The organism is Nannocystis exedens (assembly GCF_002343915.1).
Classification (GTDB): domain Bacteria; phylum Myxococcota_A; class Polyangia; order Nannocystales; family Nannocystaceae; genus Nannocystis; species Nannocystis exedens.
In genome coordinates this window covers 10,076,886-10,134,202 of record NZ_NETK01000001.1, presented here as the reverse complement: position 1 = coordinate 10,134,202, position 57,317 = coordinate 10,076,886, and the positions used below count along the sequence as shown (strand labels likewise).

General features: G+C 71.4%; 52 protein-coding genes and 2 pseudogenes (2 of these 54 cut by a window edge). 29 read left to right on the top strand and 25 right to left on the bottom strand.

Annotated features, from left to right (window positions below):
• The 3 genes from NAEX_RS39515 to NAEX_RS39505 all read left to right on the top strand — a co-directional run.
• Positions 1-198: the 3' portion of a hypothetical protein gene (locus NAEX_RS39515; protein ID WP_096332631.1), read on the top strand. 147 nt of this gene lie to the left of the window's left edge; the window shows 198 of its 345 coding nt (coding positions 148-345); its start codon lies off the left edge, out of view; it ends in the stop codon at positions 196-198.
• 369 nt (positions 199-567) lie between these two features.
• Positions 568-912 carry a transposase gene (locus NAEX_RS39510; protein ID WP_096332630.1) on the top strand — a complete coding sequence of 115 codons (345 nt, stop codon included), beginning with the start codon at positions 568-570 and terminating at the stop codon, positions 910-912.
• Positions 902-1,897 (top strand): IS3 family transposase, encoded by a 996-nt coding sequence (locus NAEX_RS39505; protein WP_211302553.1) that lies wholly within the window; start codon positions 902-904, stop codon positions 1,895-1,897. The genes NAEX_RS39510 and NAEX_RS39505 overlap by 11 nt, the downstream gene beginning before the upstream one ends.
• A gap of 166 nt (positions 1,898-2,063) precedes the next feature.
• On the opposite strand, the gene NAEX_RS39500 is transcribed toward NAEX_RS39505, so the two are convergent.
• On the bottom strand, positions 2,064-2,945 hold the full coding sequence (locus tag NAEX_RS39500; RefSeq protein ID WP_096332629.1) for an AraC family transcriptional regulator: 882 nt from the start codon (positions 2,943-2,945) through the stop codon (positions 2,064-2,066).
• 77 nt (positions 2,946-3,022) lie between these two features.
• On the opposite strand from NAEX_RS39500, the gene NAEX_RS39495 reads away from it, so the two are divergent.
• Entirely contained in the window at positions 3,023-3,928 is a 906-nt protein-coding gene (locus NAEX_RS39495) for an SDR family oxidoreductase (protein WP_096332628.1), read from the top strand.
• Here NAEX_RS39495 and NAEX_RS54815 read toward each other — a convergent pair.
• Complete coding sequence (locus NAEX_RS54815) at positions 3,925-4,098, bottom strand: TetR family transcriptional regulator (RefSeq protein WP_420814144.1); 174 nt, start codon at positions 4,096-4,098, stop codon at positions 3,925-3,927. The genes NAEX_RS39495 and NAEX_RS54815 overlap by 4 nt on opposite strands.
• Here NAEX_RS54815 and tnpA point away from each other — a divergent pair.
• Positions 4,030-4,434, top strand: a complete 405-nt coding sequence (gene tnpA, locus NAEX_RS53410; protein ID WP_420814177.1) for an IS66 family insertion sequence element accessory protein TnpA — start codon at positions 4,030-4,032, stop codon at positions 4,432-4,434. The genes NAEX_RS54815 and tnpA overlap by 69 nt on opposite strands.
• Before the next feature lie 232 nt (positions 4,435-4,666).
• On the opposite strand, the pseudogene NAEX_RS39485 reads toward tnpA, so the two are convergent.
• Positions 4,667-4,981 (bottom strand): annotated as a pseudogene (locus NAEX_RS39485) (sensor histidine kinase); the annotation flags it as partial.
• A 547-nt stretch (positions 4,982-5,528) separates the two neighbouring features.
• On the bottom strand, positions 5,529-5,837 hold the full coding sequence (locus NAEX_RS39480) for a hypothetical protein (RefSeq protein WP_096332625.1): 309 nt from the start codon (positions 5,835-5,837) through the stop codon (positions 5,529-5,531).
• A gap of 7 nt (positions 5,838-5,844) precedes the next feature.
• Here NAEX_RS39480 and NAEX_RS39475 point away from each other — a divergent pair, with 7 nt between their 5' ends.
• Entirely contained in the window at positions 5,845-6,402 is a 558-nt protein-coding gene (locus tag NAEX_RS39475) for a hypothetical protein (protein WP_143825722.1), read from the top strand.
• Between the two features lie 284 nt (positions 6,403-6,686).
• Here the strand turns inward: NAEX_RS39475 and NAEX_RS39470 are convergent, their stop codons facing one another.
• Positions 6,687-7,085, bottom strand: a complete 399-nt coding sequence (locus NAEX_RS39470) for a hypothetical protein (protein ID WP_143825721.1) — start codon at positions 7,083-7,085, stop codon at positions 6,687-6,689.
• Positions 7,086-7,243: 158 nt separating this feature from the next.
• Here NAEX_RS39470 and NAEX_RS54810 point away from each other — a divergent pair, with 158 nt between their 5' ends.
• Positions 7,244-7,468 (top strand): ATP-binding protein, encoded by a 225-nt coding sequence (locus NAEX_RS54810; protein WP_245913991.1) that lies wholly within the window; start codon positions 7,244-7,246, stop codon positions 7,466-7,468.
• Positions 7,469-9,086: 1,618 nt separating this feature from the next.
• Here the strand turns inward: NAEX_RS54810 and NAEX_RS39455 are convergent.
• Positions 9,087-10,082 (bottom strand): IS3 family transposase, encoded by a 996-nt coding sequence (locus tag NAEX_RS39455; RefSeq protein WP_211302334.1) that lies wholly within the window; start codon positions 10,080-10,082, stop codon positions 9,087-9,089.
• A gap of 11 nt (positions 10,083-10,093) precedes the next feature.
• Entirely contained in the window at positions 10,094-10,417 is a 324-nt protein-coding gene (locus tag NAEX_RS39450) for a transposase (RefSeq protein WP_096325681.1), read from the bottom strand.
• 282 nt (positions 10,418-10,699) lie between these two features.
• Between NAEX_RS39450 and NAEX_RS54095 the strand changes: the two genes are divergently transcribed.
• The gene (locus NAEX_RS54095; protein WP_256254142.1) at positions 10,700-10,825 is read left to right on the top strand and encodes a hypothetical protein; all 126 of its coding nucleotides are present in this window, start codon (positions 10,700-10,702) and stop codon (positions 10,823-10,825) included.
• Positions 10,826-11,102: 277 nt separating this feature from the next.
• A complete protein-coding gene (locus NAEX_RS39445; RefSeq protein ID WP_420814176.1) occupies positions 11,103-12,398 on the top strand; it encodes an acetamidase/formamidase family protein in 1,296 nt (431 codons plus the stop codon).
• 162 nt (positions 12,399-12,560) lie between these two features.
• On the opposite strand, the gene NAEX_RS39440 is transcribed toward NAEX_RS39445, so the two are convergent.
• Positions 12,561-13,121 (bottom strand): ketopantoate reductase family protein, encoded by a 561-nt coding sequence (locus NAEX_RS39440; protein ID WP_245913902.1) that lies wholly within the window; start codon positions 13,119-13,121, stop codon positions 12,561-12,563.
• Between the two features lie 165 nt (positions 13,122-13,286).
• Between NAEX_RS39440 and NAEX_RS54805 the strand changes: the two genes are divergently transcribed.
• Together NAEX_RS54805 and NAEX_RS39430 are read left to right on the top strand one after the other, a co-directional pair.
• Positions 13,287-13,529, top strand: a complete 243-nt coding sequence (locus NAEX_RS54805) for a helix-turn-helix domain-containing protein (RefSeq protein WP_143825720.1) — start codon at positions 13,287-13,289, stop codon at positions 13,527-13,529.
• 18 nt (positions 13,530-13,547) lie between these two features.
• Positions 13,548-14,249 carry an IS630 family transposase gene (locus NAEX_RS39430; protein WP_143825546.1) on the top strand — a complete coding sequence of 234 codons (702 nt, stop codon included), beginning with the start codon at positions 13,548-13,550 and terminating at the stop codon, positions 14,247-14,249.
• A 9-nt stretch (positions 14,250-14,258) separates the two neighbouring features.
• Here the strand turns inward: NAEX_RS39430 and NAEX_RS39425 are convergent, their stop codons facing one another.
• The 3 genes from NAEX_RS39425 to NAEX_RS39415 all read right to left on the bottom strand — a co-directional run bounded on the left by NAEX_RS39425 (position 14,259) and on the right by NAEX_RS39415 (position 16,633).
• The gene (locus NAEX_RS39425) at positions 14,259-14,726 is read right to left on the bottom strand and encodes a nuclear transport factor 2 family protein (RefSeq protein ID WP_096332619.1); all 468 of its coding nucleotides are present in this window, start codon (positions 14,724-14,726) and stop codon (positions 14,259-14,261) included.
• A gap of 430 nt (positions 14,727-15,156) precedes the next feature.
• The gene (locus tag NAEX_RS39420; RefSeq protein ID WP_096332618.1) at positions 15,157-15,768 is read right to left on the bottom strand and encodes a DUF3592 domain-containing protein; all 612 of its coding nucleotides are present in this window, start codon (positions 15,766-15,768) and stop codon (positions 15,157-15,159) included.
• Positions 15,769-15,820: 52 nt separating this feature from the next.
• Positions 15,821-16,633 (bottom strand): hypothetical protein, encoded by an 813-nt coding sequence (locus tag NAEX_RS39415; RefSeq protein ID WP_096332617.1) that lies wholly within the window; start codon positions 16,631-16,633, stop codon positions 15,821-15,823.
• A 291-nt stretch (positions 16,634-16,924) separates the two neighbouring features.
• Here NAEX_RS39415 and NAEX_RS39410 point away from each other — a divergent pair, with 291 nt between their 5' ends.
• Positions 16,925-17,326: a VOC family protein gene (locus tag NAEX_RS39410; RefSeq protein ID WP_245913901.1), complete on the top strand. Its 402-nt coding sequence runs from the start codon at positions 16,925-16,927 to the stop codon at positions 17,324-17,326.
• A 262-nt stretch (positions 17,327-17,588) separates the two neighbouring features.
• Positions 17,589-18,287, top strand: a complete 699-nt coding sequence (locus NAEX_RS39405; protein ID WP_096332616.1) for a hypothetical protein — start codon at positions 17,589-17,591, stop codon at positions 18,285-18,287.
• 4 nt (positions 18,288-18,291) lie between these two features.
• Here the strand turns inward: NAEX_RS39405 and NAEX_RS51455 are convergent, their stop codons facing one another.
• Positions 18,292-19,812, bottom strand: coding sequence for a hypothetical protein (locus NAEX_RS51455; protein WP_170136393.1), 1,521 nt, complete (start codon positions 19,810-19,812; stop codon positions 18,292-18,294).
• Positions 19,813-20,278: 466 nt separating this feature from the next.
• On the opposite strand from NAEX_RS51455, the pseudogene NAEX_RS54800 reads away from it, so the two are divergent.
• Both NAEX_RS54800 and NAEX_RS39390 read left to right on the top strand, forming a co-directional pair.
• Positions 20,279-20,482: pseudogene (locus tag NAEX_RS54800) on the top strand (hypothetical protein); the annotation flags it as partial.
• Between the two features lie 409 nt (positions 20,483-20,891).
• The gene (locus NAEX_RS39390; protein ID WP_096332615.1) at positions 20,892-23,360 is read left to right on the top strand and encodes a VIT domain-containing protein; all 2,469 of its coding nucleotides are present in this window, start codon (positions 20,892-20,894) and stop codon (positions 23,358-23,360) included.
• 143 nt (positions 23,361-23,503) lie between these two features.
• Here the strand turns inward: NAEX_RS39390 and NAEX_RS39385 are convergent, their stop codons facing one another.
• Positions 23,504-24,442, bottom strand: a complete 939-nt coding sequence (locus NAEX_RS39385) for a LysR family transcriptional regulator (protein ID WP_096332614.1) — start codon at positions 24,440-24,442, stop codon at positions 23,504-23,506.
• A gap of 88 nt (positions 24,443-24,530) precedes the next feature.
• On the opposite strand from NAEX_RS39385, the gene NAEX_RS39380 reads away from it, so the two are divergent.
• Both NAEX_RS39380 and NAEX_RS39375 read left to right on the top strand, forming a co-directional pair.
• Positions 24,531-25,586: an alkene reductase gene (locus tag NAEX_RS39380; RefSeq protein WP_245913900.1), complete on the top strand. Its 1,056-nt coding sequence runs from the start codon at positions 24,531-24,533 to the stop codon at positions 25,584-25,586.
• 51 nt (positions 25,587-25,637) lie between these two features.
• Positions 25,638-26,297 carry a hypothetical protein gene (locus NAEX_RS39375; RefSeq protein WP_096332612.1) on the top strand — a complete coding sequence of 220 codons (660 nt, stop codon included), beginning with the start codon at positions 25,638-25,640 and terminating at the stop codon, positions 26,295-26,297.
• A gap of 54 nt (positions 26,298-26,351) precedes the next feature.
• Here NAEX_RS39375 and NAEX_RS39370 read toward each other — a convergent pair whose 3' ends face one another.
• The 3 genes from NAEX_RS39370 to NAEX_RS39360 form a co-directional block, all read right to left on the bottom strand.
• On the bottom strand, positions 26,352-26,981 hold the full coding sequence (locus NAEX_RS39370) for a hypothetical protein (RefSeq protein ID WP_096332611.1): 630 nt from the start codon (positions 26,979-26,981) through the stop codon (positions 26,352-26,354).
• Between the two features lie 79 nt (positions 26,982-27,060).
• Positions 27,061-28,113, bottom strand: coding sequence for a hypothetical protein (locus tag NAEX_RS39365; protein ID WP_096332610.1), 1,053 nt, complete (start codon positions 28,111-28,113; stop codon positions 27,061-27,063).
• Positions 28,114-28,426: 313 nt separating this feature from the next.
• Positions 28,427-29,797 (bottom strand): hypothetical protein, encoded by a 1,371-nt coding sequence (locus NAEX_RS39360; protein ID WP_143141427.1) that lies wholly within the window; start codon positions 29,795-29,797, stop codon positions 28,427-28,429.
• Between the two features lie 116 nt (positions 29,798-29,913).
• Here NAEX_RS39360 and NAEX_RS39355 point away from each other — a divergent pair, with 116 nt between their 5' ends.
• The 10 genes from NAEX_RS39355 to NAEX_RS39310 all read left to right on the top strand — a co-directional run bounded on the left by NAEX_RS39355 (position 29,914) and on the right by NAEX_RS39310 (position 44,857).
• The gene (locus NAEX_RS39355) at positions 29,914-30,408 is read left to right on the top strand and encodes a DUF6265 family protein (protein WP_143141426.1); all 495 of its coding nucleotides are present in this window, start codon (positions 29,914-29,916) and stop codon (positions 30,406-30,408) included.
• A gap of 114 nt (positions 30,409-30,522) precedes the next feature.
• The gene (locus tag NAEX_RS39350; RefSeq protein WP_096332607.1) at positions 30,523-31,098 is read left to right on the top strand and encodes a superoxide dismutase family protein; all 576 of its coding nucleotides are present in this window, start codon (positions 30,523-30,525) and stop codon (positions 31,096-31,098) included.
• 433 nt (positions 31,099-31,531) lie between these two features.
• On the top strand, positions 31,532-33,241 hold the full coding sequence (locus tag NAEX_RS39345) for a hypothetical protein (RefSeq protein ID WP_096332606.1): 1,710 nt from the start codon (positions 31,532-31,534) through the stop codon (positions 33,239-33,241).
• 366 nt (positions 33,242-33,607) lie between these two features.
• On the top strand, positions 33,608-35,551 hold the full coding sequence (locus tag NAEX_RS39340; protein ID WP_100793513.1) for a membrane dipeptidase: 1,944 nt from the start codon (positions 33,608-33,610) through the stop codon (positions 35,549-35,551).
• Between the two features lie 235 nt (positions 35,552-35,786).
• Positions 35,787-37,676, top strand: a complete 1,890-nt coding sequence (locus NAEX_RS39335) for an IgGFc-binding protein (protein WP_143141425.1) — start codon at positions 35,787-35,789, stop codon at positions 37,674-37,676.
• 206 nt (positions 37,677-37,882) lie between these two features.
• Positions 37,883-38,668: a TetR/AcrR family transcriptional regulator gene (locus tag NAEX_RS39330; RefSeq protein ID WP_170136392.1), complete on the top strand. Its 786-nt coding sequence runs from the start codon at positions 37,883-37,885 to the stop codon at positions 38,666-38,668.
• A 2-nt stretch (positions 38,669-38,670) separates the two neighbouring features.
• The gene (locus tag NAEX_RS51450; protein WP_245913990.1) at positions 38,671-41,331 is read left to right on the top strand and encodes a phosphoenolpyruvate synthase; all 2,661 of its coding nucleotides are present in this window, start codon (positions 38,671-38,673) and stop codon (positions 41,329-41,331) included.
• Positions 41,328-41,819, top strand: coding sequence for a hypothetical protein (locus NAEX_RS39320; protein WP_096332601.1), 492 nt, complete (start codon positions 41,328-41,330; stop codon positions 41,817-41,819). The genes NAEX_RS51450 and NAEX_RS39320 overlap by 4 nt, the downstream gene beginning before the upstream one ends.
• 197 nt (positions 41,820-42,016) lie before the next feature.
• Positions 42,017-43,003 (top strand): hypothetical protein, encoded by a 987-nt coding sequence (locus NAEX_RS39315; RefSeq protein ID WP_096332600.1) that lies wholly within the window; start codon positions 42,017-42,019, stop codon positions 43,001-43,003.
• Between the two features lie 648 nt (positions 43,004-43,651).
• Positions 43,652-44,857, top strand: coding sequence for a hypothetical protein (locus NAEX_RS39310; protein WP_143141424.1), 1,206 nt, complete (start codon positions 43,652-43,654; stop codon positions 44,855-44,857).
• Between the two features lie 50 nt (positions 44,858-44,907).
• Here NAEX_RS39310 and NAEX_RS54090 read toward each other — a convergent pair whose 3' ends face one another.
• Entirely contained in the window at positions 44,908-45,039 is a 132-nt protein-coding gene (locus NAEX_RS54090; protein WP_256254124.1) for a hypothetical protein, read from the bottom strand.
• Between the two features lie 281 nt (positions 45,040-45,320).
• On the opposite strand from NAEX_RS54090, the gene NAEX_RS39305 reads away from it, so the two are divergent.
• Entirely contained in the window at positions 45,321-46,580 is a 1,260-nt protein-coding gene (locus NAEX_RS39305) for a hypothetical protein (protein WP_143141423.1), read from the top strand.
• Positions 46,581-46,682: 102 nt separating this feature from the next.
• On the opposite strand, the gene NAEX_RS39300 is transcribed toward NAEX_RS39305, so the two are convergent.
• The 3 genes from NAEX_RS39300 to NAEX_RS39290 all read right to left on the bottom strand — a co-directional run bounded on the left by NAEX_RS39300 (position 46,683) and on the right by NAEX_RS39290 (position 51,373).
• On the bottom strand, positions 46,683-49,397 hold the full coding sequence (locus tag NAEX_RS39300) for a serine/threonine-protein kinase (protein ID WP_170136391.1): 2,715 nt from the start codon (positions 49,395-49,397) through the stop codon (positions 46,683-46,685).
• Positions 49,398-49,864: 467 nt separating this feature from the next.
• Positions 49,865-50,233, bottom strand: coding sequence for a hypothetical protein (locus NAEX_RS39295; RefSeq protein ID WP_143141422.1), 369 nt, complete (start codon positions 50,231-50,233; stop codon positions 49,865-49,867).
• A gap of 144 nt (positions 50,234-50,377) precedes the next feature.
• Positions 50,378-51,373, bottom strand: a complete 996-nt coding sequence (locus NAEX_RS39290; RefSeq protein WP_096332595.1) for an MBL fold metallo-hydrolase — start codon at positions 51,371-51,373, stop codon at positions 50,378-50,380.
• A gap of 463 nt (positions 51,374-51,836) precedes the next feature.
• Between NAEX_RS39290 and NAEX_RS39285 the strand changes: the two genes are divergently transcribed.
• Positions 51,837-52,805, top strand: a complete 969-nt coding sequence (locus NAEX_RS39285) for a fibro-slime domain-containing protein (RefSeq protein ID WP_096332594.1) — start codon at positions 51,837-51,839, stop codon at positions 52,803-52,805.
• 615 nt (positions 52,806-53,420) lie between these two features.
• Here NAEX_RS39285 and NAEX_RS39280 read toward each other — a convergent pair.
• The 5 genes from NAEX_RS39280 to NAEX_RS39260 all read right to left on the bottom strand — a co-directional run.
• Entirely contained in the window at positions 53,421-54,098 is a 678-nt protein-coding gene (locus tag NAEX_RS39280; protein ID WP_096332593.1) for an IS630 family transposase, read from the bottom strand.
• The gene (locus NAEX_RS54795; protein ID WP_476703776.1) at positions 53,989-54,432 is read right to left on the bottom strand and encodes a helix-turn-helix domain-containing protein; all 444 of its coding nucleotides are present in this window, start codon (positions 54,430-54,432) and stop codon (positions 53,989-53,991) included. Before NAEX_RS54795 ends, NAEX_RS39280 begins: the two co-directional genes overlap by 110 nt.
• 205 nt (positions 54,433-54,637) lie before the next feature.
• On the bottom strand, positions 54,638-55,141 hold the full coding sequence (locus tag NAEX_RS39270) for a hypothetical protein (protein WP_143140993.1): 504 nt from the start codon (positions 55,139-55,141) through the stop codon (positions 54,638-54,640).
• Between the two features lie 612 nt (positions 55,142-55,753).
• Entirely contained in the window at positions 55,754-55,894 is a 141-nt protein-coding gene (locus tag NAEX_RS51445; protein WP_170136389.1) for a hypothetical protein, read from the bottom strand.
• A gap of 261 nt (positions 55,895-56,155) precedes the next feature.
• A protein-coding gene (locus NAEX_RS39260) for a hypothetical protein (protein ID WP_143140994.1) crosses the window boundary here: on the bottom strand, positions 56,156-57,317 show its 3' portion. 314 nt of this gene lie beyond the right edge of the window; the window shows 1,162 of its 1,476 coding nt (coding positions 315-1,476); the start codon falls outside the window, past its right edge; the stop codon is at positions 56,156-56,158.

The window sequence follows — 57,317 nt, the reverse complement described above, 5'->3', positions numbered from 1 at the left end:
AGGATCGCCGGAAACCCGAACGTGAACCGCTCCGCGCCCACCGCCGCGCGCAGCCGCTCGAGCGGCTCGAACGTGTTGAACATGAACACTCCACCGCCCCTTCAGAGCCCCTCGCCCCGCCCCGGGGCCCCCGAGCTCCCCGAATTCGGGCTTTTGGAGGGGGGCAGAGCATCCCAGGACTTCCCGGAAAACACCTGAGTTTGGCAAGCCCTGGCAAAGACGGACCTTGCGATCCACCCGGCTCGCGGGGTCCGTGCTCGAGCCTCAGGAACTCGGAGCGACGCACGCGACCATGCCGGGCACATGGAACTACCGCGCCTCTTCCGCTTCCCGACTTCGGACCCGCCGGAGCCAGCGGGCGCACGCTTCATCACTACCACGCGATGGGCCTGCTGCGTCCATCCGGCCGGAGCGCTGCCGTTCTTCATCGGCAAGCGCGCGTGCGGCATGCCGATGCTGTGGAGCAAACCCGCTCCGAACGTCCCTTCCCTGCCCGTTTGTACTGCCTCGGCTGGCCCGCAACGGGTCTGAGTTTTGGTAGGGGAGAGGCGTGGCCAGGAGGCCCGCATGAAGAAGCAAGAACGCCGACACTTCACCCCCGAGCAGAAATCCAAGATCCTGCGAGAGCACCACCTTGACAAGGTGCCCGTGTCGGACCTGTGCGAGAAGTACAAGCTGCAGCCCAGCGTGCTCTACGGCTGGCAGCGGGCGCTGTTCGAGCGCGCGCCGCAGGTGTTCGTCGAATCTCGCACGACGCCGGCGGAGACGGTCAAGCGCGAGCTCGGCGAGAAGGTCGAGCACCTCGAGGCGAAGCTGGTCAAGAAGGACGCGGTGATCGCCGAGCTGTCGGAGGCGCTGGTCGACCTAAAAAAAGAGCTTGGGGGCTCTGAACGGCCGCTGGGTGCCCCATGAGACGCGGGACGAGGTGATCGACTTCGTCACCGACTGGTCGGAGAAGACCGAGCTGGCGCCGGCCCGCTTCGCGGCGTGGCTGGGGATCCAGCGGTCGCAGCTGACGCGCTGGCGCGAGCGGTACGGCAAGGCCAACGAGCACAACGGGAAGATCCCGCGCGACCACTGGATCCTCGACGCCGAGCGCCAGGCGATCCTCGACTTCTTCGACAAGCACCCGCTCGAGGGCTACCGACGCCTCACCTACACGATGCTCGACCAGGACATCGTCGCCGTCAGCTCGGCGACCGTCTACCGAGTCCTGAGCGCCGCTGGCCGCCTCGATCGCTGGCAGCGCGGTCCTTCGAAGGAGGGCACTGGCTTCCAGCAGCCTGACGGCCCGCACCGCCACTGGCACGTCGACATCGCCTACATCAACCTCGCCGGCACGTTCTACTACCTGTGCAGCGTGCTCGACGGCTACAGCCGTTACATCGTCCACTGGGATCTCCGCGAGTCGATGACCGAGCGCGACGTCGAGTGCATCCTGCAGCGCGCCCGGGAGCTGTTCCCTGGGACGCGGCCCCGCATCGTCACCGACAACGGCCCCCAGTTCATCGCCCGCGATTTCAAGGAGTTCATCCGCGTCGCCGGCATGACCCACGTCCGGATCTCACCCGGCTACCCGCAGTCCAACGGCAAGCTCGAACGCTGGCACAAAACCTTCAAGTCCACGGCCTTACGGCCCGCAGCGCCATCGACGATCGACGAGGCTCGTCGCGTCACCGCCGACTTCGTCGAGCACTACAACGCCCGCCGCCTCCACAGTGCCATCGGCTACATTGCGCCGGTCGACAAGCTCGCCGGCCGCGAAGCTGCGATCTTCGTCGAACGCGACCGCAAACTCGAGGCCGCTCGAGAGCTCCGCCGTCAACGCCGAGAACTTGCTCGCCGACACCAAACCCACCACGCTCCCAATCAGACCTGCCCACCCGCAAGTCCGTAAGCCGCACCTCCCTCGGTTGCATTCACGCTGAGCCAATACAATCCCCATCAGACCTGCCCACCCGCAAGTCCGTAAGCCGCACCTCCCTCGGTTGCATTCACGCTGAGCCAATACACGAGCACCTGATCGACGTCGACCGCCCCGACGGTCGACGTCGTCTTTCGCTTCATCGTCGCGCACGCCGGTAGGCGCCCGGTGATGTGCCCATCGCACGCTTGAACGCGGCTCCGAATGCGCTCTCCGACTCGTAACCGACGAGCCGCGCGATCTCGGCGAGCGAGTCGTTCGAGTGCTGCAAGCGATCGCCCGCGACGAGCATGCGCCACTGCGTCAGGTACTCGATCGGCGACGTGCCCATGGTCGCACGGAAGCGCTCGGCGAACGTCGTCCGCGACATCGCGGCGATCTCGGCGAGCGCCTCGACGGTCCAGCTCTCGGCGAGGCGGTCGTGCATCGTCGCTATCGCGCGCGCGATGGCAGGATCGGCGAGGGCGTGGAGCCAGCCCGCGGCGCCGCTCGCACGGCACAGGCGAAGCGCCAGTACAAGCATCGTGTACGCGCACTGCTGCGCGATGAGCACGCTGCCGGGCTGCGGATCGCGGAGCTCCGCGAGCATGCGCTCGACGGCGCTGCCGAACGTCTCGCCGGCGTCCGGCAGGTGCACGACCGATGGGAGCACGCCGCGCAGGAGGTCCGCGTTGCCGTCGAGGACGAAGTGGCCGCCGAGGAGGAAGAAGTCGTCGCCGGGGGCGCAGGCGCGGATGCCGCTGTACGAGCCGCCGGCGTACATCGTGGTGAGGTCCACCGGCGTCGCGTCGAGATCGCTGCACAGCCGGAACTCGCGGCCGTGCGGCAGCATCACGCAGTCGCCGGTGGCGAGCCGCACCGGGGCATCGAGGACGAGCCAGCACGCGCCCTGGGTGATGACGTAGCACTTGATGCCGGCGTGCGCGGGGAACCGGACCGCCCAGCGCCCGCCGGCCGTCAGGCCGCCGGCGACGTAGCTTCGCGGCCGGACGAGGGCGAGGACATCGGAGAGCGGATCCATGAGCTTCCGTACGATCGCGACGAAACCGCGAACGCGCGCGCATGGAGGATACGGACGCGCGTCCGTAGGCTCAACGCATGAAGATCTTCGTGACCGGTGCGACGGGAATGATCGGAACAGGTGTCGTGGCGGAGCTGCGTGGTGCGGGGCATCGCGTGCTCGGTCTCGCGCGCAGCGAGGCGGCGGCCGCGGCGCTCGCGCGCATGGGGGCCGAGGTTCATGCGGGCGACCTGACGAAGCCCGACACGCTCGTCGAGGGCGCGCGCGCCTGCGACGGCGCGATCCACCTCGGCTTCGTGATGGACTTCCAGGATCTGCCGGGCGCGTTCGCGACCGATCGGCGCGCGATCGAGGCGCTCGGCAGCGCGTTCGCGGGATCGCGAAGGCCGCTCGTGTTCACGACCGGCACGCTCGTGCTTCCGGCGGGGCGCATCGGCACCGAGGACGACGACGGCGACCTCGCGGCGAGCGCGGGCTTCCGCGTGCCGGCGGAGAACCTTGCGCTCGCGTGGGCCGACCGCGGTGTCCACGTGTCGGTGGTGCGTCCGGCGCCGACGGTGCATGGCCCGCGCGATCACCACGGCTTCATGCCGATGCTGATCGCGGCCGCTCGCAAGGCGGGCTCGTCGGGATACGTCGGCGATGGCAGCAACCGGTGGCCGGCCGTCCACCACGACGACTGCGCGCGCGTGTACCGGCTCGCGCTCGAGCGCGCGGCCGAGCGCGCCCGCTACCACGCCGTCGGCGAGGAGGGCGTGGCGATGCGGCAGGTCGCGGAGGCGATCGGGCGGCGGCTCGGTGTGCCGGCGGTCTCGCTGTCGCCGGCCGAGGCGGAGGCGCGGTTTGGGCCGTTTCTGGGGCCGCTCGTCGCGAGCGACAACCCGGTGTCGACGGCGCTGACGCGGCAGCGCCTGGACTGGGCGCCGGCGCATCCCGGGCTGATCGCGGACCTCGAGGCCGCGCACTGCTACGCGCGCAACTAGCTAGGACCGATTCCTTTCGTGGTGCTGGAGGCACACCGACCGGGCCGCGCCTCGCGGCGGGCCGCGCCCAGATGGCTCCAGCTCCCGCGCCGCGCCGGCGCATCCCGGTCCGGGAACCGCCGGTACAGGGTGCCGACGCCGATCCTGGCACGGCGAGCGACCTCCTCCATCGGCACCTCGGGACCCCGCTCGGCGAACAGCGCGCCGGCAGCGTCGATGATCTGCTCGCGGTTGAGTCGAGCGGGCTGTCGTGCGCGGCTTATGCCGCGAGGGCCGGCATCAACCAGCGGACGCTGACGTGGTGGAAGTCGAAGCTAGCGAGCGCCGGCGCGTCGGAGCATGCACCGGTGGACTTCGTCGAGGTGACGGAGCAGCTCGCGGCACCAGCTGTCGCCGAGGTCGGGGTGATCGAGCTCGTCGTCGGCGGCGTGCATGTCCGAGTGCGGGGCCGCGTGGAAGCCGAGGCGCTTGCGCGCGTGCTCGACGTGCTGGAGGCGCGGCGATGATCCCGACGACGGTGCGGATCTTCGTCTGCACGCAGCCGCTCGCAGGAGCGTCTCGTGGGTCGCGCCGAGCATCGACGCGGCGCTGTGATGGATAATCGCCCTGTCCTTCGGGACATGTCTGCTGCGGGCTGCCTCGACCCTCGCGGACGCGCCTTCGCAAGGGCCGCCGACCTCGCCGAGGCGGCTGGAGAGGTTCCGGGAGCGAGGGGGCTCGAGGATCTCTCCCGCGACCTCACACCATGTTCCCTCGAGGTCCTTGAGCGGCCGCCGCGCGAATGTCCGGGTCGTGGACCTCGCGCGGCAGCCCGATCACGAAGCGGGCCCCGCCACCCTCGGCGTTCTCGGCTGAGATGCGCCCCCCGTGGGCGACCACGATCTCGCGGGCGATGAAGAGACTCACGTCGAGCCCGCCGTAGTGGGCAATCGGCGCGGCGCGTTCCAGCGGCTCGAAGGGCCTCCCGAGATCGCCTGACGGCATACCAGCGCCGTGATCACGCACAACGAGGCGTGCCATGCCCTTCTCTGCGCTTACCTCGCTTTCGATCTCGCCGCCCGCGCCGGCATTGGCCCCCGACGGAAGGTCACGCGCTGACGATCAGTCGGCCCAGCGCGTGACCTCCACAGGCTGCGGCGATGCAGCCCAGGACGGTGACGACGACGTAGATCGCCGCGCGGCCGTACGATCCCCCTGGAGCAGCTTCATGGTCCCGAAGCGTCGTAAAGCCGCCCATGGCCCCCCGCGGTTAGCGCGAGGCGAAGGTTGGGGCCCATCGCGTTCGGCTGGGTGGCGACCACCATCAAGAACGCGAGCCCGCAGCTCCCAAGCAGGTTGACGGCGAGGGGGCCGTACGGGAAGTCCGTCCCGAGCCGTTCCGATCGCCGGGACGACCTCGAGGAACTTCTGATCGAACGCTTCGCGGCCAGCCGCAGTGCGCGTGTTCACGTGGGGCCTCGCCGCGTCCGCGGTTACACCCTGCGGGACCGAGAAGGTCGGCGATCGTGATCAAGCGCAGCGTTGAGCTGAGCTCGCCGGGCGCCAAGCTGCTGCGCTGCTCGGCGGAAGGAGCGGCCCGCCGATCCGGTGCTCGCCGAGATCAGGCCACATTCGTGGCGTCGGCGACCGCGACCAGCCCTCGGTGGTTGGCGAGCAGCTTCATGGCGGTTGGCGAAGCCGCGAGCACATCGATGTCGCTCTCCGGGGAAAAGCAGTATTGACCCTCTCCGGTCCGCGCGTCGACGATGAGCGGCGGGCCGTCGCCGCAGAGCAGCTGGTCGCCGGCGAACCACTGCCAGAACGCGTACGCGGCCGGGAGGGAGCAGCGATGGCTCGTCCCGTCGGGCGCGCGACCGACACCTACCGCGCCGCCCGCTTTGGAATACGACCGGGGGGCCGCCCGGTTCATCGCCCGCATGTCGCGCTCGCGCCTCCGCGCCTCGATCTCACTCCTCAGCCCCGCGCTCCTGTGCGTCGCGGCCTGTACCAGCTACTCCATCCGCCCCCGGGCTGTCCCGCCGCCCGGGTTCGCCGAGCTCCCCGCGGACACGGCCCAGATCTGCGTCTACCGCCCGCACAAAGTCGCGCTCTTGGTCCCCGCCGTCGTCCAGGATAACGGCACCGTCGTCGGCATGACTCGCGGGCCCTCGTACTTCTGTTACCTCGCCGAGCCCGGCCACCACTCGATCGTCACCCGCTACGGCGACGACGTCGACGCCCGCCTCGGCACCGACGACTCCACCCAGGCGACCATCGTCGTTGTGTCGGGCGAGCGCTACTACCTGCACCACGACGTCTCGGCCATCTTCAGTCTCACGACGCGCTGGGAGGGCGACCCAGCGCACGCCGAGGGGCAGATGACCGACTGCACCCACGTCGAGCTCGACCGCGTCCCACCCGGCACGACTGCCCTCGCCCCGGGCGCCGTCGCTCCCGCTCGCCCCGTCCCCGTCCTCAGCATCACAAGCTCCTGACCCCTCGGCAGCACGGCCCGGCGTTCTAGCCTAGCCCCGAGTGGTGACGGCCTCGCTTCGGGCGGCTTGCGGCGCAGCGACGCCGGCGGGGCTCGATGTGCTCGAGGCGTGCTTGTGACGGCCTACACGCTGCTGCACCGCCGGCTCCGCCCCTGGAACCGTGCCCCGACGGTGAAGCGGGCAGCCGAACAACCTGTCCGGAGTCCGCCTCGACATTGACGGCCCCAGCTACCGCCAGCACCTCGCCCAGACTCCACCGTCATGTCGCTGTCCTTTTCGGTCTCCTATCGGCACGCCTCCGGCAGCGGGCGCTTCGTCTCCTCGAAGATCCGGCGAAAACCATCGAGGGTCCGCTGGCAATTGTCCGGCAGGCGATCGGGCCCGAACTGGAATTCGAGGTCACACGACTTCCCCTCGTCCAGGATCGGTGTCGCGGCTCGGCAGCAACGTTCCGCTCTGTCGCACACGTCCGCCGAGGGCCGCCGGCGGGCGACCAGCGCGTCGAGCTCGACGACCGCTCCGGAGTCGTCGGCGAGCCGCGTGAGCTGCAAGTTCGTCGCGGCGAGCCCGGCGTTGCAACGCAGCGACGCCGTCTCGCCCGCCCCGTGCTCCTCCAACGAACAGGTCGCTTCCCCCTGGTCGCTCGAGAGCGTCCAGGTCGTGCGCGGGGGAGCGTGGCTCATCGCCGATGTCGTGCGAATCTGGACCTCGTCGCGGTCGCTGACGAAAACGACCTCGTCGCCCCCGACGCGAAGGGCCCGGACCGACCGCTCCGGCCCCTCCGCTCGTATGACGCTCCACCACCTCGCACCGTTCGGCTGCGCAGACGCAGAAGAACTCTCTGCCGCGCTGCGAGACGTCCCGTCTAGCTGCCCGGTCTCCGCCCGCGAGCAACCGGCGGACGTCGAATCGGGCGGTCGAGGAATGGGGCCCGCTCTTCAAGGACGAGCAGCTCGCCAGCGCCGCCGTCGACCGCCTCCTGCACCACTCGCACGTGCTCGTCATGGACGGTGAGACCTACCGCAACCCGCGGACCCACCGCGCGCAAGAGCCGACCGCGCCCTGACGACGACCGATCCGATTGGCCGCCCGAGTCCTTATGCGGTTAGCCCGCCCGACTCCAGGTGATCCGCTTGGCCGTCCCGGCCTCGGTCGCTTCCTCGGCGGCGGCGGGCTCGGACGGCGCTGGCCGTTCGCGGTGCGATGCTTTGCGCTGCAGCTGCGGCACCGCGCCGGGTTACGCGGCGTGGCCGTCTCGGTCGCAGGCGCCGGCGCGCGCTGGGCCGAGGCTCGGCCGCGGGGGCTCGGCTCGGTCGCTGGCGTTGATCGCGCCCCGAGCCATCCCGTTGCGGGCCTCGCCGCGGCGGAGCCTCCGCCGCGGCGGGCGGAGGATGCCGCTGACGTCCAGCGGCTGGGAGACAACTCGATCGAGGTCCCGCGACGGCGGCACTTGCTCCGCAGGTCGGGCCGTGGTCATCTGCCCCGGATGCTGCTGCCCGTCACCTGGATCGACTTCGTTCTCGTTGGGTTCATCGCCTTGTACGCGGTGGTTCCATGGGGCGCTGCACTCCAAGGGCTGACCGGGTCTATCACGACGAGCCGCCGTACTTCCGCGGCTTCGCGCCCTGGGGTCACACCTTGCGCCGAGGGTTCCGCGCCTTCGCCCCGATCGCCGTCTATCTCATGCCCGCCATCCTCCTCGCGGGCGCGACCGCGGCCCTTCACTGTTATGCGCGCTCGGCCCTGATCTGGGTGACAGGCCCGCTCGCGCTCGCATGCTTCCTGATCGCGATCTATGCGCTGCCCGGCGGGATGACCTACAACGCAGCATTCAACGATATCTCCTATTTGTACCGACCGGACAAGGCGTTGCGGCGAGCGCTGGACGGCCGTTCCTCATACCTTCGCGCCTGGCCATCGCCATCGCCGCCATGGCACTCACTCCGCTTGGCCTCCTCGCGGTCGGCGTTGGCTTCTTCTACAGCAGCGTGTGAGGCTGGAGTGTCGTCGGCTACGCTTTCTCGCGCGCCCTCGTCCTCAACGAAAGCTCCCCCGTTCGCCCGCCGTTTCCGTAACGGCTGGCACGACACGTGAAGTGGGAACGGGCGAGCTGCAGCGGCGGCGTCGACGCGGCATGCTGAGCAGCACGGACCCGGCCGCGATAGCCCCGAGCACGAAGGACCCCGCCGACGCCGCCGCGACCGCGCTCATCCACCAGCGGGGGCGAGGGCCGCGTCGCGCGGGCCGACAGATCCGCGCGCACGATCTCGAGCGACCGGACCAGGCCATCCATCGTCCGGTGACGCTCCGCCCCGATCATCGACGCTCCGCGCCGCAATTCCGCCACCAGCGGCGCGAGCTCGGGCGCGAACTCCTCCGGGCGGATCTCTCGGTGTTGGTAGGTCTCCCGCGAATACAGGACGCGACCGGACGCAGACCGAGAAGACGTCCGTCTGCGCCGAGACCTTGCCCTCGTTGAGCCAGAGCGGACACGTGTAGGCGGCGGCGCCGATGAACTCGCTTTCTCGCGTCCGCCAGCGCTTGCGCACGTCGGTGGGATCGCGCAGATGCGGCTGGCTGTAATAGTCCTCGGTCAGCAGCGGTCGGAGCTGTCCTCGATCTGCTCGCGCACGAGCGGCGCCATTGTATTGGCTCAGCGTGAATGCAACCGAGGGAGGTGCGGCTTACGGACTTGCGGGTGGGCAGGTCTGGTTGGGATGATGGTGGGTTTGGTGTCGGCGAGCAAGTTCTCGGCGTTGACGGCGGAGCTCTCGAGCGGCCTCGAGTTTGCGGTCGCGTTCGACGAAGATCGCAGCTTCGCGGCCGGCGAGCTTGTCGACCGGCGCAATGTAGCCGATGGCACTGTGGAGGCGGCGGGCGTTGTAGTGCTCGACGAAGTCGGCGGTGACGCGACGGGCCTCGTCGATCGTCGATGGCGCTGCGGGCCGTAAGGCCGTGGACTTGAAGGTTTTGTGCCAGCGTTCGAGCTTGCCGTTGGACTGCGGGTAGCCGGGTGAGATCCGGACGTGGGTCATGCCGGCGACGCGGATGAACTCCTTGAAATCGCGGGCGATGAACTGGGGGCCGTTGTCGGTGACGATGCGGGGCCGCGCCCCGGGGAACAGCTCCCGGGCGCGCTGCAGGATGCACTCGACGTCTCGTTCGGTCATCGACTCGCGGAGATCCCAGTGGACGATGTAACGGCTGTAGCCGTCGAGCACGCTGCACAGGTAGTAGAACGTGCCGGCGAGGTTGATGTAGGCGATGTCGACGTGCCAGTGGCGGTGCGGGCCGTCAGGCTGCTGGAAGCCAGTGCCCTTCTTCGAAGGACCGCGCTGCCAGCGATCGAGGCGGCCAGCGGCGCTCAGGACTCGGTAGACGGTCGCCGGGCTGACGGCGACGATGTCCTGGTCGAGCATCATGTAGGTCAGCCGTCGGTAGCCCTCGAGTGGGTGCTTGTCGAAGAAGTCGAGGATCGCCTGGCGCTCGGCGTCGAGGATCCAGTGGTCGCGCGGGATCTTCCCGTTGTGCTCGTTGGCCTTGCCGTACCGCTCGCGCCAGCGCGTCAGCTGCGACCGCTGGATCCCCAGCCACCCCGCGAAGCGGGCCGGCGCCAGCTCGGTCTTCTCCGACCAGTCGGTGACGAAGTCGATCACCTCGTCCCGCGTCTCATGGGGCACCCAGCGGCCGTTCAGAGCTCCCCAAGCTCTTTTTTTAGGTCAACCAGCGCCTCCGACAGCTCGGCGATCACCGCGTCCTTCTTGACCAGCTTCGCCTCGAGGTGCTCCACCTTCTCGCCGAGCTCGCGCTTGACCGTCTCCGCCGGCGTCGTGCGAGATTCGACGAACACCTGCGGCGCGCGCTCAAATAGCGCCCGCTGCCAGCCGTAGAACACGCTGGGCTGCAGCTTGTACTTCTCGCACAGGTCCGACACGGGCACCTTGTCGAGGTGGTGCTCTCGCAGGATCTTGGATTTCTGCTCGGGGGTGAAGTGTCGGCGTTCTTGCTTCTTCATGCGGGCCTCCTGGCCACGCCTCTCCTCTACCAAAACTCAGGCCCGTTGCGGGCCAGCCGAGGCAGTACACCATCTCGGGCGGAAGATGTTCGAGGTCTTAGCTGCAAGGTCTGGTGCCCGAGCCGGAGCTACCGCTTAAGCCGTCACTGATGCTCCAGCTGGCACTCGTGATGGGTGGCGTGGTCGTGCAGCCGTCGCAGCGGTCGTGTCACCGCACACGACCCCGACGTCGCCAACGGCGGTGAGCATAGCACTTGGCCGTGGGCGCCATGGACGGCCAGCGTGCGCGACCTCGAGTACCCGATCCCGGGCGAAGGCGAGGCGCCCGTGTACGGAACCCTGCACGTCGGCAAGGCGAAGGCCATCCTCACGGACCGCGTCGACTCTTCGAGCTCGGGCGCCTCGTGAGTTGCTTCAAAGGACCCGCGCGTGAAGCCCGTGCGTGCCGCGCTGCCGGGTCCGCTCGCGGCGCGGCCCATGACTTCGCCTCCGGGAACCGTGCGCTTCGTCATGCACCGGGCTCGCTGACGTTCCCGGGAACGTGCGAAGCTTGGGGCCCGCGGACGCGCGGATCCCGTCAACCTTCGTCTGGACCTCGAACCTCTCGACGCGGATGGTCGGCCACCGATTGCACAAGCTCCCGGGCGCGATGATGGCGAAGACCACGCTGTGCGTGCTCGCGGCTCTGCTCGTCTGCTGCATTCTCCCGAAGGCCTCGCTGGCCGGGGACAGCGTTCATCAGAGCTGGCTCGTCACCACCGACCTGTGGGGCAACCCGAGCTATCAGGCGCTGGAGCTCGATCGCACGGGGACGCGGCTCAGCGGTGTCCTGGACGGAGACAAGCTCGAGGGCGAGTTGACCGGCAAGGTGGTCCGCTTCGTGGTCACCGACCGCCGCCAGTCGACCTACGTCTACCAGGGCACGCTGAGCGGTGGGACGATCCGCGGAACCGCCGACTATCCCGATTCCAACAACCCGAAGGTCCGCGTCAAGCATGCATTCGCAGCGCAGCTGCTCCCCGAGCGACCGCCGGGCCCGCCGCGCCGTCACGAGTTCAAGCCCACCGACTACTCCAACGAGTTCACGCCCCATCGCAAGCCGGTGCTCACGATCTGGCCCGGCGACAGCGTGCACACCACCACCATCGATTCCGGCGGCGTGGACGAGCACGGGGTCACGCGGGCCCTGTTCGGCAACCCGCAGATCGGGCCGTTCTATGTCGGCGGCGCCAACCCGGGTGACACGCTGGTCGTACGCATCGTCCGGCTGCGCCTGAACCGGGACCATGCCGACAGCCTGGACAGCATCGTCGGGCGCGCGCTCGTCCCTGGCCTCGCGGCGACGGCGGCGGAGCTGGGCAAGCCGGTTCGCTGGCGGATCGACCGCGCGAACGGCACGGCCAGCCCGGAGACGCCGAGCGAGCGGCTGAAGAACTTCAAGGTGCCGGTGCGGCCCATGCTCGGCGGGCTGGCGGTGGCGCCCGGCTTCGGCTCGCCACCGATCTCGACCGGCGACACCGGCCGCTTCGGCGGCAACATGGACTTCAACGAGGTCGTCGAGGGCAACACCGTCTATCTGCCGGTCCTACAACCCGGCGCGCTCCTCTATCTCGGCGATGCCCACGCGCTACAGGGCGACGGCGAGACCTCGCAGTACGCGCTCGAGACGTCGATGGAGGTCGAGTTCACGGTCGATGTCGTGCGCGGCAAGTCGATCTCCGCGCCGCGGGTGGAGTCGCCGACCCAGATCATGGCGCTCGGCCAGGCCGGTTCGCTGGACGACGCCCTGCGCTCTGCCACCTTCGGACTGACGCAGTGGCTCATGCAGGACTACGGGCTGAGCCTGTCGGAGGTCGCCCAGGTGCTGGGCAGCTCCGTGCAGTACGTGGTGGCCAACCTCGCCGGGCGCAGCGTCGGTGTGGCCGCGAAGCTCGACAAGTCCCGGCTGGCGGGGCTGGTCCCGGTCGCTAGCGAGCGCTAGCTGCCCGACGCCCTGCGCTTTTACGCCCAGGAGCGCCGGCAGGAGCTCCGTCCGAGCCTCGCCATCGGCCGCGGGCCCTTCGCCGCCGACGAGGGTGACCTGTTCGCCCGATTCGGCGCCGGCCCCGACGCCGCAGCCGAAGTTCCCGAAGGACATGTCCCATCAGGCATGTCCAGCCAACCATCCGGCGGCTCCTCGCCCTGGTCGCCCTCGTCTGGGACCTCCGGCGACCTGGTCTCGTGCAGATAAAGTCGTAGGGCCCTGGTCGTTCGTCGACCGGCCCAGCCCGGCCGCTTGATGCCGCAGGTTGACGCCCCGCCACGCGCGCGACGAGGCGCGTGGCAAAGAGATGGCAAACTCAGGCAACAACCCGGAATTCGGCACCAGGTGCTGAATTAGGGCCTGTTTGGTGTTGAACATGAACATCACCGACTTCGCCGCGCTGGCGCGCAGCGCCGGCAGCACCGCGTCGACCTGCGACGCCAGCACCGTCACCAGCACCAGTTCGTACGCCACGCTCGGGTCGAGCGCCGCGCTCACCTGCACCGCCGCGCGCTCGCCCTTCGCCGTCACGATCGCCCCGTCCCGCTGCAGCTGCGCCAGGCGCTTCGTCCGCGCCACCACCGTCACCTCGTGCCCGGCCCGAGCCAGCTGCGACGCGAAGGTGCTACCGATCCCGCCGGGTCCGATCACCGCGATCTTCATGCCGCTGCGGCGTGGCATGCCGGGCCCAGCCGGACAACCCGAGCCCGGTCTGGCGGGGCTTTACCCCGCGGCGCCGGCCTCACAGCATGTCCGTCACGTCTTGATCCTCTGCGACTGGATCAAGGCTCTGCAGGATACGGCTGAGCCAGCTTGCGCGAAAGCGCTCATGTGCTCTTGCAGAGCATGCCCACGCCGATCTCTGTCGACCTTCGGATCCGCATTGTTGAGGCCCGCGTACAGGACGGGCAGACCTACGAGCAACTCGCCGAGCGCTTCCACGTGGGACGGGCGACCGTCGATCGAGTGCTGCGCCTCCAGCGAGAGACCGGTTCGGTCGAGCCCAAGCCGCACGGGGGCGGAGTGGGAGCGGCGGATCACGGCCCGGGAGCAAGATTTGATCGTGGAGCTGGTGCGGGCGCGGCCTGACGCGACGCTCGCCGAGTTGTGCTTCGCGCTGCAAGTACGGGCCGGGGTCCAGGTCAGTCGTTCCACCATGTGCCGCGAGCTTCAGGAGCTCGGCTTCACGAGGAAAAAAAATCGCTGGTTCCCCGAGAGCAGTGCACGGCCGCAGTCGTGGCGATGCGCGACGCCTTCGTCGCGCAGATGCAGTCCTGCGACCCCGAGCGCCTGATCTTCCTGGACGAGTCCGGCTCGCACATCTCGATGACCCGCGCTCGAGCGTGGGCACCGCGAGGAAAGCGTGCCCATGGCGTCGTGCCACGGAATCGCGGCCGTGTGACGACGATGCTCGGCGCGCTGTCGATCGACGGCATCGAGGCGATGATGACCGTCGAGGGCGGCACGACGGCCAAGGTCTTCCTCGAGTTCATCGACAAGCATCTGGCGCCGAAGCTCCGTCCGGGCGACATCGTGGTGATGGACAACCTCGGTGCCCATCACGCGACAGGCGTCCGTGAGCGCATCGAGGCGCGCGGCGCGACGGTCGTCTACCAGCCGCCGTACTCGCCCGACCTCAATCCCATCGAGCTCGCCTGGTCGAAGATCAAGACCGCCCTTCGCGGCCTCGGGGCCCGAACCGGCCCACTCCTCAAGGCCGCGATTTCCGCCGTTGCGGCTCTCGTCACCCCAACCGATGCGGCCGGTTGGTTCAAACACTGCGGCGTCAGCACGCCTCAAGGCGTATGAAACCTGCTGTCAGGTCGGCGGGACGAAGAAGCTGCTGATCGACTCGCCGATCTTCCAACCACTCCCCGTCCTCACGTATTTGTCGGCGTAGCCGCCCAGGATCTCGATCACCCCCGATCCGGGCGGGCTCCGCGGCACCGACTTGATGAGGAAGTACCACGAGCCGGTGGCAGCGTGATCGCCGACCTCGAGGATCGGGCTGACGATGTAGTGCGTGCTCCACTTCGTCGCCTGCGGGAGGATGTTCTCGCAGGCGTTCACCAGCGCCGCCCGGCCCTCGTAGCGCCCGAACGGTCCGAGGTCGAGGACCCCGTCGTCGGTGAAGAGGTCGGCGAGCCCCCCCGCGCTGGCGGCCCCCGGGCGATTGAACACTGCGTCGGCCCTGCGGGCGTACTCCGCCTTCAGCTCCTCGATCGCCGCCCGGCTCGCGAGCCGCTTCAGCCGCTGCTTCTGGTCGTCATCGTCGAAATCAGGCATCGACCACTCCCTTTTCGTCTCGATCGAACCGCGGCACGATACCACGTGGGCGGCGGATCTACGCGGTGCGCTCCTCGCCCATTGCCATCACCGCCGCCTCGCCAGACGAGCTCATGACTCGCTGCCCGGCCACGCCCTCCATGGCCGGGCCGGGCGCCTCTCTCGGGCCCGCAGCGCTCACTACAGGATTCTCGCTCCTTGAGGCTGCCACCCGGCCGAGGAGTGGCGCCGCGTTCGTCGCAGCCGCGGTCGCCTCGCACGCACAACGAACGGAGCTCGCGGAGCCTACGACCCGCAGCGGTCGTCATACCCGAAGTAGTCGTCCTCGCCGTCGAACCTTGGTCGACCTTCGAGCAACGGCACCAAGGCGAGCGCGGCGCGAAGCTGATGCAGCGCCCCGGTGATGGGGCTGCGGGACCGCTCGGGTGCGTCAGCGAAACAGGCCGATGTTGTCGGCCGGGTCGTGGGGCGCGTACAGCACGGTCACCGCGTCTCCAGCGTGCCAGTCCTCGCGCAGGCGCGCGGGATACTCCATGTGCCCGGTGTAGCGCTTCCCGGCGACCGTGAAAATATATGCGATGGAGACGGTCCATCCACCAGGCCCGAGCACGTGGGTCACCTCGCCCTCGCAGGCCACGCCGTGTTCGAACAGCGGATCGAGCCGGCGAGCCTGCTTTGCCCGCGTCAGAGCGATAAGCAGGGGCGCCAGGCCGAGCGACAGCACGGAGACGTACACGATGCAAGCCCAAAAAAGCCCGCGGACGAGCGGGGACCGGGTCCGAAGCGACTTGGCGATCGGCTCCATCTGGTAGTGATAGACATCGGGCATGCCGCCACGCGAGGGACGGGGCGGGGGACCCATTGCCACGAGCCTCGCTCGCTGCAGGAGTCTGTCCATCCGCTCGCCCTCGGCCGTCGTGCTCATGGCGAGTTCATCGTACCGCTCGATGCCCCCCGGGACCAGCCGCGCGGGGCGGCGGTCGGCAACGCTCGCGCCGGCCGGCGCTCGCGCACTCGGGGCAAGGACCGTCGACATGATCACCTGGTTCAAGCACTGCGATGTCGTAGGAGCTCAACGCGCGTGAGGCCTGCTGTCAGTCCGACCACATGTGAGCGTGGTGGAATTCATCGCTCCCCGAGGAGCAGATCCACGGGATGTCGGGGTTGCAGATCGTGCCGACGTCGACGCTGCTGACCTTCGTTCGCCACTGGAAGTTGGCCGTGTTGTCGAGGTCGTAGATCCACCCGCGCTGCTCGAGGCGGATGGGGATCGACGTCGCCACCACCGTCCACGCGCCGAGCGGGCTCGTCTGGCGCTTCTGGACGTGGAGCATCACGTAGTCGTCGACGAAGTTGGCCCCGTGAATGGCGGTCGGACAGAGGGTCGCGCGGTAACTCGCCTGCGAGGCGTCGGACTGCCACCACACTTCCCCCGTGGTCGAGTTCGTTTGATGCGCATAGTGGTCGAACCCGGGGTGCGCCGAGGTCTCGATGAAGCTCACCCAGCTCGCGGCCGTGAAGCTGTAACACGTCGACGCGACGCCGCCGTAGCCAGCATCCTTCGCCGGCCGCGGCGCCGCGCTGAGATCGAAGGCGCGAGCTCGATGCGCGCCGGGGTGGTCGATCAAGGCCGCAGGCGCGGCGCGGCCCTCCGGCGCGAGCGTCTCGTAGATCTCGGCCGCCGTGAAGCCGTCGTCGACGAGCCCCGCGACCACGCTGTCCTCGCCCGACCCGACCTCCACCATCGCCACGCTGGTCGACGCGTCCACGAAGTAGATCCGCGTATCGCCCTCGATCCGCAGCGTCGCGAGCACGTTCGCCTCCACCTCGTCGATCTCACCGGCGAGCTCGTCCTCGATCTGCGCCGCCGGTCGGGCGCCCTCCTCGATGGCATCGCAAGCAGTCATGAGGAGCCACACCCAACCCACACGGTACAAACAACGCATGACAAGGGTCTATCGGCTGCCCGCTCGCCTGTCAAGGCGGCCACGCGGCCGCGAAGCTCTCCTGTCCGGCGACGCCGCGCGACGGGAGTGCGAACGCGACCGTGCGGGGGCGGGCCCTCGGGGCGACACGGATGCGCCTCGCGCCGCGGATCCGTCATCATCGCCGGTACCAACATTGTCGATACCCTCGTCGCATTGCACGTCGGCTGCGCGACCCTTGTCCGCGCCCGCCCTGCGGGCGATGCTCGCCGCGTGCACCCCCCCGCGAAAAAGCTGTTCCCGATGCTCTCCGCCCTCGACTTCGAGCGTTCGCTCGCCTTTTACGCCGACCAGCTCGGCGGCCGCGAATCGTATCGATTTCCGCCCGAAGGTCCGCCCGCCTTCGTCGCCTTGCAGTTCGGCGAATCCGAGCTCGGCATCGGCCGGCTCGACGGCTCGCCTGCGCTGCACGGCCAGGCGCTGCGGCCTGCGAGCGGCCATCGCGTCGAGCTTTGCGTCTACGTCGACGACGTCGACGCCACCGTCGACCGGCTCGCCGGCGCCGGCGCGCCCGTCGTGCTCCCGCCGCGCGACATGCCGTGGGGCGAGCGCGTCGCCTACGTCGCCGATCCGGACGGCAACCTCGTGATGCTCACCCGAGAGAATGTCTCTTAGGACATATCATCCTATCCCGACCTCGCGTCTTCGCGCGTCCACGCCCGCGTCGTACTTGTTGCAGGGTGATTCGACGATCGCGGGCAGCGACGGCCTCCAGCCCGCCGCTCGTGCGCGACGCGAGCGTGCGTCGTGGCCCACGCACGCATCGTGCGCACGCGCCGCCGCTATCGCCATAGATGTCCCCAAAGACATGTCATCACCGCCGCGCGTGGATCTGCCCCCGGTTGCTCGCCGCCCGGCCGCCCGCTATGGTCCGCCGGTGCCTCGCAACCCATCTGAACCGGGCCGCGCGCCCTCGCCCGAGCTGCTCCGCCTGGCCGCGGAGGGCGCCCGCAACATCCAGCGCGCCGACGAGCGGCAGCTGGCCGAGGGCGACAAGCACATGCGCGTCGCTCTCGGCGCGCACTACGGCAGCGCGCGCCGGCGCGGGTTTTACGTCCCCCTGGTCGTCGGCGGCGGCCTCGTCGCGTCGATGGCCGCCGGGTTCCTGTCCGTCGACTACCTGACCGCCGGCATGGCCGTCCTGCTGCTCGGCGTGCTGGGCGTCGCCTTCCTCGAGCCGGTCGCCGGCGACGGCCGGATCGCCCGCGAGCGCGCCTGGCTGGCCGCGCGCCCGTTCCCGGTCCGCGGCTACTTCGAGGCGCTGCAGCAGCGGCCCGTGTCCGGCGCCGTGCTGCTCGCCCAGGTTTGGTTCGCCGGCGACGCCCCGCCGCTCGACCTCGTGCAGGGCGTGCTCGGCCGCATCGACGCCGGCGCCAGCGTGCAGCCGACGGGCGGCCGCGGCCTCGTGCTGCAGAGCAGCCTCATCTCCGGCGCCACCGGCACCCGCGTCAACAAGGTCCCGGTCTACCGCAACCATCGGATCGTCCCGTACGTCCACCGCCTGGTCGACGAGGTGCTCGCGCCGCTGCACGCGACCTATCCCATCGACCAGGTCGATCTGACCCGCCCGGTCTGAACCGTCAGCGGCGGATCCGCGCGACCACGAAGTCCCACCCGCCGTGGTCGGTGGTCGGCCCCGCGCCGAGATCGACCTCGCCCGCCATCGGCGACGAGCCGAGCACCACCGCGTCCTCGCCGGACCGCGCCGAGCGGGTGTACTCCGGCAATTGATCGGTGGTCCACGCCCAGGTCTGCTCCTCCCCGCTGAACGCCCGCAGCGCGACCTGCGAGTCGGCGACCCCGGCCACCAGCAGCGAGTCGGTCGCGTCGAAGGACAGGTCGTCGATGCTGTCGTCGAGCATCGCGCCGAGGTGCTGCGACGACAGCACCGCGCCGGCCGGATCGAGCCGCGCCAGCACGGCGTCGTAGAGCGTCCCGTCGATCTCGGGGATCTGGTCCGGGAACACGTTGGTGTAGCTGTCGGCCCCGATCTCGAGCTGGTCGAAGAACATCCCGCCGAGCGCCAGCTCCCCCGAGGCATCGACCGCGATCGCCATGGCGTACTGCAGCCCGTCGCCGCCGAGCTGCTGGCTCCACAGGTGCCCGCCGTCGGCGCCGAACTTGGCGACCAGCATGTCGTCCCAGAAGTCGGTCGTCAGCGGTCCGCCCCCGAGCTCCACGGTCCCGGTGAACGAGCCGGCCAGCACGAGCTCGCCCGCGGGCGTGAACGCCAGCGACATCACCCGCGCCGAGCCGTCGCCCGTGCTGATGAACGGCTGCACCCACTGGAACCCGCCCGCCGCGTCGTACTTGGCCACGAACGCCGCGGTCGACGGCGGCGGCTCGACCGGACCGCCGCCGAAGTCGACCGCACCTTCGAACAGCCCGCTGACCGCGAGCGTCCCGCCCGCGTCGCACGTCGCGGTGACGAGCGACGCGCCGCCCAGCGAGCGGCTCCAGCGGTGGTTGCCGTCGAGGTCGAACCCCGCGACGAAGGCGCCGTCGAGCGAGCCGCCGCCGAGGTCGAGCGTGCCCGGCTCGGCGAACCCCATGATCGCCAGCCCGTCGCCGCACGCGACGAGGTGCGTGATCGTCTGATCGAGCGGCCCGCCGAACTGGCGCACCCACAGCGGCTCGCCCGTGCTCGACAGCTTGATCAGCAGGATGTCGGACAGCTCGCCGGGCGTCACCTCGAACTCGCCGATCCGCAGCGGCGCCGACACGTCGAGCACGCGCAGGTCGATGCCGAGATAGATGTTGCCGTCGGCGTCGGTGCCGACCCCGTTGAGGAACTCGTTCTGCGGCCCGCCGCAGCGGAGGTACCAGTCGACCGCGCCGTCGGCCGGGCCCGCGACGTGCTCGCAGGGGACGGCCTCGGGCGGCTCGTCCGTGGTCTCCCCCGCGGTCGTCGTCCCCTCGGTCGTGGTCGTGGTCGTGGTGGTCGTCGGCGCGGTCGTCGTCGGCGCGTCCGTGGTCGGCCCGGTCGTCGTCGAGGTCGCCTCGCCCTCGCTGCCGCTCTCGGTGTCGGCCGGGTCCTTCGGCCCGCAGGCGGCCAGCAGCGAGACAAGGATGAACAATGGCGTGCGATCGAAGTAGGTCATGGCAATGCCGCGAGGGTAACCCAGGCCGCGCGGCCGGTGACGGCCGCGATCGCGCGCCGCACTCGATGACACGACTCTTCGCGCATGTCCTGGATGCCATGTCATGACCGGCGTTCGGCACCTGTCCCCCCTGCTCACCCGTCGCACGCCGTCGTCCCGATCGAGGCCGTGAACTCCGCGGCGGCCTCGTCCGGATCCCGGTCGCCGCACAGCACGAGGCGAGCGATGGGCAGCTCGTGTCTCTCGCCCACCTCCATCCACCGACCGTAGCCCGCGTGCTTCGTCGCGCCGCGCTCGTGCTTCGTCCCCACATGTCTCTTGGGGCATGTCTGTCCGGACCTGCGCCGGTCGACCGAGGCGCATTTCCGCGCTCGATTGTCTTGCTCCAGCGGAAAATTATCTCTTCATAACGGACGTTTACGAAACAAATCTCGACACTGTTATATGACAGTGTCATGCTGTCCCCGTGAGCGTCCCCTGGACGATCCGCGAGCTCAGCCGTCAGGCCGAGCAGCGGCTGGCGAGCGACGAGGCCCCCGCCAACGGCCAGGTGCGGGCCGTCCCGGACGAGCGCAGCATCCGCTACTACACCACCCTCGGTCTGCTCGACCGTCCGCACCTCCAGGGTCGCACCGCCCTCTACGGTCCCCGGCACCTCGCCCAGCTCGTCGCCATCAAGCGCCTGCAGGCCGAGGGCCGGTCGCTCGCCGAGATCCAGCGCGTCCTGCCGACCCTCGACGACGCCGCCCTCGCGCGCACCTCGGGCGTCGAGCTCGGGCCTCGGCCCCGCGCCGCCGGTCGCCGAGACTTCTGGCGCGCCGCGACCCCCCCGAACCGGCCGTCGACCCCGCGCCCTCCATCCCCGCCCCTCCCCTCACGCCCACGCTCGAGCTTTCGCTCGCCCCCGGCGTCCGCCTCGCCTTCACCGCCGCGCGCCCTGCCACCGACGCCGACGCGGCCGCCCTGCTCGCCGCCGCCGCCCCGCTGCTCGCCGAGCTCGTCCGGCGCCACCTCGTCGACCTCTCTGACGCTGCCCTCGACCCGCGCTCCGCTCACCCCGACCCGCAGGAGGACTGCCCATGATACCCACTGCGCTCACCATCGATCCCACGCTCGCGCACCCGTCCGGCAGCGAGCACGCCTTCGGTCGCCTCGAGACCTCCCGCGGCTGCCTGCCCCTCGCCTCGTTGTCCGTCGTCGCGCACGTCCACGGCCTCGAGGTGGCCACCGAGCTCCACCAGACCTTCATCAACCACACCGGCGCGCCGATCGAGGCCGTCTACATCTTTCCGCTGCCCGACCGCGCCGCCGTCCACGCCTTTCGCATGCAGGTCCGCGACCGGATCGTCGACGGCGTGATCGACGAGCGCGGCCGGGCCCGCGACGTCTACGAGCACGCGATCGCGGCCGGCCAGCGCGCCGCGATCGCCGAGGAAGATCGACCCGGCGTCTTCACCCTGCGCGTCGGCAACCTCCTCCCCGGCGAGCACGTCGTGATCACCCTGCGCACCGTCGGTCTGCTGCCGATCGAGGACGGCGAGGTCACCTGGGCCTTCCCGCTGGTGGTCGCCCCGCGCTTCATCCCGGGCATCCCGCTCGACGACGAGCAGGCCGGCACCGGCACCGCGAGCGACACCGATCGCGTCCCCGACGCCTCGCGGATCAGCCCGCCCGTCCTCCTGCCCGGCTTCGCCAGCCCCGTGCGTCTCTCGCTCGCCGTCACCATCGACGGCGCCGGCCTCCCCGTCGCCGGCCTGCGCTCGAGCCTGCACGAGGTCCACGCCGCGCCCGACGGCCGCGGCTGGCGCGTCGAGCTGCGCCCGGGCGAGCGCCTCGACCGCGACTTCATCCTCCGCTGGACCCTCGGCGGCGCCGCCCTCCACAGCGCCGCCGTGTGGGCCCCCGACGCCGACGGCGAGGGCGCCACCGCCATGATCACCGTCGTACCGCCGGTCGGCGCCGCCGCCCAGGCGCGCCCGCGCGACGTCGTCCTCGTGCTCGACCGCTCCGGCTCGATGGGCGGGTGGAAGATGGTCGCCGCGCGGCGGGCCGCGGCTCGCATCGTCGACACGCTCGGCGAGCGCGACCGCTTCGCCGTGCTCGCCTTCGACGACCGCGTCGAATCACCGCCGAGCCTCGGCTCGCAGCTCGTCCCCGCCGGCGATCGCAACCGCTTCCGCGCCGTCGAGTACCTCGCGCAGGTCCAGGAGCGCGGCGGCACCGAGCTCGCCTTGCCGCTCGAGCTCGCCACCCGCATGCTCGCCGGCCGCGACGACCGCGACCGCGTCCTCGTGCTCGTCACCGACGGCCAGGTCGGCAACGAGGACGAGCTCCTGCGCCGCCACGCCGCTCACCTGCAGCACGTCCGCGTCTTCACCCTCGGCATCGACCAGGCCGTCAACGCCGCCTTCCTGCGCCGCCTCGCGGCCGTCGGCGGCGGCGCCTGCGAGTTGGTCGAGAGCGAGGAGCGCCTCGACGAGGTGATGGCCAAGATCCACCGCCGGATCGCCACCCCTGTCCTCGTCGACGTCAGCGTCCACGGCGACGGCCTCGATCTCGCCACCCAGGCCCCGCGCCGCCTGCCCGCCGTGTTCGCCGGCGCCCCGCTCGTCCTTCACGTCCGCTGGCGCGGCCGCCCGCGCCCCGGCGCCGCCATCGAGCTGCGCGGCCGCCTGCCCGCCGGCACCGAGTACACCCAGCGGATCCACCTCGACTCCGCGCGTCCCGGCGCCGCCCTGGCGCAGTCGTGGGCCCGCGCGCACATCCGCGACCTCGAGGATCGATACGCCGCTCACCCCGGCGACCGCACCCGCATCGAGCGAGCGATCCTCGCCGTGTCCTTGCGTCACCAGGTGCTGTCGCGCTTCACCGCCTTCGTCGCCGTCGACCGCGAGATCGCCAACCCGGGCGGCTCCCCCCGGACCATCACCCAGCCCGTCGAGCAGCCGGCCGGGTGGGGCGAAGAGCAGTTCGGCAGCCTGGGAGGGTCCACCGGCGCTTCGCCGGTCTTCGGCGCGACCACCTTCGGCTTCGTCGGCGCCGCGGATCCGGCCGCGCCGCCGCCCGCCCCGATCCTGTCCCCCACCGCCCGCTCTGGGCCGAAGGTCGTCGGCGCGATCAGCCTCGGCCGAGCCGGCGCAGCCCCGCCGCGTTCGCAGGTCCTGCGTGGCCGAGCCGCCCCGGCCCCCGCCGCGCCCGGCCGCGTCTCCAAGCAGGAGTCCGTCGACGGCGCGGGCATCGACGCCGGCCCCTACCTCGCGCGCCTGCTCGACGTCGCCGACGACCTCCTGCGGGCCAGGAGCGGCACCCCGGCGGCTCAGCTCGCCGTGGCGCGCCTGCTCGAGCTGCTCGAGGATCTGCGCACCGTCGGCCTCGACGCCCTCGCCGCGCGCCTCGCCCCGATCGCCGAGCGCCTGCGCGCCGCCCTCAGCACCGCCGACCTGCTGCAGACCCTGCACGACGCCGTCACCGCCCTGCGCGAGCTCGCCGGCAAGAAGAACGGCCCGCCGCCCTCGCCGCCCAGGCAGCGCAAGGGCTTCTGGCGCTGACGCCCCCGGCCCGCGCCGCGGACGCGTCGCCACCTTCGGACATGTCCCTCGGGACATCCCACCGGGCCCGACGCCTCCGCCGGCACATGTCTCTCGGGACATCCCGTCCCTCCGCGCCGCCCTCCGCGTCTCGCCCCCGGCCCTCATCTCCGCGGCTTCGCCTGCCCCTCGACCGGCCCCCCCAGATCGATCGTCTCCGCCAACAGCTCGAGCATCGCCCGCACCGCCGGCGCTGCGCCGCGCGCTCGCGGGTACACCGCGAACAGGTTCGTCGGCGGCACCGCGAACTCCGCCAGCACCTCGACCAGCTCCCCCGCCCGCACGTGCGGCGCCGCCTGCATCGCGGGCAAGCGGGCGATCCCCGCCCCTGCCACCGCCATCGCCCGCAGCACCTCGTAGCTGTTCACCGCCGCGTGCGGCGTCACGGCCACCGTCCGCAGCTTCCGCGGCCCGCGGAACGGCCAGCGCGCTCCCGTGCGAGCGCCCCACATCACCAGGCAGCGGTGGTCCGCCAGCGCCCCCGGCTCCTTCGGCGTCCCCGCGCGGCGCAGGTACTTCGGGCTCGCGTACACCCCCACGCGCACCGGCCCGCCCAGGCGGCGCGCCACCAGGCCCGAGTCGGCCAGCGGCCCGACGCGGATCGCCAGGTCGTAGCCCTCCTCGATCAGGTCGACCTGGCGGTCGGTGAGGTCGACCTCGAGCGCCACCTCCGGGTAGCGGCTCGCAAACGTCGCCAGCACCGGCCCGAGCGCCCGTTGCCCGAGCTCGTACGCCGCCGTCAGGCGCACCCGGCCGGTCGGGCGCTCGTGCAGCGCCCCGATCAGCCCCTCCGCCGCCTGCAGCGCCGCGATCGCCGGCGCCACCTCGGTGTGGTAGCGCGCCCCGACGTCCGTCAGCTTCACGCTCCGGGTCGTGCGCACCAGCAGGCGGGTGTCGAGCTGCTGCTCGAGCGCCGCCACCCGCTGGCTCAGCGTCGACTTCGGCACCCCGAGCGCCCGCGACGCCTCGCGGAAGCCCCCGCGGGCCACCACCTCCACGAAGGCCACCACGCAGCTCGGGTCGGCGCGCCGGATTGTCCGCATGGACGGACAGTACGTCCATCTCGGCCCCATTGGCCAGAGCCGCTGCGGCGCTCACAGTGAGCTCGTACTCACCCAGGAGCAGCGCCCCGTGGACCTCTTCGCCCGCTATCGCCTCGGCCCCCTCGATCTCGCCAACCGCATCGTCATGGCGCCCATGACCCGCAGCCGCGCGATCGGGGCCCTCGCCAACGAATTGATGCGCACCTACTACGCCCAGCGCGCCTCGGCCGGCCTCATCATCACCGAGGGCATCGCCCCCGTCGCCGACGGCCTCGGCTACGCGCGGATCCCCGGCCTCTTCACCCCGGCGCAGGTCGACGCCTGGCGGCCCGTGACCGACGCCGTCCACGCCCGCGGCGGCAAGATCCTCGCCCAGCTCATGCACGTCGGCCGGATCGCCCATCCGCTCAACCTCCCCCCCGGCGCGCGGATCCTCGCCCCGAGCGCGGTCGCGGCCGCCGGCGTCCTGTGGACCGACGAGCAGGGCCCCCAGCCCTTCCCCGCGCCCGCGGCCATGACCCTCGGCGACCTCGACGAAGCCCGCCGCGGCTTCGCCCGCGCCGCCCGCGACGCCCTCGCCGCCGGCTTCGACGGCGTCGAGCTCCACGGCGCCAACGGCTACCTGCTCGAGCAATTCCTCCACCCGCACACCAACCGTCGCGGCGACGACTACGGCGGCGGCGCGGCGGCTCGCGCCCGCTTCGTCGTCGAGGTCGCGCGCGAAGCCGCCGACGCCGTCGGGGCCGATCGCGTCGGCGTGCGCCTCTCGCCCTACAACGCCTTCAACGACATGCCCGCCCACGACGGCGTCCACGAGCAGTACGACCTGCTCGCCGACCGCCTGCGCGGCCTCCTCTACCTCCACCTCGTCCAGAACCCGCACCCCGAGTTCGCGCGCACCGCCGCCGCCATCCGCCAGCGCTTCGCCGGCCCGCTCGTCCTCAACGGCGGCTTCGATCGCGAAGGCGCCGAGGCGGCGCTGACCGGCGGCCGCGCCGATTTGATCGCCTTCGGTCGGCCCTTCATCGCCAACCCCGACCTCGTCGATCGCCTGCGCACCGGCGCCGCGCTCGCGGTCCCCGATCCGCAGACCTTTTACACCCCCGAAGCCCGCGGCTACATCGATTACCCCGCCCTCGCCTGACCGTCGCCCCGCTCCCGCGAATCGCCCGCTCGCAGCAAGGACCCATTTGTCATGGCCACCCTCCTCGTCCGCCACCGAATCACCGATTTCGACGCCTGGCTCGCGCTCCACGACCAGATGGCCGCCACCCGGCGCGCCCACGGGTGCACCGGCGCGCGCCCCTATCGTCAGGCCGACGATCCCGACGCCGTCGCCATCGCCCTCGACTTTCCCACGCCCGCGCAGGCCCACGCCTTCCTCGCCGACCCCGCCCTGCCCGAGGCGATGAGCCGACCCGGGATCGCCGGCCCCGCCGAGCTCGTGCTGCTCGACCCGGTCGTCCCGCCCTCGGCCGCCAAAAAAGCCGTCCTCCTGGTCGGCCTCGAGCCCCGCGTCATCGACTTCAGCGACTACCCCGGCCTCGACGAGGCCAAGCTCGTCGCCGGCCTGGCCGCCTCGCTCGCGGCCACCACCGCGGCCGGCTTCGACGCCGAGTGGTGCCTCGTCACCACCGACTGGCAGGAGGTCGAGGCCGCCGTGCGCGCTCGCCTCGCCGCCCGCGACTGGGCCGCCGTCATGATCGGCGCCGGCATCCGCACCGCCCCTTCCCAGCTCCTGCTGTTCGAGCGGCTCGTCAACCTGATCCACGCCGTCGCCCCGGACGCCCGCCTCTGCTTCAGCACCTCGCCGGACTCCGCCGCCGAGGCCGTCCTGCGCTGGGTCCAGCCCTGAAGGACATGTCTCTTCAAACATGCCTTGAAAGACATTTCCATCGAGACATGCCCTTCAGAGCATGCCCCTCCGGTCATGTCTTCCTGCGTCGACGCCCGCGAGCGCGCGCCACTGCGGGCGCGCCGGGGCCTCGAGCCCGGCGCACGACTGGCCCTCCACGGCCGCCGCCGCCTCCTCCAGGTCCCAGCAATGACCCGTCTCGTCGATCGGGAAGCTCACCGCCGGGAACACCCGCACGCGCACCACCAGCGTCTCGCCGTCCAGCGTCTCGCTCGCGTCGCGCAGCACCGCCTCGCAGTGGTCGCCGACCTGCTCCGGCTGCTGCCACGACTTGCCGCGCCAGCCCTCCTTGTCGTCGCCGACCAGCCGGTCCCACCCGAGCGGGAACGCGCGGAAGACGTTGCCGTCGCACACCTCGCGCGCGCACGACCCGACGTCCTCGCACGGCGCCACGTGGAGCCCCTCGTGCGGCACCGTGCAGGCCTCCACGAGCGCCAGGCGCTCGCTCCGCTCCGCCAGCACCGACGGCCCCTCGGCCGCGCAGCTCGCCGCGTTCGCCGTCCACGACTCGATCGTGTACAGCCCGAGCAGCGAGCTGTCGTACGGGCTGATGTTCGGCCCGGCGCGACAACCGGCGAGCGCGAGCGCGACGATCGCCAGCCTGGGGGCGTGTTCGGAGAGCATGGCCTCACCGGAGAGGTACCCGCAGCGCGCCCGGCAATTGCGGCCCCGCGTAATTTTTCTCAGCCGCGCCCCTCGTCCCTCACAGCGGCCCGAGCGGCCGCAGCCCCAGGTGCATCGCCGCCACCTGATCCGGGCGGAACGGCGACCGTCGCAGCGACTCGTCGCGCTGGCGCGAGCGGAACAGGTCGACGATGAAGTTCATGCGGTCCGCCAGCGCCGCCCAGTCGGCCGCCGCGCTGCCCTGCGTCGTGTCGGGCGTGCGGTCGACCTCCTCGAGCACCGCGCGCAGCTCCGGGTCCTCGATCTGCGTCAACGCGGCCGGGAACATCCGCCCGTCGCGCGTCGCCGGCACGTCGCGGCCGAGCGCCAGCGCCCCTTCCGGCAGGTCGATCGTCATCATCCAGCGCGTCAGCAGCGCGCGCGCCACCTCGCCGAGCCGCTCGCCGAGGGCCCGCCGCAGCGGCGCCGCGTCGCTCGTCACCAGCACCGCCAGCGGGGCCGACAGCGCCGCCGCGATCGTCGGCTGCAGCCGGATCTGCTCGTGATAGCCGACCAGCGTGTTCGCCAGCAGGATCTGCTCCGCCCGCGCCTTCGCCTCGCGGGTCTCCGCCGCCGTCAAGTACGCCGCGAACGCCCGCCGCAGCAGCGTCTGCCCGCCGGCGAACGTCGCCCCTTCGGTGAGCCCGGCGAACGCCGCCTCCGCGGCCGCCCGGCGCTGCGCCGGCGCCACCTCGAGGACATCGACCAGCGCGCGGAACAGCGGCGCCAGCTCGGCGAACACCATCAGGTTGCCGGCCGCGATCCGCTCGCGCACCTCGCCGTCGATGCGCGCCACCACGCGGCCGACCCCCGCCGTGCGAGCCATCCACGGCCGCAGCGCCGCGAGCACCATCTCGCCGCGGATGAACCGCCCCGCGCTCTTCGACGCCCACGTCCCGTACGCGCACCAGCTGACGTCCTCCTCGCCGAGCCGACTCGCCAGCGCGACCTCGAGGCGGTGAAACACGTACGTGATCCACAGGTTGCGCTGGATCGGGTCGGACATCGCGCAGGTCGCCGCGATCCGGCCCGCGTCGGGCAGCGGATCGTGGGCGGGCGCGCGCAGCGAGGGCGAACAGACGGGCGACGACATGGCGAGCCTCTCTCGCGGACAATGCTCCCGGGCCTCCGATCAATTGTCGCCGCGATCGCATCCATTCCAGTGATCCGCCGCGCTCGAGCGGACCCCACGCAGCGTTCGCCGTGCCCGCGGTCGTCCTCGAACCACGCGCCGCACGAAGGACATTCGCCGTGCTCCATCGCCGCCATCCGACCCGCGCAGCTCCGGTGACCCTCGCCACGCCTCGCTCACCCCGCGCGCATCGACATCGACCTGCCCCGAGGATCCATCGCCCGCGCCCCGCCGACCTCCGCGGCCACGCTTCGCGCATCGTCTGTCGCGCGCCTCACTCCGCGCGGAAGCGACGGACCCACACGTTGGCGCCCTCGCCGGGCACCTGCTCGTCGCCGGCCAGCACCACGAAGCCCGGGCCGAACGCCGCCGCCGCCCCGTGGTCCTCGAGGCCGAGCCCGGCGTTCGCGTTCACGTGCGTCCAGCGCAGCTCGCCGGGCCCCGACAGCAGCGCCCCGAAGATCTCGAGGTCGCCGCTCTCGCTCGTCACCGCGCCGGCCGCGAACACCGCCTCGCCTGCGCCGACGGCCACCCCGCGGCCGGCGTCGAAGCCCGCCACGTGGTCGATCGTCTGCGACCACCGCGGCTCGTCGGCGCCCGAGATCCGGCGCACCGCCACGTCGAACCCTGCGCCGGGCGTCGGCTCGATCCGCCCCGTCGCCAGCACCTCGCCCTCGCTGCCGATCGGCGCCACGTCCGACCACGCCCCCGCGCGCGCCGCCTCGATCTGCGTCGTCACCAGCGTGCCGTCGTGCTCGACCCGGACCAGCAGCGGGTGGAGCACCCCCCCGAGCTCCGCCGCCCCGGCCGCGATCATCTGCGCCCCCGCCTCCGCGATCCCGCCCGCGTACGCGTGCGACGCCGACGCCGCGGTCGTCGTCTTCCACAGCGCCACGCCGCTGTCCGGATCGTGGCGACGGATCGCCAGGCGCACCTGCGGCCCCGCCTCCGACCCCGTCGAATACAGCGCCCCGTCGGCCACTGCCAGCCCGTCGATGCCGCTCGCCCCGGCCACCGCCACCGGCTCGCTGAACTTCCACAGGTCCGCGCCCTCGCCCGTGAACGCCCGGATCACCGGCGAGCGCAGCCCGGGCGCCAGCTCCTCGTGACCGGCCGCGAACACGCGCCCCGCCGCGTCGACCACCACGTCGGCGAACGCGTCGTCGAGCCCCGCCGAGTCGATCGTCTTGCGCCACAGCTCGTGGCCGTCGGGCGCCAGCGCCACGATCCACGCGTCGCGCGACTGCACCACCTCCGCCCCGACCACGAACACCCGGCCCTCGCCGTCGATCGCCACCCCGCAGGCGACATCGTCCTTGCCGGCCCCGCCGTTGTGGGTGTACGTCCATTCGACCGCCGCGATCGGCGTACAGCTCGCGTCGCAGCCGTCGTCGGGCTCGAGGTTGCCGTCGTCGCAGCCCTCGCCCGGATCGATCACCCCGTCGCCGCATACCGCGGCGGCGTCCGTCGAACCGGTCACGAACGGCGGGGTCACCCCGTCCTGGTCCGCCGCGCTCTCGCCGGAGCTCGTCGCCGTCGTCCCCGTCTCGGCCGCGAACGTGTACCCCGGCGGCGACGTCACGTTGCACGCGACCAGCGCCGGGAGACATGTCCCGAGAGTCATCCGAGCGAGGGCGCGCGCCACGATCCGAATGGTCGCACGGCGCCGCCCGTCGCCGGCAGCGCCGCCCCGTGAGCGGTCTCGAGGTGGAACGCGGACGGCCCGTGACGGAACGCCGCATGTCCGGCTATCGTCCCGCCATGCCCCTCGTTCGGCCGCTCCTCTCCCTCGTCCTTGCGGCCGAACTCGGCTGCGGCCACGCCGCGGTGGACGAGGCGCTGGCGCCGCTGTGCGGCACCTGGCTGCACGAGGACGGCGACTCCATCACCGAGCACTGGTGGCCGATGCCGGGCGGCCTTCAGGGTCGCAGCGCCACCGCCGATCCCCGCGGCAAGATCGTCGAGCTCGAGGACATGACCCTCATTTCGCTCCGCGACGGCCTGACCCGTTACCGCGCCGCGCCCTCGAGCCAGTCGCCCACCGAATTCACCGAGGTCCGCGATCCAGCGGTCGTCGCCGCCCCTGGCGAGCGCGTGTGGATCTGGGAAAACCCCACCCACGACTTCCCGCGCCGGATCGTCTACCGCCTCGCCGGCGATCGCCTCACCGCCACCATCTCGAACCCCGACGGCGACGGAGCGCAGCGGCTCGGCAAGACCTGGGAGTACCGCCGGACCGGCGCCTGCAAGCCCTGATCCGCCCCTGCGCGGCCCTCCGACGACCCGCGATTCACGAGCCCTGCGACCTCCGGCCTCAGGCGTGCAATGTGCGCGTTTGCACCGGGCTCGGACCTCGATCAGGCTCCCGCCATGACGCGGTTCGCTCTCACCCTCGCCTCGCTCCCGCTCTTGCTGGGGGCGCCCGGCTGCACGCCGGACGAAGAACCCTCGCCTGACGCCACCGCCACGCTCACCGCGCTGATGAACAGCGGCGTCAACGGCACCGTGAACTTCACCCAGCTCGCCGACGGCAGGATCAAGGTCGAGGGCGACATCACCGGCCTCACGGCCGGCAAGCACGGCATCCACGTGCATCAGTGGGGCGACTGCACCTCGCCTGACGGCGAGTCGGCCGGCGGTCACTTCAACCCCGACATGGTCGACCACGGCGCGCCCGGGTCCTCCACTCATCACCCGGGCGACTTCGGCAACCTCGAGGCCGGCGCCGACGGCATCGCCAAGCTGGACCTCACCATGGACCCGGCACGCTTCTCGATCGCCGGCGGCGAGTACAGCGTGCTCGGCCGCGCGATCATCGTCCACGAGAAGCCCGACGACTTTGGCCAGCCGACCGGCAACGCCGGCGCGCGCCTGGCCTGCGGCGTCATCCAGTCGACCTCCGGCGACACCACGCCGATCTTGAACCCCGACGCTCCGGGCGCGTGAGCCCGCGCGCGGCCGTCGGTGGATCACCGGCGCCGGCCCGCGCTCTCGCGCCTATCTCTTCGGACATGTCCTGAAGACCCGCTCCGCAGCCGAGCGGGTGTTCCCGGCGACGTGGCCCCCTCGCGTCGGCGTCTACGGCGGCCCCACGCCGCAGACGCCGGCGTTTTTTTGTGAGCCGGAGGTGGCCCGACCCGGCTCGTCACGGGAGGCGCGTCCCGCCGCGCCGCGCACGAACGCCGTGCAGCGCCGTCCCGTCGCGCCTGCGCCCGTCATAGCTGTCCCTTGAACCATGTCCTTGGGGTCATGTCACGCCCTGCGGCTGCCCAGGTGACGCGCCAGGACGTCCTCGGCCGGCTCCTGGCAGAGCCCTCGCCATCGGCGGACCGCGCTGAGGGCCCCGTCTCTGGCGATATCCTCGGCGCCCCCCCCCGCCATGGCCGTCCGCATTCAGTTCACCACCCTCCTGATCCGCATCGATCGCCTCACCGCCGTCGCCCCAGACGGCGTCGCCGCCATCACAGCCCGCTGGTCGCCCTCGTGGCGCGACGAGCACTTGCTCGCGGTCGCCTTCATGGACATGGGCGCGCGCGACCTCGCCGCCGAGCTCGAGGGCATGGGCCTCGTCCTGCGCGACACCTCGACCGGCGAACGCGTGTGGCGGGACATCGCCGTCGTCGACTACTACGACGGCCCGACCTTGCCGTGCGCCTGGCTCGAATGCGACCTCGCCCGGCACGTCGCCTGGCTCAAGGGCACCGTCCCCGGCCCGATCGCCGGCCCCGAGCGCGAGCACGAGGAGGCGCCGGTGCGCGTCTCGCCCGACAAGTTCCAGCAGCTCCTGCAGAGCCAGCACCCGCCCCTGTTCGCCCCGCCCCAGCCCGCCGCGCCTGCCCGGCCCACGCGCCCGGGCCGGACCCATCCCGGCGAGCACGAGGCCGTGCTCCTCCCGCTGACCCAGCAGATCGCCGCCGAGCTGCTGCAGATCATCCCGCTCAGCGCCAGGATCGACACCGTCGTGTTCCTGGCCCACTTCCCGAGCCCCGGCGAGGTCGTCAAGGCCGGCCTGGTCCTCCACGACGTCGACGGCGAGCTGCGGTCCATGCCGCTCCCGCCGCTCACCGCCGAGGCGCGCCGCCTGCTCGAGCAGCTCTCGCGCTACGAGAGCGGCAACCGGCTCACCTCGATCGAGATCAAGATCGCCGGCGACGGCCGCGTCACCACCGACTTCGGCATCGCCCCGCCGAAGTCGCGCGAGGAGCTCGAGGACCTCCTGCGCCGCCGCTTCGGCAGCGTGCCCGAGGGCAAGCCCCCGCGCCCCGCGGCCCCGCAGGGCTTCATGGGCAAGCTCAAGGCCCTGTTCGGCGCCGGCCCCCGGGTCACCCTCCATCCCCAGCCGAGCCTCCGCCACGTCCCGCCGACGGAGCGCCTGTCGCTGTTCCTCGACCCGCTCGACGGCATCCACGAGGGCTGGGACGACGAGCCCGCCGCGACCGGTGCCGCCAACGCGTCGACCGCCGCGCGCCCGGCCGGCGGGGCTCCGGCCTTCGACCTCGCCGCCTTCCACCGCGCCGAGGCCCAGCGCGTCGCCGGCACCGCGGCCCCCCAGCCGTCCGGCTTCACCCCGTCCGGCCCGCAGCTCGTCGTCCCTGCGCAGGACGGCCTGTTCGCCGCCGAGGCCCGCGGCTTCCGCCGGCGCGCCTTCGCCGAGTTCCACCGCGAGCGGCCCGATCTGCGCTTCGACGCCGGCCACGAGCGCCTCGTCCGCGACCTCGGCCCGCTCGGCCAGCTCCGCTTCACCGCCTGGAACGGCCACCTCAACCGCGCCGACCTCCACGTCGAGGGTCTGCCCAGCCTCGACGAGCTGCTCGCGCGCCTCCAGCCGGTCCTCGCGGCGCTCGGCGGCCTCGGCCCGGTCTCGAGCGCCCTCGGCACGCGCAGCCCCGCCGGCGTCACCCGGCCCGAGCCCGTCACCTACGACGAGCTGCGCCGCTACCTCGTCCCCGACTCGCCGTTCGGCACCAAGGTGTTCCCGTGCTGGCTGCTCGGCGCCCCGGCCCACACCAAGGTCGGCCTCGACCTCGGCTGCGGCCTCCCGGACGACCGCCCCGCCTTCAGCTACCTCGTCAGCATCGCCCACATCTGACCCATCGAGCATATCCGAACGAACATGCTCCTTCGGGCATGCCTCTCCGGACGCGCCCGGGCGGCCATCGACCTCGGCTGCGGCCTCCCGAACCGCCACCGCTCGCCTGGCTCGCCGGGCATGTCTTGAACAACATGCTCACACAATCATGTTCCATTAGACATGCTCGATCGGGCCTGTCCTCCCGGACATCGTCCGGCCAGCGGCCTGCGAGCCCGCGCGCGGCTCGGTCGTCGCTCGGTCGGTCCGCCTTGGGCGCGCCCGCCCCCACCTCACCGCGGGCGCGTCGCATCACCGGCTCGCCGCGATCGCCTCTCGCCGGCCGGCTTGACCCCGACCGCCGCGCTCGCTAGCGTGCCTGGAACGATGATCCGGGGTCTTGCCTTCACCTTCACGAGCCTCGCTCTCCTGATCGCCTGCACGGGCGACACCCCGGCCGCCACCGACGGCGCCTCGACGACGACCGGCACGGCGACCGGCACCGACACCCCGACCGGCACCGACGTCCCGACCACCACCACCGGCGGCCCCGAGCTGCCGCCGCTGCACGGCATCGCCGACCTCCACCTGCACATGTTCGCCGAGGAGGCGTTCGGCGGCGGGTGGTTCCACGGCGGTCACGCCGGCCCCGGCGAGGACGCGCTGGCCCCGTGCGACGGCGGCGAGCCCGGCGATCACGGCCGGCTCAAGGCCGACCTCGCCCCGCTGCTCGGCCAGTGCGAGGGCATGACCCTCGAGGACCTGGCCAAGCTCGTCCCGCTCGTCTCCGTCATCGCCGCGCCGGGCGGCGGCGAGGTCGTCAGCGAGTTCGTCAGCCAGATCCCCGGCTCCACCGGCGACACCGGCGAGCACAAGGCCCGCGCCAACGGCTGGCCCGGGTTCGAGGGCTGGCCGCGCTGGGACGCCATCGCGCACCAGCAGGTCTGGGAGGAGCATTTGCACGCCGCCTACATGGCCGGCCTGCGGCTCGAGGTCATCTCCGCCGTCTCGAACGACTGGCTGTGCCGCGCGATCGCCGAGGAGAACCTCGAGCGCCCGCAATGCGACGAGATGGAGGACGTGAAGATCCAGCTCGAGCTGGCCCACGAGTTCGTCAAGACCCACGACTGGGCCGAGATCGCCCTGACCGCCGCCGACGCCCGGCGGATCGTCGGCGAGGACCGGCTCGCGCTCGTGCTCAGCGTCGAGGCCTCGCACCTGATGAACCAGGGCGACTGGAAGCCGCAGCTCGACGAGCTCTACGACCTCGGCGTGCGCACCCTCCAGCCCGTCCACCAGCTCGACAACCGCTTCGGCGGCGCCGCCCCGCACAACAACATCTTTCACATCGCCCAGTACGCCGAGAACTGTCACATCGACATGGACTGCGGGATCACCCAGGGCAACGTCACCCTCGGCTTCGACGTCGACGCCGATTGCCGCAACACCCGCGGCCTCACCGCCGAGGGCGAGGAGCTCGTCAGCGTCATGATGGACCGCGGCATGCTCGTCGACGCCGCACACCTCTCGGAGCAGGGCGTCCGCGACCTCCACGAGCTCGCGGTCGCCCGCGACTACTACCCCTATTACATCTCGCACGGCCACTTCCGCGAGATGCTGCCGGCCGAGAAGGCGCGCGAGGAGAAGACCACCCCCGCGTGGATCATCGAGCACCTGCGCCAGGTCGGCGGGGTCTTCGGGCTCCGCACCGGCCACGAGGAGGTCAACACCTACGAGCCGTCCGAGGTCGCCAACACCTGCCACGGCTCGAGCCGCTCGTTCGCGCAGTCTTATGATTTCGCCCGGCTCGGCCTCAAGGTCGCCGTCGCCCTCGGCTCCGACCTCAACGGCTTCATCCAGCAGGTCCGCCCGCGCTTCGGCGTCGACGCCTGCTCCGCCTCGTTCCCGACCGAGGCCCGCTGCCAGGCCCGCGACGAGCTCGCCGGCGGCCCCGCCCCGCTCGGCACCGGCTTCGACGAGGCCGGCCTCGGCCACATCGGCCTGCTCCCCGACCTCCTCGCCGACCTCGACCGGCTCGGCACCGACACCACCCCGCTGCGCGACTCCGCCGACGCCTTCGTGCGCATGTGGGAGCGCGCCGAGGCCGAGCGCAGCGGCCCCGCCGATCCGGTCGACGACCTCGACGCCGGCGGCGTCGTCGTCCTGCCGCCGCACAACCAGCGCGAGGCCGAGTTCCCCAGCGAATGCGGCGACTCCTACTGCGAGGCCTCGCTGCAGACCGGCGAGCCGTGCCGCTTCGACGGCGAGTGCGTCAGCGGCACCTGTGCCGACGCCGGCGAGTGCGGCACGCCCAAGGGCACCTGCGCCTGAGCCCTCGCGCGTGCACGGATGCGCCCGCGAGCCGCGCATCTGCGTGCGCGACCGACGTTGTCGCACCGGCGGTCCGCCCCCCACGAGCCGATCGCCCACGCGCTCGCGAACCCGCTCGCGCCGATCCGTCCGCGAGCGCGCGCTGCCATGAAATTCGCGGCCTCGCGAATTCCCGTGATCGATCGAGCGAGCCGCGGCTCTACCCGCGCGTCCACGACGCTGCCCGGAGAGTCGCATGTCCCTGCCTCATCGTCTCTGTCGCACCTCTCTGCTCTACACCTGCTGTCTCGCCGCCTGCGGCGACGAGTCGAGCGCCATCGCCAGCGCGAACGACGGCAGCAGCGACGACTCGACGACGACCGCGACGAACACCTCGACCGACCCCGATCCGGGCCCGGTGACGACCAGCCCCGAGATCCCGACGACCGGCGGGCCCGTCGGCACCGAGACCGGCACCGGCACCACGACCACGGGCGCCCCCGCCACCAGCACCACTGGCGCCACCGGCACCACCGGCGAGCCGTGCGACCGGGGCGAGGTCGTCTGTGACGGCGACGTCGCCCAGGTGTGCGACGGCATGGGCGGCTTCAGCGACGAGACCCGCTGTCCGGGCGCCTGCATCGCCGGCACCGGCTGCGCCGTCTGCGAACCCGGAGCCGCCACCTGCGACGGCGAAATCTTGAAGCTCTGCAACGACGACGGGACCGCCGAACACGAGGTCGAGTGCGACGGCGTGCAGGGTTTGGCGTGCGACGCGGACAGCCGCAGATGCGTCGGCGCCTGTGCCCCCGACGTCCTCGGGGCCAGCTCGCTCGGCTGCGACTTTTACCCCACCGTCACCGCCAACAGCGTCAAGGACAAGTTCGCCTTCGCGGTCGTCGTCGCCAACGCGGGCGACTCGCCGGCTCACCTCGAGATCGACAAGGGCCCCGCGCTCGTGCTGATGGACACCGTCGCGCCGCACAGCCTCGGCGTGTTCGAGCTGCCGTGGGACATCGAACTCAAGGCCGGCTCGGACGTGCCCGCCTCGCTCATGGACGTCGACGGCGCCTACCGCCTGCGCTCCGACGCGCCCGTGACCGTGACCCAGTTCAGCCCGATCGAATTCGGCGTCGAGCCCCTCGACATGGCGGCCTCGAACGACGCCTCGCTGCTGTTTCCGGCCCACGCGTGGTCCACCGACTACGTCGTCGCCGCCTACAACAGCGTGTTCTACGAGGCGGGCGACGAAAAGCCCGGCTTCTACGCCGTCACCGCGAGCGAGGACGGCACCACCGTGACCCTCTTTCCCTCGGCCACCGGCGACGCCGTCCTGCCCGGCGCGGGCGTCCAGGCCGACGGCACCGGTCAGGTCGTGCTCGATCGCGGCGACGTGCTCGAAGTCTTCTCGCAGCGCACCGGCCAGAACCCGAGCACCGCCGACGTCACCGGCACCCGGATCACCGCCGACAAGCCGATCCAGGTGATCGGCGGCCACGTCTGCACCCAGGTGCCCCACAGCCTCAAGGCCTGCGATCACCTCGAGGAGTCGATGCTCCCGGTCGACGCGCTGGCCGAGCAGTACGTCGTCACCGCGCCGAGGAGCACCCTGGCCGGTCTCCCGCGGCACCAGATGGTCCGCATCATCGCCACCGAGGCGAACACCCAGCTCGGCTACGACCCGCCGCAGCCCGGCGCGCCGACCACGATCGCCGAGGCCGGCGACTACGCCGAGATCGCCGCCACCGACCAGGACTTCATGATCACCGCCAGCGCCAAGGTCGTCGTCGCCCAGTACATGCGCAGCCAGAAGGCCGGCGGTGGCCTCGGCGACCCGTCGCTGCTCCTCGCCGTCCCCCCCGAACGATTCCGCGACAGCTACCTGTTCCACACCCCGAGCGGCTTCGAAGGCACCTTCGTCGGCATCGTCGCCCCGCTGGGCGCCGAGGTCACGCTCGACGGCCTCGTCGTCGCCGACTTCGAGCCGATCGGCGCCACGCAGTACGGCGTCGCCCGCGTCGAGCTCACCGCGAACCCCGCCGGCCAGCACGAAGTCGCCGCGGACGTGCCGGTCGGCGTCTCGGTGTACGGCACCGGCTTCTGTACGAGCTACTGGTACCCCGCCGGCGTCGAGCTCGGGTCGTAGCCGACCTGGCGGTGCCATGAATCCGCCGCGCGTCGCCATGACGCCACGGCGGATCACCATGTCGTGACATGTCCCTTCAGACAGCTCCTCATCGCCGTTTGAAGCGGCGCTCGACCTCGCGCGACATCGCGCCGCGCGAAGCAATTTTCGTAGCGCTCGCGTGACGCCCCCTTGACGAAACGGAACGATTGATTCACATATCTCTCGTGCCATCTCAAACCGCCGTCACCCTCCCCGAGCTGCTCGAAGTCGCGCGGCGCTTGCTCGACGAGGCCGGGCCTGAAGCGCTCACCATGGACCGTTTGGCCGAGGCTGCGGGCATTTCACGCAGTTCGGCCTACCGGCTGGTCGGCAGCCGGGAGGCGCTCGTGCAGCAGCTCGCGGCGGCGGGGGTCGACGCCCCCATGCGCGGAGACGCGCGCGAGAAGGTGCTCGCTGCCGCGCGCGACGTCTTCTCGCGCCAGGGCCTCGAGGGCGCCACCATCGAGGCCATCGCCGAGGCCGCGGGCGTCGGCACGGCCACTGTCTACCGCCAATTCGGCGACAAGAAGGGCCTCCTCCGCGCCTTCGCCGAGAGTATGAACATTCGCCAGGTCGTCTGGGGCACCGCGCGCGAGCCCTCGGGCGACCTCGCCGTCGACCTCGAGCGGCTCGCCGTCGCCGCCCTCACGCAGATGCGCGACGACGCCGCCCTCATGCGAATCATCTTCGTCGAGCGCCTGCGCGGCAGCAGCGTCCTCGGCGAGCTCGCCGACGCCCCCGATCGATCGATCCACGGCCTCGCCGCCCTGCTGCGCCGCTACGTCGAGCGCGGCGAGCTCGTCGACGACGACCCCTACCGGCTCGCGCGCGCCTTCCAGGGCCTGCTGTTCGGCTTCGGCCTCCTCGGCAGCCTGTGGGGATTGCCCGGCGACGGCGACGGCGACCCCGAGCGCGACGCCAGGACCGTCGTCGCCTTCTTCCTCCGCGGTGTGAAACGAGGTGCTCCGTGACCATGATCGTGCCATTTTCCGCCACTCTCCCCGACGACCTCGCGCGCGTCGGCGGCAAGGGGCAAAACCTCGGCGCCCTCACCCGCGCCGGCTTCCCCGTCCCCCCCGGCTTTTGCGTCACCACGGCCGCCTATCGCCGCTTCGTCGCCGGCTGTCCGACCTTTTCCGCCTGGCTCGATCGGCTCGACGCCCTCGACCCCGACGACGTCGCCGGCGCGCGCGAGCTCGGGGCCGCCGTGCGCGACGCCCTGCTCGCCGTCCCGCTGCCCGAGGAGGTGGTCGGCGAGATCACCACAGCCCACGAGAGCCTCGGCCGCGAGCACGCCTACGCCGTCCGCTCCTCCGCCACCGCCGAGGACCTCCCCGGCGCCTCGTTCGCCGGCCAGCAGGACACCTACCTCAACATTCGCGGCGGCGACGAATTGCTGGCCGCCGTCCGCCGCTGCTTCGCCAGCCTGTTCACCGACCGCGCGATCCTCTACCGCGCGCGCAACGGCTTCGGCCACCGCCAGGTCGCCCTCGCCGTCGTCGTCCAGCGAATGGTCGTCCCCGACGCCAGCGGGATCCTCTTCACCGCCGACCCCGTCACCGGCCACCGCGGCACCCTCACCATCGACGCCGGCTACGGCCTCGGCGAGGCGCTCGTCGGCGGCCTCGTCACCGCCGACCTGTACCGCGTCGATCGCCGCACCGGCGCGCTCAAGGAGCTGCGCGTCGGCGACAAGCAGGTGGCAATCCGCCCCGTGCCCGGCGGCGGCACCGTCACCGAAGATGTCCCCGAGGACAGGCGGCGCGCCCGCGTCCTCGATGACGCCGCCGTCGCCGCCCTGGCCGACCTCGGCGCCCGCGTCGAGGCCCACTACGGCGGCGTCCCGCAGGACCTCGAGTGGTGCCTCGAAGGCCATCGATGGTGGCTCGTCCAGGCGCGCCCGATCACCTCGCTCTATCCATTGCCCGCGCCCGGCCCCGACGACGGCGCGGTCCACCTCTACCTCAGCTTCGGCCACGCCCAGAACATGACCGACCCGATCACGCCGATGGGCCGCGACCTGTGGCGCGCGGTGTTCCCGATCGGCAAGACCCGCATGGACGAGCTCCCGTGCGGCGCGACGACGATGGTCGACGCCGGCAGCCGGCTCTTCCTCGACATCACGCCCGTGCTGCGCCTCGGGCCGACGCGCCGGCTGATGTTCCGGATCTTCCGCGCCGTCTACCCCGACGTCGGCGCCCGCCTGGCGACGCTGGTCGACCGCCCCGAGATCCAGGCCGCCGCCAGGCCGCGCCCCGCCGCCCTGGGCCTGTTCGCCCGGATGATGTGGCGCGTCCCGCTCGACATCGCCTGGGTGCTGCTCGGCGCGCGCCTCGAGGACCAGCCCGCCTGGGCCGATCGCATGGTCGCCGCGCGCGTCGCCGGATTCCGCCGCGCCGTCGAAGCCGAGCCGCCCGGCGTCGCCCGCCTGCGCGCCGCCCGGCAGGCGCTCACCGGCCTCTTCCAGGTCTTGCCGGAGATCGCCCCGCGCCTCGTGTCCGGCCTGCTGAGCCTCGGCCGCCTGCGCCGCCGCTTCGCCGACAGCCCGTACGCCGCCGACGTCGAGGCCCTCCAGCGCGGCCTCGTCGGCAACGTCACCACCGAGATGGACCTCCGCGTCGGCGACCTCGCCGACCTCGCGCGCCCCTTCCCCGAGCTGCGCGCCGCCCTCGAGCACGTGCGCCCCGGCGAGCTCCACCGGCTCCGCGAGCTCCCCGGCGGCCCCGTCTTCCTCGACGCCCTCGCCGCCTTCCTCGATCGCTTCGGCATGCGCGGCCAGGCCGAGATCGACATCGGCCGCCCGCGCTGGGCCGACGACCCCGGCCTCCTGCTCGCCAGCATCCGCGGCATCGCGGCCCACGGCGACGCTCCCGGCCAGCACCGCAGGCACTTCGCCACCTTGCAGGCCGAGGCCGAGGCCGCCGCGCAGCGCCTGGTCGCCGCCGCCCCCGCGCCGGTGCGCTGGCTCGTCCGCCGCCAGGTCCAGTGCGTGCGTCACTGCCTCGGCCTCCGCGAGCACCCCAAGTACCTGTTCGTCCAGTGCTTCGAGATCGTGCGCAGCACCGTCCTCGCCGCCGCCGACGCGCTCGTGCGCGCCGGTCGAATCGCCGCCGCCGGCGACGTGTGGTTCCTGACCTACGACGAATTGCTCGAGCTCGCCGCCGACGCCAACGCCTTCGATCCGCGCCCGCGGATCGTCGCTCGCCGCGCCGACCATGAACATTCGCGCCACTTGAACCCCCCGCTCGTCGTCACCAGCGAGGGCGAGGTCCCCGCGCGACCTGTCCCGAAGGACCTGCCCGAAGGGGCCATCGCCGGCCTCGGCGCCAGCGCCGGCGTGGTCGAGGGCATCGCCCGCGTCGTCCTCGATCCCGCGGCCGAGGTCCTGCGGGCCGGCGAGATCCTCGTCGCCCCCTACACCGATCCCGGCTGGACCCCGCTGTTCGTCCACGCCGCCGGCCTCGTGTGCGACGTCGGCGGCATGATGACCCACGGCTCCGTCATCGCCCGCGAGTACGGGATCCCCGCCGTCGTCGGCGTCGGCGACGGCACCCGGCGGCTCAAGTCGGGCCAGCGCCTGCGCGTCGACGGCGGCCGCGGCATCGTCGAGGTCTTGGCGGAGGCCGCCCCGTGAAGCTCGCCCTGCTCCTGCTCGGCGCCGTCCTGCTCGTCCTCGGCGCCCTCGCGGCCGTCCAGGGCGTCTTCGTCGACGGCCTCCAGCGCTCCGGCCGCACCTTCCTGTCGATGATGCCGATCCTCGCCGTCGCCTTCTTGCTCGCCGGCATGGCCGAGGCCCTCCTCCCGACCGGCTTCGTCGAGCGCTGGCTGAGCGACGGCGCCGGCGTCCGCGGCCACCTCCTCGCCTGGCTGGCCGGCGCCCTCACCCCCGGCGGCGGCCTCCTCGGCATGCCCCTCGCGGCCGGTCTGCTCAAGGCCGGCGCCGGCGTCGGCGTCCTCGTCACCTACCTCACCAGCATGGCCCTCCTCCCGCTCCTGCGCCTGCCGATGGAGCTCGGCATCTACGGCGCCCGCCTCGCCCTCCTGCGGATCGCCGCCTCCTGCCTGCTCCCCTTCGCCGCCGGCGCCACCGCGCAACTCATCGTCCGGCTGACGCGGGCGTGAAATGTCCGAAAGGACATGTTTCATCCGACATCCACGATGAGGCATTTTTGCCTCTCCTCGCTGCTTCTGCGGCCTGTTGTCGTCACGAGATGGGGTGTACCGCGCCCGGCTGGCAGTCGCGTTCCTGCCAACGGGACTCGCAAAGTTGCGAGGGCTCGATACCCACGGGGCGCGCGTCTTGGGTGAGAATCGGTCGCATGGCGACGGGAACGAAGGAGTGCGCGCGGTGCCTGGTCTTCGGTTTGGTGGCTGCGTGCGGCGGGGGTGGAGGCGCCGGTAGCGCGACCGACGAGGGCACCTCGACGGCGAGCACATCGACCGGCAGCGGCGGCGAGACGACGGGCGACGTCCCGACCGAACCCTCGAGCACCGCGGGGGCCCAGCTCCTCTACCGCCAGGACTTCGAGGCCGAGGGCTGGGAGAGCGAGTTCACGGGACGCGAGACGTGGGAGGGTCACGTCGCGGTGGTCACGCATGAGCCGCACGGCGGCTCGCGGTCGTTGCGTGGCAACCAGCTCGCCCACGTGATCGACCCGATCACCGGGCTGCCGGGCATCGGCAACGCGCTGCTGGATTGGCGCGGCGCGGGCCACGACATCGCCGAGCGCACCCCGCACCAGATGTACTTCTCGTACTGGTTCCGCCACGACGACTTCACGTACGGCTCGGGCAACGAGGGCAAGCTCTTCTATTTCGTCGACGCCAACGGCTGTCAGCTCGACGCGTACTTCGGGGGCCAGCTCCACAGCCAGGGCCTTGCGATCGCGTACAACAACGGGTGCCAGTCGAACCACTGGGCCCACTGCACCGGCCCCGACGACGTGTGCGAGGCGTGTCGCGCCGACGGGACGTGCGACAACTGGGGCTACTCGATGCTGTGGCTGCAGAACCCCGCGGTGAGCCCGGGCCCCGGACGCTGGCGACGGTTCGAGTACTTCATCGACTACGACGAGCGCTATTTCACGGTCTGGGTCGACGGTCACCTCGTCGCCGACGACGAGCGCTTCGTGGACGGCCGGATCCCGTACGGGCCCGAGCGCGAGTTCCACTGGACCGGCTTCCAGCTCTTCTACGCGTCGACGGGCGACGAGCGGGACTACGCCGACTGCGTCGACGGCGACGGGGCGTGCGCCGGCTGGCAGATCGACGACCTGGAGGTCTGGGACGGCCTGCCGCCGCGGTGACCGCAGAGCCGCCGCCCCGACCATGAACATTCGCGCCGGTTGAACCTCGATCGTCGTCCCCAGCGAGGGCGAGGTCCCCGCGCGACCTGTCCCGAAGGACCTGTCTGAAAGGCCGATCACCAGCCTCGGCGCCAGCGCCGGCGTGGTCGAGCGCTTCGCCCGCGTCGTCCGCTCCCGCGGCCGGCGCCCTCGCGGCCTGACGCGCACATCCACTGTCTCATGGGACGGATGTCCCATGGGACGAATGTCCCATGAGACATGCCCCATCGAAGATTCACCGAAGGGCAGCGCCGGCCGCGGCCCGATGGACGACCGCGACCGTCCGCTGCGCCCTGATTCGACGAATCAGCGCACTCGCACCCGCGTAGCCCCGCCGCGCACGGACGGCGCGATCGTTTTGCGAGGGAGCAGCACTGATGGATTGTGAAGACCATACGACACATTCCATCCCATCGTTCATCCCTCCTCTCTCGCTCGCGGTCCCACGCGCTCGTCGCTTGTGCCGCGCTGGCGTCGCTGTCCCCCGCGCTCGCCTCGGCGGCCGGCCTCGCGGTCAGCGGCCTCGACGCGGTTCCGACCGAGGAAGGCGGATCGGCCTCGTTCTCGGTCCGGCTGACCAGCGCGCCCACAGGCTACGTCACGGTCGGCGTGACATCGTCGAACGAGTCCGAGGTCAAGGTCATCAGCGCGACCTCGGCGGTGTTCACCGCCAGCAACTGGAACGACCCGCAGCGGTTCCAGTTGCAGGGCGTCGACGACGAGGTCGAGGACGGCGACATCCCGGTCCAGATCACCGTGGAGGTCGCGGGCAGCGCGGACCCGGCCTACCTCGCCGTGGGCGACGTGACGCTCAACGTCATCAACTACGACGATGACGAGACGTTGACCTTCTCGAGCCCATTCGTCGAGTGCGTCGGGCCGTCGACCGAGGACATCCACGACGGCAGCGTCGTCGGGCTGATCTACGACCAGGCGGCGGCGATGAGCGACCCGCCGTACCCGGTGTACGACCCGCTCAACCCGTGGCTCGACGACCGCGTCCACTCCGAGACCAGCGACCAGATGTACATCGAGCTGCGCACCCTGCACGTCATCTTGCAGGACACGTTCGCCGACTACATGACGATCTCCGAGTCGCTCGCGCTGCGTCAACACTACGCCCGCGCGGTGCACCGGATCCACACCACCTCCCGCGGCATGGTCCGGCTGAACTTCGATCAGTTCGTGCTCTCGACCCCGTTCGGCCTGAGCTCGTTCGCGGACGCCAGCCCCGATCCGAAGATGCAGGCCGAGTTCACCGACTTCGATCGCCTGACGGCCGAACTGGCGGGCGCAGGCTACGACATCGACGAGTACGACATGATCAGCGTCAGCGTCGCCTGGCACGACACCGACGATATCGTGAGGGCCGGGGTGGCCAACGCCGTGTGGCCGGGACCGGACATCGGCCTGCAACCGTTCACCAACCCGACCACCTGGAACAACGACCTCACCTTGACGACGCGGCAGTACGTCAACGATCCGCTGTCCGGCAAGTGGCGGGACATCTTCATCCACGAGATCTTCCACAACATGGAGTGGATGCTCGAGTACGGCGCGTTCGTCGAGCTCCGCAACCCCGATGACCCGTGGTGGATGGACACCTACCCCGACGAGCAGACGGTGCTGAACATGTTCTGGGCCCGGCCCAAGACGTCCGCCTTCTGGATCCCCGAGCCGTGGGGGAAGATTTACACGCAGGAGCCGACGCACATCGCCGAGATGACGTGCCCCGAGATCGACACCTACGTGGAGCGCAAGGTGTATTGCCCCGCCGGCGTGGACTGCGGGATCGGGTGCTGGTGTAACCCCTGAATCGCCGGACGCGCCCGCGGCATGTCTTTCAAGACAGAGCGCGGGCGCGCTCACGCCTCGCGCACGGACCCGATCGCCAGCAGCGCGAGCGCGACCGTCGGGACGACGTGCGTCAGCGCCATGCGGGCCGCGGCGCGCACCCACACGAGCTCGCCCGCCGCCCGCACGTCGAGCGCCTGCACGGCAGTCGCGACGGCGACGCCCCCGGAGCATACGCCCTCGACGCGCTCCGGGTCCCTGATCCCCGCCGGCTCGGGCCGATTGGACGCTCTCCTGCGGGTATTCGACGCCCTCTTCACCCGTGTTTGGCCGCCCCGCGGCGGGGGCATGATTCACCAGTCCCGAGCGCCGCCCCTCACCTGTCCCATCGACCGTCTCATCGGGTCCGGGGCCATCCGCGATCGCGGCCACGCGCGCAGCCTCGCGCGCCGACGTCGTCGCCGCCTTGCAGTACCATCCCGCGATGTCTCGCCTTTCTGCGCTCCTCCTGTGCGCGCCCTTGCTCGCGGCCTGCGGCGACAGCGGCCGGCCCCAGGACACCGCCAACGCCCCCCTGACCACCAGCGGTCCCGGCCCGACCTCGACCCTCGGCCCCACCGACGGCGCCGTCACCGACGGCACCACCACCGGCGAGCCGACCACCTCCACCGCCTCGACCTCGGGCGCGCCCAAGCTCGACCTCGGCGCCCAGCCCGACCAGGGCGACGGCGCCACCACCGGCGAGTGCGCCGCGCAGATGTTGGAGCCGCAGGTCCAGTCGATCGGCGTCGACGTCGTCGTCGTCGTCGACACCTCCAACTCCATGCAGGCGGCGATCGCCGCCGTCGAGGCCAGCATCAACAACGACTTTGCCGCCATCCTCGGCGCCAGCGACATCGACTACCGCGTCATCGTCCTGGGCGACTACCCCCCGGGCGGGCAGCTCGACATCTGCATCAGCGCCCCGCTCTCGGGCACCGACTGCAACCCGCCGCCGCCGGTCCCCGCGGTCACCGAGCGTTACAAGCACTACGACGCCGCCACCGGTTCGGGCGCCTTCCTCGACAACATCCTCGCCTGGTACACCGCCCCCGATCCGCACGGCCTCGCGCCGAACGGCTACCGCGACCTTTTGCGCGACGGCACGCGCAAGGTCATCCTCGCCATGACCGACGGCACCAGCGCCTCGGCCAGCGAGGCCGACGGCGACGCCTTCGACACCGCCCTGCTCACCCTCGACCCGCCGCACTTCGGCACCCCCGGCGCGCGCGACTACGTCTTCCACACCATCATCACCATGGCCGCCAACAACCCGCCGGACGCTCCGTGGTTGCCCGGCGATCCCCTGCAGGGCGAGGGCGGGTCGATCCAGCGCGTCAGCGTGATCACCGGTGGCTGGCGGTTCCCGCTGGCGCAGACCGACGCCTTCGACGTCCTCTTCCAGGAGATCGCCAAGGACGTCGTCGAGACCACCCCGATCGCCTGCTCCTTCCCGATCCCCGAGCCGCCGATGGGCACCATCGATCCGAACACCATCGAGATCGACTACCAGGCCGGCGGCGTCCCGCCGGTCAAGGCCTTCCATCAGGTCGTCGACCTCGCCGCTTGCGAGCCCGACGCCTTCTACATCCAGGACGCCACCGTCATCCTCTGCCCCGACGCCTGCGCCCAGGTGCAGGCCGATCCGGCTGCCAAGCTCGACGTCCGCTACGGCTGCGACGTCGGCTTCGACCCGGCCGGCTAAAGCCGCGATGCGTCGCGCGACCTCGTGACCGGCGCGCGAGCCGAACCCGATGAAGCACGCAGCCGGCCCGGACGGCCGCGCGCTTCGCCGACAGGTCGAAGCTCACCGCGCCTCCGAGGGATGGGCGTGCAGCCACGCCGACAGCGCGGCGATTCGCTCCCGGGGCGGAGGATCGTGCGCGGACAGCAGCGCGCGGGCTCGCAGCGCGTGCGCGCGCGCGTGCGCCGGCGCGTCGGCTCGGAGGGCCGCGAACAGCTGCTCGTGCAGGCCGGCCGCGCGCGGCTCGCTCGCCTGGTCGCCCGGGCCCCAGGCCGCGAGGGCGGCTTGCAGCACCGCCGCCGCCTCGGCCGCTCGCCCTTGCCGGCGCAGGGCGGGCCCCACCGCCAGCGCCAGGTCGACGTCGAGGCTGCGCGCGTCCGAGGGCTCGAGCCGCGCCACGAACGGACGGGCGGCCGCGGCGAAGCGCAGGGCCAGCTCGTCGGCGCCGGCGAGGTAGGCGATCTCGGCGGCGTTGGCGTACGCGACCGAGAGCACCGGCGCATCGTCGAGCGCATGCCCCTCGGGCGCGAGCAGCAGCTCGACGTAGGGCGCGAGCGCGGCCCGGAACTCACCTGCCTGGTAGTTCATGCGGCCGACCTGGTCGAGGACCCGCCCGAGATAGATCCGTCGCTCGTCCACGAGGCCCGGGGCCCGCAAGGCGGCGCGGGCGACTTCGGCGTGCTCGCGGGCCCTGGCGAAGTCGCCGCGAGCCTCGGCGATCCGCGCCGCGTCGTAATGCGCCGCCGGCACCAGCGAGGATCCGGGCCTGGCGTCGAGGATCGCGAGGGCGCGCAGGATCGGCGCCTCGGCCAGCTCGTAGTGCTGCTCCTCGATGTGGGACTCGCCGAGGTTGAGCAGCGGCTGCACCACGCGCACGTGATCGAGGCCGAGCTCCGACTCGATGATCCGCAGCGCCGCCACGAAGCGGACGCGGGCCGCCGCGAACTGCCGCTCGGCCGTGAGCGCGCGTCCGAGCCCGATCAGCGCGCGCGTGCTCAGGAACGGATCGGCGCTCGCGTGGCCGACGAGGGCGCGCTCGAACTCGACGCGCGCGGTCGCGTAGTCGCGGGCGTCGAGGGCCAGGTCGCCGAGGTAGCCGTGGGCGTCGGCCTCGCGGAGGTCGCCGCCGGCGTCGAGGCGGGCGAGGTGGCTGCGGAGGTTGTTGAACCGGACCCGCCCCTCCCGCATCCCGCCGCCCAGTCGCCAGGTGACGCGGAGCTGATGCAGGGCGACGTCCGCCGCGAGCTCGTCGAGGCCGTGCTTCGCCGCGAGGTCGGCGGCCTCGGCCAGCGTGTCCTCGGTCGCCGCCGCCTGCGGGCCGCTCTCCTGCGCGCGGGCGAGGTGATACAGCGCGGCGGCGAGGGTCGGGCCGTCCGCGAGCCGGCGCGCGTCGACGACTGCGCGGGCGGCGAGCGCCTCGCTGTCGCGGTGGTGGCCGAGGATCAGGGCCGCCTGCGCCGCGGCGAGCTTCTCGCCGATCCGGGCCGTCTGCTCGCGGTGGGACGCGCCCGCTTCGCCTGACTCTCGGAGCAGGTTCTCCGGGGCCGAGCAGGCGGCCAGCCCGGACAGGTGGGACAGATCGGCCCCGGCCGCCAGCGACTCGCCGACGCGGACGAGGACCGCGCGGTAGGACGTCAGGCACTCGAGGCCGCGCCGGTAAGCCGCCGCCGACAGCGATCCGCCGCGATGGCGCAGGCACAGGTCGAAGCGGGCGGTCCGCCAGCCGTCGACCAGGCGCGCCAGGCGGGCGTGGACGGCCGGGGCGAGCGAGCGGGTGCGGGCCTCGACCGACGATTGCGCGAACGGGTCGACCGCGGTCTCCTGCTCGCACTGTTCGACCGGCGTCGGCGGCAGCGGCCTCGCCCACACGCCGAGCGCGAGGCCGAGGCCGCCGAGCACGAGCCCGAAGTGCCGGCGGACGGGACCGCGGCGATCGCGGTCGAGCTCCTCCAGCAGCGCCCGCATCGACGGCCACCGCCCGGCGGGATCCGGCGCGAGCCCGCGGAGCACCGCCGCGTGCAGCCACGCCGGCACCCGCGCCCCCGCCGGGGGGCGGCGGATCCAGCCGCGTTCGCTGGCCTCGAGCACGTCCCAGATCGTCGCCCCCACGTGCGGGCGGACCCCGTAGAGCGCCTCGAACAGCGCCACGCAGTAGCTGAACTGATCGGTGCGCGCGTCGCAGCGGCGGCCGCCCAGCTGCTCGGGCGCCATGTACGCGGGCGTCCCCAGGACCGCGCCCGTCATCGTCAGCGGCGTCGCCAGCGCGTACGGTCGCGTCGCCGTCGCCGGCGACCGCTGCGACGCGTTCGCCCCGTCGTCGCCCTCGGCGGCGAGCGAGCTCACCAGACCGAAGTCGAGCACGCGGACCCGCCCGTCGTCGCCGAGCATCACGTTGCTCGGCTTGAAGTCGCGGTGGACGAGGCCGACGTCGTGGGCTGCGGCCAGCCCGCGGCCCGCGGGCACGTAGACCTCGAGCACCTCTCGCCACGGGCGCGGCGGCGGCCGCTCACGGAGCCACGTCTGCAGCGTCTTCCCGCGGACGTACTCCATCGCCACGAACGAATGACCGTCGTGCCGGCCGACCTCGTAGACCTGGACCACGTTGGGGTGAGACAGGCGGGCGAGCGCCTGCGCCTCCCGCATCAACCGCGGCCCGTCGACTTCGGCGAATTTTTCGAGCGAGTCGCGCAGCAGCTTGATCGCCACCCGCCGGTCGAGCTCGTCGTCGTACCCCGAATAGACGACGCCCATGCCGCCGACCCCGATCCGGCCGAGCACATGAAAATGACCGATCCGCGCGGGAGCCCGCTCGGGCGGCGGCGCATTGGCTTTTACCCGGGCCTGCCGGTCGTGGGCGTCGAGCCCGCGCGAACGGTGATCGAGGGTGGTCTCGGTGTCCGCCGATGCTCCGCTGTCGGATTCCCGCTGCGATGATTTGGAAGCGGACGACATGTAATCTCGTGACGACCATCGACGCCGATGCTTATCGGGGAGCCGGCCTCACCTGAAACCACGGGGGAAGCTTACGAACTGGATCTGCGCAAGACGGCTCGACGTGTCCATGCCATGGTCCATGCGAACGAAGCGGCGATGCCAACGCCGGCGTCCGCGGCGCGGGATTTATCGATGATGGGAGCGGCGGCAGGCCCCGGGCGCGCGGCGCGATGGCTTCGGCGCGCCCTCCGACCGTGACGGCCTCATCGAGCCGTTCCGGAGACTCCGGCTGACGACCGCGCCCTCCCGGATCAGTGGGGCCTCGCGGTGGGCCCCGGCCCACAGGACGGGCTGCCGTTCGCACACGGCGGCTTTACCTCGTTCGGTTGCGGAGCCTCCTCGTCTTCATCCTCTTCCTCGGCGTCGTCCGCCGGGTCGACGTCCAGCTCCGCGTCCTCGTCCTCCTCGAGGGCGACGCCGGAATCGAACTCGTCGAGCTCCCCCTCGACCTCGCATGCAGCGAGGGCGAAGACCGCGAAAAGGCATTTCGTCCTCATCCCATTTCTCCCGCGAAGTTTCCGGTCGCCCGCCGCGCTGGGCTTTACCCTTGAGCCCGCGCGCGCGTCCGAAGTATGTCGCAGGACCTGCAATGCGGCAGGGCGACCGGCGAAAATAAGCATCAAGAAAACATCGGGCGCCCGCGGCGGCGGGCATCGCATGACCTCGCCGGAGTGCCGCGATTCGCCCTCGCTTCCCCGGCGGTCCGACCGCCCCGCCGACGGCGGCGAGCGAGCGTTCGGCGTGACCGGCGAGCCCGCCGTCGACTACGGCTGCGAGTTCGACCCGGCCGGCCGAGCCTCCGCCGGCCCCTCCGCCGGCCCCGCCGCCGGGCTCTCCGTCGCGTTCCCCGTCGCCATGCGGCGCCACACCGCCGGCAGCCCGATCTCGAGGAACACCGGGAAGCGGTAGCCCTCGTAGCGGCGCTCGAGCTCCGCGCGCACCCGCTGCATCGCCGCAGGGTCGGGCGGCAGCGTCGGCTTCTCGGCCGCCACCAGCGACAGCACCGCCTGCAGGTACTCGCGCTGGTTCGCGATCAGCTCCGGCCCGCCCGAGCGGCCGCGGCCCGGGTGGACGTGCTTCGGCTGCATCGCCTCGATCTCCGCCAGTCGCTGCAGCCACGCCTCCGTCTCGCCGTTCTCGAGCCACGCGTGGGCCTTGTTGGCCACCAGGTCGCCGACGAACACGTGGTCTCCCCACTCGATCACCACGTGGGCCGGGCTGCAGCCGGGCCCGAGCACGTGCGCCTTCAGCTCGAGCCCGGCCAGCTTCAGCGTCGTCGTCGCCGCCCCGAAGCTGCGCGGCTGCGGCACCGCCGTCGGCCAGTCGGGCGCGTAGCGCTCGGCGAACGCCTCCGTGCGCCTGGCGAACACCTCGGGGATCCGTGCCAGCACTTGCTCGGCCGTCCACACCTCGATCCCGCGGGCCTGGAACGTCGCCGTGCCGTTGAACTTGTCGGGGTTCGCGTGCAGCACGATCGCCGCCACCACCTTCTTGCGGGTCACGCGCTCGGCCGCCGCGATCACCTCGGCCGCGACCGAGGGCAAGAATTGCACGTCGATCACCACCACCCCCTCGGGTCCCTCGATCCAGAAGCTCGACGTATCGAACGACCAGCCCGACGAGATGTATTGCCCGATCCGTCGCTCTGCCAGCGGCACCTCCACCCGGCCCGTCATCGGCGTCGACGAGTGGCTGACGCACGCGGGCGCCGAGAGGACGAGCGACGAGAGGGCGACGAGCTGAAGCGCGCGGGCGAACATCGGCTGCGAAGGCTAGTGCTGCCGCCTCGCCCTGTCCACCGCCGGTCCGGATGTCTCGAAGGACATCTGCACGCGCCGATCCACCCCCCGGGGCGCCTCGGGCCCCGACGCGGCGGCGCCACCCTGCCCGCCTCCGCGGGACGGCCTGTCTCGAAGGACATCCGCACGCGCCGATCCCCGACCCGTGCCTGCGAGCGCTCGCGCCGCCGCGCTCAGCACCGAGCACCCGGGCCGGCCTCCGACCCGGCGGTCTGCCTCCCGGCGAGCACCGAGCTCGTCGTCGTCGACCCCCACTGTCGCCCATGCCGGCGCCCCGACCCGGCTCGCGGGTCTGCCCCGTGCGGCCGCGCCCTCGCGTCGCCGCTCACACCGACCGGGGCGCGCCCGGCCCGGTGTTCCCCGGGCGCCGCGCGGGGCGTGGCGTGGTAAGAGATCGTCGGCCGGCCCGGCCCGCGGGAGTCCCATGCGACATGTCTTCAAGTACAGCTTCACCTTCTCCGCCCTCGTCCTCGCCTCCTCCGCCTGCGGCGACTCCGGATACGTCCAGGGCAGCACCGCCACCAACCCGACCAGCATCACCGGCCTGACCACCGGCACCTCCGAGACCGGCACCTCCGAGACCGGCACCACCGAACCCGGCACCACCGACCCGGGCACTGCCGCCACCACCGTCGAGCCCACCACTGCCGGGCCCACCACCGGTCCCGTCGATCCCTCGACCACGACCACCACCACGACCGACCCCGGCACCACGACCACCACCACCGAGACCACCACCACCGGCACCACGACCACCACCGGGGAGCCGCCGCCGGAGTGTGTCTCCGTGCTCAAGGCCACCGTGCGCGACTTCAAGGAGAGCCACCCCGACTTCGAGAGCTACGGCGGCACCGTCGACGGCCTCGTCCAGGTCGACCTCGGGCCCGACAAGAAGCCGGTCTACGCCCACGCCGGCGGCACCTCGGTCACCACCGGCCCGGCGGAGTTCGCCCAGTGGTACAACGACGTCGCCGACGTCAATCAATCGTTCGAGATCGAGATCCTGTTGACCGAGACGATGCCTGGTCAATACACCTACCAGAACAACAGCTTCTTCCCGATCGACGACCAGGGCTGGGGCAACCAGGGCAACGACCACAATTTCCACTTCACCACCGAGATCCACACCGAGTTCACCTATTCGGGCGGTGAGGTGTTCACATTCACCGGCGACGACGATCTGTGGCTGTTCATCAACGGCAAGCTCGCCATCGACCTCGGCGGCGTCCACGGCGCCCTCAGCGACTCGATCGACCTCGACGCCAACGCCGGCTACTTCGGCATCCAGCTGGGCGGCACCTACCCGATGGACATCTTCCACGCCGAGCGCCACACCACCCAGTCGAACTTCCGCATCGACACCAGCATCCAGTGCTTCATCGTCCCGGGCTGATAGGGGCCCCACGGCGGCAATAGGGTGCCCTGCATTGATCGCTCCGCCCAGCGCAACCCGATAAACCCGCCGTCATGCCCTGTTCGCCGCGGTGCCCATCCCGGCACCAACGTGCGCGAGGGCGGCACCGTGCTCCAGGAGATGAAGAGAACTGGCAGTTCCTCAACACCTTCCGCACCAATTCCCAGGTCGAGAACGGCGGCCTGTGCGATCCGAGGCCGGGCTGACAGCGCGGCAAGCCCAACCGGGATTGCCAACCGCAGTTGTGTTCCGTCAGAGCGGCAACCCCGCTTCCCGTATGGCCACTGCGGTCTGCGGCCCGAGGTGATCGTCAGCGGCCTCCGCGTCGCCGCCGAGTCGGTCGGCGTCCTCAGCCGCTCACGAGGCCGACTTGCGGCCTGACGGCCGAACGGTTCGGCGGCTTGAGCGCTCCTCCTGCTCCGTAGAGCGCAGCGTGGCGAGCATGACGCACACGCTGTCCCCGTCGCTGTTCCCGGACAGGGCGCGCGAGACCATGCGGCACTCATGCTCGAAAGGCCATGTCCCGCGGCCTGGTCCGCGGCCACGACGTGGCGAGGCGGAGGAGCTGCCGTAGCTGAGCTCGCCTCGGCCCGACTAGTGCTCCGACCGCGACGTAGAGATCTGGTCGAGTTTGAACACCGCTCGGGCTTGCTCCTTGGTGAACCGCCAAGTGATCTTCCGCCGTCGCCGGTGGGCGTCCTTGTTCCACAAGGACGTGCGACGGCGCAGTTCGGAGAGAGAGCCGATCCGGAGACGTCCAAGGCATTCACGTGACCACAAGCTCGCCTCGTTCTCAGCAGGGTTGAGCCAACTCCCGTGCTTGGGAGTATAGTGCACGGTAAAGCGGCTCCATAGCTCGCGCCCCGCATCATCGCCGAAGGCCATGCACAACGAGTTCTGGCGGTGGGTATTGAGGTTGTCCATGACGAGGTGAATCGTCCGCGCCGAACGATATCGTTGGGCTATCTTGCGGAGAGCCCGAGCGAACTGCTTCGCCGTGCGGTTGGGCGTCGCGTAGGTCAGGTGGCGTCCTGCCTTGGGCTCGACGATGCAGAAGACATTTGCGGTTCCGCGCCGCACGTATTCATAGTCCTGGCGAGCCATGCGGCCAGGTGAGGCTGGCCGGCCAGGTCGAGCGGGGTCTCGAAGTACGACCGGTCGTTCATCCAGGGCGACGACCGGCTCCGACGCGTCGGCTGGTTGCGCCAGGGTGTCGAGGACGTCGTCCATCCGTGCGACGTACTCCTCGTCGATCTGGGGAACGCACCACATTTTTTTCCCGCCACGGCTTGAGCGCGTGGTTCTTCAACAACACCCGGATCGTCTCCCGGCCGACTTGCTCGACGAGCTTGCGTTTCATGCACTCCTCGACGATGAGCATGATTGTCCACCGAGCGCGTCCTTCGGGAGGTGGCCCGCAGACCATGGCGACGATCGCCGCTTCTTGCCGAGCGTCGAGCTTCCGCGGCGGGATCGGCCGCTTCGCGTCCTTGAGCGCGACTTCGACGCCCGCGGCGAGATACCGCTCTCCAACCCGCCGAACGGATGGGACCGCCGATCCAACCGCTGCCGCCGTCGCCGCCAGCGACTTCCCCTCGTCCAACATCTGCAGCATGCGTATTCGCTTCCAGGTCCGCTCCGTTTGCCGCTCCCGAGCCTTTCGCCGCAGGAGCTCTCGATCCTCGTCCTTGAGCTTGAGTCCGGGGAACCGGGGTCGTGGCTTCTTCCGCCTCATGGCACCCGTAGATCAGAATCTCGGACAGAGCGCAAATTCGCGCATGGTTTTTGATCGCTACGCTACGGTCGGAGCACTAGAACTCTACTTCCTCCGTGGTGAAGAAATCGGTGGTGGGGGCGGCCAGGTTGTTGAGCACCACGAAGGCGTCATTGGCGGACGGCAGCAGGCTCTCCTGGATGTTCGCGCTCCCGTCCCCGAATTCGTCGGTGACCAGCGTACCGTCGGAGTCGAGAAAGACGCACTCGCCCGGAATTGCGGTTCCGTTGAAGGTCTGAATCAGCCTGATGTTGTATGTCGTGTTGGGCGTCCCGCCCTTGAGCACCACGTTCGCGATCAGCGTCCCCGAGCCGGTGGGGTGAATGTTCGCGAAGCCGTGATCGCTCGGGTTCGGTAGTATCGGTGCCACAGGATCGCCGTTGCAGTCGCGATTCTGCGGGGTCAGCCGCACCTTCTGCGCGCCCTTGGCGGGGGCTGCACTTGCGATCGGGGTGCCGAGTTCCGCCGTGATCCCGACGGCGCCCACCATGAGGATGGCTGCCATGGCCTGGACAGATGCGCGCGCCAATAATGCCTTCATCGAAGTTTCTCCTGTGCTTTGTCTTCCGCCCATCCGGCGAACGCTCTCGTCCTCCGGCGCGGCCGACGTCCGTGTCGAGCGTGGAACACCCTCGCACGCGCGCCAGTGGTGCGGCGCACGAATGAAAATCCAAAGCGATGAGTGGGCCGGAGAAGACGGCTCGTGCTCCACCTCACCGCGCCCAACGCAGCGACCCAGCGCGACCACCTGCAAGCCCGCGCGCCGCCGAGCGCCACACCACCCAGTCGAACTTCCGCATCGACACCAGCATCCAGTGCTTCATCGTCCCGGGCTGACGTGAGGCTCTACCTCGACGACGATCGACGCGTCGAGAAGGTAGTTCTCGCCGCCCGGTTCTGCCCGGTTTGCGCTTCGACGTTTGGCGCACCGATGTCATCGTCTGGGCATAGCCGGGCCACCGGCCTCGACCTTGAAGCGGCTGCACCGGCTTCATCGTGAAGCTGAATCGAACTCTCGAGATGACCCTGCTCGGCAAGACCATGAGCGGCGATCCATGCTGTCGATCGCTTCGGCCCCCCCGGGCGATTCCAGCCGCTGCTGGGTGGGTCTCGCGTTCGCCGTCGCTGCGACGAGGCCGCGCGTCCGCGGCGTTCAGTCGCCGACGCGCAGGTGGTACATGGCGCAGGTGTCGAAGTAGGGCTCGCCCTTCTCGCAGAAGGTCCCGCCGAGGCCGAGCGACGGAGACGAGCCTCGCGCTCCCCGGGGAGCGATCCGCGAGTGTGATGACAGCACTGTCGCGCTCGTCGACGAGCGCCTGCCCGCGCTCGAGCTCACCGAGGAGCTCGCGCGCTGCAAGAGCATGACGTCGTGCGCGCTCCTCGACGGCCGGGGAGCCCGAAGTTGCTCGGCGCGCCCGGAGTGGCGGCGTCAGGCTCGCGGCGAGACGCTGCTCGTCGTGTGGCCGCACGATAATGGCGTCCGCAGCGGCGTCGCGGGGCCAGTCGCTTCGAACTCGTCGCCGAGGGCGTGGCGGGGCTCCTGCGCCGCGTGCGATCATTCGGACGGAGGACGGGCGCACGAGCTCAGGAACTCGAGGCAACGGCCGTCCTCGCAGTGCTGCGACTGGCATTCGCGGGTGACCCCTTCGTAACTGCAGGCGCTGCCGGCGGGTTTTGGCTCGACGCAGGTCCAGCTGGCGAGGATGTCGCAGACGCCCTCGCCGCAGCCGGCCAGCGCATCGTGGACGCGCTCGTTGATGGCCGCGGAGAATTCGTAGGGGTCGTCCGGCTTGCACGATTCGCCGAGCTGCGGGCCCGCTTCGCAGCGCCACTCGGCGAATGAGTCGTCGACGGGCCGGCAGGCCAGGCCGAGGCCGCAGACCGCGTCGTTGCACGATTGACCCGCTGAAGCCACCGGGCGCGGGAACACCTCCTGAACGCCTGCCGGCTGCAAGGGGGTGTAATAGTCCGGCTCGGGGCGACAGGTTCCGAGCGGATAGGGGTCGCAGTCCTCGTCGGTGGCCGGGACGCAGGCGCCGCCGCAACACGATTGGCCGGGCCCGCAGCCTCCGTCGTCCACGCACGCGACATCGCCGAGGTAACGCAGGCAGTACAGGCCGGGGCCGCAGGCGAGCCAGGCGGCGCTGCAGCTGTCGTCTTCCGCGCCCCAGGGGCGACAGGTCCGGTCGGAGAAGTCGCAGTAGGCGCCGTACACACACTCCGAGGCGGTGGAACACGCGCTGCCGAGCGGGTGGGGCGAGCCGCAGACGTTCAAGTCCGTGTCGCACGTCGCGTCACCCTCGCAGACGAAGAGGTCGAGCTGATGGCACGGCTGGCCGAATGGGATCTGGGGCTCGCATCGCTCCTGTCTCGCCTCGCTGTCCCAGCCGCACCGGTACCCGTCGACGCAGCTGTTCTCGAACTCGCTCGCCTCGCAGGGCTCGCCGGCGCCGCTTCGCGTCAGGCACACGTCGTTGCGCACGGAGCAGAAGCGACCCTCGCCGCAGCCGCCGACCGTGCATTCGAGCTCGGCGCATGCGCCGGGGCAGGTGAATCCGGAGACGTCGCATTTCAGACCGGGGCTGCACTCGACGTTTTCGACGCAGCTGGCGCCCTCTGGCCGGGTACCCGCGAACAGGTCACGGCAGCCCGGGATGATCTCCAGCGCCGAGATGCTACCCGAGGAGTCGTCGGTCACGAACAACTCGTCGCAGCGG

Coding starts and splice junctions, on each gene's coding strand:
- NAEX_RS39510 (WP_096332630.1), top strand. CDS start 568: ATGAAGAAGCAAGAACGCCGACACTTCACCCCCGAGCAGAAATCCAAG.
- NAEX_RS39500 (WP_096332629.1), bottom strand. CDS start 2,945: ATGGATCCGCTCTCCGATGTCCTCGCCCTCGTCCGGCCGCGAAGCTAC.
- NAEX_RS39495 (WP_096332628.1), top strand. CDS start 3,023: ATGAAGATCTTCGTGACCGGTGCGACGGGAATGATCGGAACAGGTGTC.
- NAEX_RS54815 (WP_420814144.1), bottom strand. CDS start 4,098: ATGGAGGAGGTCGCTCGCCGTGCCAGGATCGGCGTCGGCACCCTGTAC.
- NAEX_RS39480 (WP_096332625.1), bottom strand. CDS start 5,837: ATGAACCGGGCGGCCCCCCGGTCGTATTCCAAAGCGGGCGGCGCGGTA.
- NAEX_RS39475 (WP_143825722.1), top strand. CDS start 5,845: ATGTCGCGCTCGCGCCTCCGCGCCTCGATCTCACTCCTCAGCCCCGCG.
- NAEX_RS39470 (WP_143825721.1), bottom strand. CDS start 7,085: ATGAGCCACGCTCCCCCGCGCACGACCTGGACGCTCTCGAGCGACCAG.
- NAEX_RS39450 (WP_096325681.1), bottom strand. CDS start 10,417: ATGAAGAAGCAAGAACGCCGACACTTCACCCCCGAGCAGAAATCCAAG.
- NAEX_RS39440 (WP_245913902.1), bottom strand. CDS start 13,121: ATGCCACGCCGCAGCGGCATGAAGATCGCGGTGATCGGACCCGGCGGG.
- NAEX_RS54805 (WP_143825720.1), top strand. CDS start 13,287: ATGCCCACGCCGATCTCTGTCGACCTTCGGATCCGCATTGTTGAGGCC.
- NAEX_RS39425 (WP_096332619.1), bottom strand. CDS start 14,726: ATGCCTGATTTCGACGATGACGACCAGAAGCAGCGGCTGAAGCGGCTC.
- NAEX_RS39415 (WP_096332617.1), bottom strand. CDS start 16,633: ATGACTGCTTGCGATGCCATCGAGGAGGGCGCCCGACCGGCGGCGCAG.
- NAEX_RS51455 (WP_170136393.1), bottom strand. CDS start 19,812: ATGACCTACTTCGATCGCACGCCATTGTTCATCCTTGTCTCGCTGCTG.
- NAEX_RS39390 (WP_096332615.1), top strand. CDS start 20,892: ATGATACCCACTGCGCTCACCATCGATCCCACGCTCGCGCACCCGTCC.
- NAEX_RS39385 (WP_096332614.1), bottom strand. CDS start 24,442: ATGCGGACAATCCGGCGCGCCGACCCGAGCTGCGTGGTGGCCTTCGTG.
- NAEX_RS39375 (WP_096332612.1), top strand. CDS start 25,638: ATGGCCACCCTCCTCGTCCGCCACCGAATCACCGATTTCGACGCCTGG.
- NAEX_RS39370 (WP_096332611.1), bottom strand. CDS start 26,981: ATGCTCTCCGAACACGCCCCCAGGCTGGCGATCGTCGCGCTCGCGCTC.
- NAEX_RS39365 (WP_096332610.1), bottom strand. CDS start 28,113: ATGTCGTCGCCCGTCTGTTCGCCCTCGCTGCGCGCGCCCGCCCACGAT.
- NAEX_RS39355 (WP_143141426.1), top strand. CDS start 29,914: ATGCCCCTCGTTCGGCCGCTCCTCTCCCTCGTCCTTGCGGCCGAACTC.
- NAEX_RS39350 (WP_096332607.1), top strand. CDS start 30,523: ATGACGCGGTTCGCTCTCACCCTCGCCTCGCTCCCGCTCTTGCTGGGG.
- NAEX_RS39345 (WP_096332606.1), top strand. CDS start 31,532: ATGGCCGTCCGCATTCAGTTCACCACCCTCCTGATCCGCATCGATCGC.
- NAEX_RS39340 (WP_100793513.1), top strand. CDS start 33,608: ATGATCCGGGGTCTTGCCTTCACCTTCACGAGCCTCGCTCTCCTGATC.
- NAEX_RS39335 (WP_143141425.1), top strand. CDS start 35,787: ATGTCCCTGCCTCATCGTCTCTGTCGCACCTCTCTGCTCTACACCTGC.
- NAEX_RS51450 (WP_245913990.1), top strand. CDS start 38,671: ATGATCGTGCCATTTTCCGCCACTCTCCCCGACGACCTCGCGCGCGTC.
- NAEX_RS39315 (WP_096332600.1), top strand. CDS start 42,017: ATGGCGACGGGAACGAAGGAGTGCGCGCGGTGCCTGGTCTTCGGTTTG.
- NAEX_RS39305 (WP_143141423.1), top strand. CDS start 45,321: ATGTCTCGCCTTTCTGCGCTCCTCCTGTGCGCGCCCTTGCTCGCGGCC.
- NAEX_RS39295 (WP_143141422.1), bottom strand. CDS start 50,233: ATGCTTATTTTCGCCGGTCGCCCTGCCGCATTGCAGGTCCTGCGACAT.
- NAEX_RS39290 (WP_096332595.1), bottom strand. CDS start 51,373: ATGTTCGCCCGCGCGCTTCAGCTCGTCGCCCTCTCGTCGCTCGTCCTC.
- NAEX_RS39285 (WP_096332594.1), top strand. CDS start 51,837: ATGCGACATGTCTTCAAGTACAGCTTCACCTTCTCCGCCCTCGTCCTC.
- NAEX_RS39280 (WP_096332593.1), bottom strand. CDS start 54,098: ATGTGGTGCGTTCCCCAGATCGACGAGGAGTACGTCGCACGGATGGAC.
- NAEX_RS54795 (WP_476703776.1), bottom strand. CDS start 54,432: ATGTTGGACGAGGGGAAGTCGCTGGCGGCGACGGCGGCAGCGGTTGGA.
- NAEX_RS39270 (WP_143140993.1), bottom strand. CDS start 55,141: ATGAAGGCATTATTGGCGCGCGCATCTGTCCAGGCCATGGCAGCCATC.